Source organism: Pseudomonas sp. MCal1 (genome assembly GCF_026341415.1).
Lineage (GTDB): Bacteria > Pseudomonadota > Gammaproteobacteria > Pseudomonadales > Pseudomonadaceae > Aquipseudomonas.
Genome location: NZ_JAKUMP010000008.1, coordinates 113,024 through 169,101 on the forward strand (window position 1 = coordinate 113,024; position 56,078 = coordinate 169,101).

Here is a 56,078-nt window from a genome sequence, read left to right on the forward strand (position 1 = left end):
CTTGGCGTTCATGGCGTCATCCCTCGCGGTTGCTTACAGGTTTTTGTACAGCCATTTGGGCATGTAGTACTTGCGCCGGTTGAACACGCTGCCGACCACTTTCGCCCCGGCCTGGGTCAACCGCTGCACCGCCGCTTGCGCGACTTCCCAGCGGGTGTCTTCGGCCCGTACCACGAACACCACGCCGTCGACCTGGGTGCTGATGACCAGCGTGTCGGCAGCCGAATACACCGCGTCGCCGTCGATCACCACAAAGCGGTACTGGCTGCCCAGTTGATCGAGCAACGGGCTCAGGCGCTCGGCGGTCAGGTGTTCCATGGTGCGGATCGGCCGGCCGTTGGGCAGCACGTGGAACGGCAGGCTCGACACCTGCACCACGCAGTCCTGCAACAGCGGCGGATTGTCCGGATTGAACAGCAGGTCGCGCAGGCCGCGCTCCTTGCTCAGGTTCAGTTGCTGGGTCAGGTTGCTCGCCGACTGGCTGGCGTCGACGTACAGCACTTGGCCGCTGCTCATTTGCGCCAGTTGACTGGCCAGCGCCAGCGCGCTGGTGGTGGTGCCGGCGCCGGGATTGGCGGCGGTCAGGAACAGGATCCGCAGATCCAGGTCCAGCACGGTCGAAGTCAGGTTCGACTCGCTGGGGCTGGCAATGCTCAGGCTTTTGTTGGTTGAACCGTCCATTAGCTTGCTCCGTGGCCGCTGAATACTTTGAAGGGGGTTTTCAACAGAATCTTCAGATCAAGCAAAAGGCTCTGCTCGGCGATATAGCTGAGGTCCAACTCAACGCGCTGGTCGAAGTCGATGTTGCTGCGTCCGGAGATCTGCCACAGGCCGGTCATGCCGGGGTAGATCGCCAGACGAGCGAGGTGACTGTCCTTGTAGCGGTAGGCGTTGAACGAGGTCGGGCGAGGGCCGACCAGACGCATGTCGCCGGTCACTACATTGATCAGGTTGGGCAATTCATCGAGGCTGGTACGCCGCAGGAAACCGCCGATCCCGGTGATGCGCGGGTCCTTGTCGATCTTGAAATCGATGGCGTCGGCACCGTGCTTGTTCAGATGGCGCAGCGACTCCTTGAGCTCTTCGGCGTTGGCGACCATGGTCCGGAACTTGTACATGCCGAACTTGCGGCCGCGGTAGCCGGTGCGTTTCTGCACGAACATCACCGGGCCTTTGCTGGTGAACTTGATGGCCAGCGCCAGACCGATCAGCAGCGGCGAAATCAGCAGCAGAATCATCAGTGCGCCGAGGCAGGCCACCACCCGGTTGGTGCGCGACAGTTGCCACGGCCGGCCACCTTCGCGACCGGTCACCCAGCCCTGGCCCTGACGATGGATCGCCGCGTCGAGGCGCATTCGCTGTTCCGGATCCATGCGTTTGTCACGCACCAGATGTTGGATCGGTACACCTTTTTCATGTCCAGTCATGGAGTCCTCCGCTGATGGTCAGCCGCGTGCGGCGCGTGGGCGATAGGCAGTGGGGTAGTAATCGCGGAACCAGGCGATGAACCGCCCCAGTCCCTCATCCAGCTCGATCCGGGGCTGAAACCCGGTGGCCTGGGCCAGATCGCCGGCCTCGGCGCAGGTGTTGAGCACGTCGCCCGGTTGCAGCGGCAGCAGCTCGACCACGGCTTTCTGGCCGAGGTGCTTTTCCAGCAGGGCGAGGTAGGTCTTCAGCTCGACCGGGTGCTGGCCGCCGATGTTGAACAGGCGCCACGGGGCCATGCTGCTGGCCGGGTCGGGCTGTTCGCGGTTCCACTCGGGATTGGCCCGGGGCGCGCGCTCGATCAGGCGTGCGATGCTTTCGATGATGTCGTCGATGTAGGTGAAATCACGCTGATGCTCGCCGTAGTTGAACAGCTTCAGCGGCGAGCCTTCACTGATGGCCCTGGCGAACTGGATCGGCGACATGTCCGGCCGGCCCCAGGGCCCGTACACCGTGAAAAACCGCAGCCCGGTGCAGGCGATGCCGAACAGATGGCTGTAACTGTGGGCCATCAATTCATTGGCTTTCTTGGTCGCGGCGTACAGCGACAGCGGGTGATTGACGCCGTCCTGTACCGAGTAAGGCGTGTGCTGGTTGGCGCCGTATACCGAACTGGACGAGGCGTAGATCAGGTGCTCGACCGGGTGCCGGCGGCAGCACTCCAGGATGTTCAGGAAACCGTCGAGGTTGCTGTCCAGATAGGCCCGTGGATTTTCCAGCGAATAACGCACCCCGGCCTGCGCCGCGAGGTGGACCACGACTTGCGGCCGTTCGCTTGCGAACAACGCTTGCAGAGCCGACGCGTCCGCCAGATCGATCATGGCGAGCTGAAAGTCGCCGATCTGCTCGCGCACCCAATCCACCCGATCGTGCTTGAGCTGCGGATCGTAGTAGCCGTTGAAGTTGTCCAGGCCGATCACCTGATGGCCGTCGCGCACCAGCCGCAGTACGCAATGAGCACCAATGAACCCGGCCGCACCGGTGACGAGGATTTTCATGGCCGCAACCCGTCAGGCGCGATGTGGCGCAGACCGATGCCGCTGTAGTGCAGGCCGGCGGCTGCGACTTGTTCCGGGTTGTAGAGGTTGCGCCCATCGATGATGACTTTCGAGCGCAGCTTGCTGGCCAGCAGCTCGAAATCCACCACGCGGAAATTCTTCCACTCGGTGCAGATCACCAGTGCGTCGGCGTCTTCCAGGGTGTCGTCGCGGGTGGCGCACAGGTGCAGGTCATTGCGGTAACCGTAAATGCGCCGGCATTCGGACATCGCTTCCGGATCGTAGGCCTGCACGCTGGCGCCTTCGGCCCACAGCGCATCCATCAGATAACGGCTGGGGGCTTCGCGCATGTCATCGGTGTTCGGCTTGAACGCCAAACCCCAGATCGCGATCGACTTGCCGGCCAGGCCTTGAGGGAATTGCGCCTTGAGCTTGCTGAACAGGATGTGCCGCTGGCTGTCGTTGACGTCGGTGACGCTGCGCAGCAGTTTGAGCGGCATGCCGTTGTGTTCGGCGGTGTGAAGCAGGGCGCGCAGGTCCTTGGGAAAGCACGAACCGCCAAAACCGCAGCCGGGGTAGATAAAGTGATAGCCGATGCGCGGGTCGGAACCGATGCCCTTGCGCACCGCTTCGATATCGGCGCCGAGCAGTTCGGTGAGGTTGGCCAGCTCGTTCATGAAGCTGATGCGGGTGGCGAGCATCGCGTTGGCCGCGTACTTGGTCAGCTCGGCGCTGCGGTTGTCCATGAACATCAGTTTTTCGTGGTTACGGCAGAACGGCGCGTACAGCTCGCTCATTTGCTCGCGGGCCAAATCGTCGCGGGTGCCGACGATGATCCGGTCCGGACGCATGCAGTCGGCGAGGGCACTGCCTTCCTTGAGAAATTCGGGGTTGGACACCACTCGCACCGCCAGAGCGCTTTTGCCGCGCCGTTGCAGTTCTTCTTCAGCGGTGTGCAGCACCTGATCCGCCGTGCCGACCGGCACCGTGGATTTGATGATCAGCGTGCGATCGTCCTCCATGAAGCTTGCGATCTGCCGTGCCACGTTGAGCACATGGCTGAGGTCGGCGGAACCGTCTTCGTCGGCTGGCGTGCCCACGGCGATGAAGATCAGTCCGGCATGTTCCACCGCATCGCTGGCCTGGGTGCTGAATAACAAACGCCCGGCCTTGATGTTTTCTTCCAAAGTTGCCGAGAGACCCGGTTCGCTAATAGGCGGTACTGCCTGTTGCAGTTGTTTAATTTTGTTCGGGTCAATATCGACGCACAATACGCGATGTCCGACATCGGCAAGTGCGGCTGCTTGTATCAGGCCAACATAGCCCGTACCAAATACGCTCACGTCCATATTGGCGTGCCTCGTAAGACGGTGATGGAAGATCGAAATTGAACTGTCAAAAGGGGTATAGCGCAGCGTGGGAAAAGCGTGTCAGCAAAATGACATGTTGCAGGTGTATAACACCCCCAAATTTGGGGGCGAATGGCCATCAAGTGCTTGCTGTAGATGGATTTGTCCCGTCCTTGACATGTTTTTCACAATTCGAAGAAAACGATAAACGGTCGTAGGCCGCGAAATTCAAGGGTTTTAACGACTTGGGTGTGTCAGATTTGAGTCAACAGTTTTTTGACGCTTTTTGATTATGTCCGACATTTCTTGCGCTTTGATGGCCCGGTGCTAGTGTCAGATTTTGACCGACAATCCCTTGACAATGCTTCGTCGGACGCGCCCGGAATTGCCATGTTTCGATATCTGAAAGAACTGCTTTTAATTATTTATCTGTTGCTTTATTTCGAATATTACCTTGACCGCTTAAATGCGATGGGTATGGGGTTGGCAGTACTTCTTTTTGGCGCGATGTTTTTGACGCTAACGTTTTCGTTATTACTAACGGCCTATATACGTCAGACTTTCATTCGGCATTTGTTCGCATTAACAATGTTTGTTTCGGCGGTGTTCTTCGATGTGTATACAAGGGTGACCGCCGATTACCTGACCTACAGCAGTTTCGTCTCGCTGGTGTACTCCGGCGGGTTCATCCAGGAAGCGGCGTATCAGTACCGGGGGGCGATCATCCACGGGCTGCTCAACGGGTTGTTGCTGTTGTTCGGGATCGGCCTCAAGCCACGGCACGCGATTGCGGTACCCAATGCCCTGCGGATCGCTGCGCCGGTGTGCGGTGTGTTGCTGCTCAGCGCCGTGTTGTTCGTGCGGGCCGGCGAGGGCGCGCGCGGATTGCCGATCATGTATACGCCGCTGGCCTATCTGAACCTGTTCGGCTACGAAGCGCTGCACAACACCGTCGGCCCGCGTGAGCCGGTGACCCTGGCACGCAATGGCCCGGCGGTCGGTCATGACATCGTGCTGATCATCGACGAAAGCATTTCCGGCAATTACCTGGACATCAATGCGCCGTTCGGTGTGCACAGCAACCTCAAGCAGGCCCGTCCGGGCGTCGAAATCTTTAATTACGGTTACGCGGCGTCCATCGCCAATTGCAGCGCCGACACCAACATCACCTTGCGCTACGGCGGCACCCGCGCCGACTACATGCGCATCAACAGCACACTGCCGTCGATCTGGCAGTACGCCAAAAAGGCCGGTATGCGCACGGTCTACATCGACGCGCAGCGCACCGGCGGCAACCTGCAGAATCTGATGAACGACGCCGAGAAAAAGGACATCGACGAATTCGTGCAATTTGACCAGACCAGCGTGCGCGACCGCGACATGGCCGCCGCGGCCAAGCTGATCGAACTGCTTAACGACGACAAGCCGGAGCTGGTGCTGATCAACAAGGTCGGCGCGCATTTCCCGGTGCACGACAAATACCCCGACGCCTTTATGGCCTACCGCCCGACCTTGCCTCGCGGGCAGTTCACGGAAGTCGCCGATACCGGCGAACGCACCGGTTTCAACGGCCAGCCGGATGACTGGGTGCTGTATCGCAACGCCTACAAGAACACCGTGCTGTGGAATGTCGGCGAGTTCTTCTCGCGGGTATTTGCCCAGGCCAATCTGCACAACGCGCTGCTGATCTACACCTCCGACCACGGCCAGGATTTGCACGAGCGTGGGAATCCGGGACTCAACACCCACTGCGGCGGCGATCCGGTGGAAGAAGAAGGGCTGGTGCCACTGGTGGTGATCCAGGGCGATCAGTTACAGACGCTCGACTGGTCGGCGCAACTGGCGGCGAACAAGGACCGTTCCAGTCACTACAACATCTTCCCGACCCTGCTGCAGTTGATGGGCTACGACCTGCCGGGAATCGAAGCGGTGTACGGCAAACCGCTGAGCGTGGCGACGGCGGATGAATTCACCTTCAACTACCGCTTCAACGCGCGGCTGGGGGCCAAACCCGAGTGGAAACACATCGACCTGAGCAGCATCGTGACGCCGGGTGAGGCGCCGACGAGTGTGGCGGTGGGTCAGTGATTTATGGGTTGTCCAGGCTGGCCTCATCGCGAGCAAGCTCGCTCCCACATTTGGAATGCAGTTTCCTGTGGAAGCGAGCTTGCTCGCGATGAGGGCGGATCAGACAAAGCAGAGTTCAGATCCATTCCTTGTATCCGCTATCCTTGGCCGACACGGATCGATCGGATGGCGGCATGCTCCAGGTTCAAAACGTCTTCAAAAGCTACCTCACCCCGCAAGGCCCGTTGCCGGTGCTGCAAGGCATCGACCTGACGCTCAAGCCTGGCAGCAGCCTGGCGCTGATGGGCGAGTCGGGCAGCGGCAAGAGCACGCTGCTGCACCTGATCGCCGGGCTCGACAAGGTCGACAGCGGCAGCATCAGCAGCGGCGAGCACCGTCTGGACCGGATGAACGAGGCGCAACTGGCCAACTGGCGGCGCACCGAAATCGGTCTGGTGTTCCAGCAGTTCAACCTGATCGGCAGTCTGCGGATCGAGGACAACCTGGCGTTTCAGGCGCGGCTCGCCGGTCGGCATGACCCGCGCTGGCAGCATCATCTGGTGCAACGCCTGGGGCTGGGCGAATTGCTCAAGCGCTATCCCGAACAACTCTCCGGCGGCCAGCAACAGCGGGTCGCGCTCGGTCGGGCACTGGCCGCACAACCGAAACTGCTACTGGCCGACGAGCCCACCGGCAGCCTCGACGAAAACACCAGCGATGAAGTGCTGCGGCTGTTGCTGGAATTACTCGACGACACACCGACCACGCTGCTGATGGTCACCCACAGTCAGCGCGTGGCAGCGCGGCTGGCGGAGCGGGTGGTGTTGTCCAGCGGTCGATTGACGTGAAGGTTTTCCGCCACGCGCTGACGGCGCTGCTCAGTCACTGGCGGCGCCATCCGGTGCAGTTTTTCAGCGTGCTGACCGGGTTGTGGCTGGCCACCAGCCTGTTGACCGGAGTCGAAGCGCTCAACAGTCAGGCGCGGGACAGTTACGCGAGGGCCAGCCAGTTGATCGGCGGCGAACCCCAGGCCAGCCTCAGCACGCCGAACGGCGCGACCTTCCCGCAACAATGGTTCATTGACCTTCGGCGTCAGGGCTGGCCGGTGTCGCCGGTGCTGCAAGGTCGCCTGACGCTCAAGAATCACGAAAACCAGCGTCTGCAATTGATGGGCATCGAGCCCGTGTCCTTGCCCGGTGACAGCGCGGTGGCCGGACAGGCGATGCCGATCGAGCGGATTGTCGAGTTCTTCAGCCCGCCGGGCAGCACCTGGATTTCTCCCGAAACCTTGCGGGCGCTGAACCTCGCCGACGGCGCGACGCCAACCACCGAATCCGGGCAGACGTTGCCGCCGCTGCGAGCGCAAACCGACATGGCCCCCGGCGTGCTGTTGGTGGACATCGGCGTCGCTCAGCGCGTGCTCGAACAACCCGATCAGCTGTCACGTCTGCTGCTGCCGAAGGATTTTCACGCCGAGGTGCCGGCCGCGTTCAACAGCCAGTTACAGCTCAAGAGCAGTGGCGAGGAAAACAATCTGGCGCGACTGACCGAGAGCTTCCACCTCAACCTCGACGCCCTCGGATTTCTCTCGTTCATTGTCGGTTTGTTCATTGTTCACGCGGCTATCGGTCTGGCGCTGGAACAGCGCCGGGGATTGCTGCGCACCTTGAGAGCCTGCGGTGTCAGCGCGCGGATGCTGATCGCTTGCCTGATCGTCGAGCTCGGCGCGTTGGCGTTGATCGGCGGGTTGTTCGGCGTGGTCAGCGGTTACTGGCTGGCGAGCGTGCTGTTGCCGGACGTCGCGGCCAGCCTGCGCGGTCTCTACGGCGCGGAAGTGGCTGGGCAGTTGCGTCTGAGTCCATGGTGGTGGTTCAGCGGCATCGGTTTGAGCCTGCTCGGCGCGTTGCTGGCCGGGGCCAACAGTTTGCTGCGGGCGGCGCGTCTGCCGTTGCTGGCGGTGGCGGATCCGCAGGCCTGGCATCAACAACATGCGCGCTGGTTGCGACGTCAGGGCTGGGTGGCCGGCGTATGTGCGGCGATTGCGTTGGCCGCGCTGGTGTGGGGCAACAGTCTCGCCAGCGGTTTTGTGTTGATGGCGGGATTGTTGCTCGGCGCCGCGCTGGCGCTGCCAGTGTTGCTCAGTTCGTTGCTCAACGGGTTGCTCGGGCGCAGCCGCTCGGTGCTCGGGCAGTGGTTTCTCGCCGATTGCCGCCAGCAATTGCCGGCGCTGAGTCTGGCGTTGATGGCGCTGCTGCTGGCAATGGCGGCGAACATCGGCGCCGGCAGCATGACCGCCGGTTTCCGCCAGACCTTCGACGATTGGCTCGAACAACGGCTCACCGCCGAGCTTTATCTGAACCCGAGCAACCCGGCTCAGGCGCGGGAGCTGTACACCTGGCTCAAACAGCAATCGAGCGTCACCGCGATCATGCCCAACTGGCAGGTCTCTGTGACGCTGCAAGGCTGGCCGGCGGACGTCTTCGGGATCATCGATCATCCGCACTATCGTCAGCACTGGCCGTTGCTCGAAGCGCGCGGCGATGACCCGTGGGCGGCGCTGGCCAAGGACGATGCAGTGATGCTCAGCGAACAACTGGCGCGTCGCTTGAAAGTGAGGCCGGGCGATCACCTGACGATTCCCACGCCGGGCGGGTCGTGGTCGCCACGCATCGTCGGCATCTACGCCGACTACGGCAACCCCAAGGGGCATGTGCTGGTCAACAGCAATCATCTTTTGCGCGGCTGGCCGCAACTGACGCCGAACCGTTTCAACCTGCGCATCGACCCGCCGAATATCCCGGCGCTGCTCAGTGCCTTGCAGGCGCGCTTTCAGCTTGATGACAGCCGCATCGTCGATCAGGCGCGGCTCAAAGGCTGGTCGGTGCAAGTCTTCGAACGCACCTTCGCCGCGACCGCCGCATTGAATAGCCTGACGCTGGCCGTCGCCGGTGTGGCGCTGTTCATCAGCCTGCTGACCCAGAGCCAAAGCCGCCTCGGCCAGCTCGCGCCGTTGTGGGCCCTGGGCGTGACGCGACGCCAGTTGATGCTGCTCAACCTTGGGCAAACGTGGCTGCTGGCGCTGTTGACGCTGGTGCTGGCCTTGCCGTTGGGCATCGGTCTGGCGTGGTGCCTGGACGCGGTCATCAATGTGCAGGCCTTTGGCTGGCGTCTGCCGCTGCGGTTGTTTCCATTGCAGTTGCTGCAACTGATGGGGCTGGCGCTGCTGGCGACGTTGCTGGCCTCGGCGTGGCCGCTCTATTCGCTGTACCGCACGCAACCGGCGGACTTGTTGAGGACGTTTGCTCATGAGGACTAGGTTTGCGGTGGTGTTTCTGGCGGTTTTTCTGGCGTTGTTGCTCAGTGGTTGCGACAACCCCGCACCGGAGCAGAAGGGCTTCGCCGGGATGGGCGCCCAGGCGCAGGCCTTCACGCCGGTGGTGCCGGGGCGAGTGTTCAGCTTTCCGGCGGATCACGGCGCCCATGACGGTTTCCGTATCGAATGGTGGTATGTGACGGCCAATCTCAAGGATGCGCAGGGCAACGATTTCGGCGTGCAGTGGACGTTGTTTCGCAGCGCTCTGAACGCCTCGCCGCAGCAGCCGGGCTGGGCCAACCAGACGATCTGGCTCGGGCATGCGGCGGTGACCTCAGCCAGCGTCCACCACGCTGCCGAGCGTTACGCCCGTGGCGGCGTCGGGCAGGCCGGGGTGCAGGCAGTGCCGTTCGAGGCGTGGATCGATGACTGGCGTTTCGTCAGTCAGGCAAGCGATCCGCTGGCCGACCTGCAACTCAGCGCTCGGGATAAAAACTTCAGCTACCAACTGCGCCTGACTTCCAGCCGTCCGCTGGTGCTGCAGGGTGACAAGGGTTTCAGCCAGAAATCCGAACAGGGGCAGGCGTCGTATTACTACAGCCAGCCGTTTTTCCAGGCCAGCGGTACCCTGCAGATCGACGGTCAGACCTACACCGTCAACGGCCCGGCCTGGCTTGATCGCGAGTGGAGCAGCCAGCCGCTGACCGCCAACCAGACCGGGTGGGACTGGTTCTCCCTGCATCTGGACAGCGGCGAACACGTCATGCTTTACCGCATGCGTCAGAAGGAAGGTGCGCCTTATCTCACCGGTACGTGGATTGCTGCCGATGGCCAGACTGAAACGCTGCAGGCCGGGCAGATCAAGCTGACCCCGCAGGACACTGCGAAGGTAGCCGGACGTTCGATGCCGGTGCGCTGGTCGATCGGCATTCCGGGAAAAGATCTGCAGATCACCCTCGATGCAATCAATCCCGATGCCTGGATGAACCTGCGCATTCCGTATTGGGAAGGGCCGGTGCGCCTGAGCGGCAACCGGGGCGGGCAGGGCTATCTGGAGATGACCGGGTACTGATTCCGCGCTCCGGGCCGGAGAAGAAATCGATTGGAACTCTCTCCAGAATGCCGCCTCTACCGAGGAACATGGCCGAGGATCCGATCCATGAGCGAGGAACTGAAACCGCCAGACCTGACGACCTGGCAGCAAATGTTTGACGATCAGACGTACTGGCAACAGTCCCCGGATGCCCATTACTTTGATTTGCAGCGCATCGCTGACGATCTGTTGGGGCAGGGTGCGATCGATCTTGAGCAGTGGCAGCTGCTCAAAGCCAAGGCCGATGAACTGCACAAGGACTCGCCCGCCGTGAACGTGGCGCGGGAACTCGATGACCCCGAAGCCTGAGGAGGCCTGGCATGAATACTGTCCCTGATAGCGAGCACCCCGACGAACCTCGTCCGCCGGGTGAAACCGAACGCGACAATGATGCACTGCGTCCCACCGATCCCAAACAGCGGCAGCGTTCCGGGAAAGGCACCGCCAGTGGTGAGTCCACGGCGCAGGACACCGCGCAGCGATCGCTGAACAAACCCTGATGCGCGTCTATGCTCAGTGGCACTCCCATCGCTGAATACGTTGGCGATGGGGGCTGCCATCCATCACAGGGAACGTACCGCTTATGAAGCTCCAAGCACTGACGCACGCCATTGCACTCGCCACTGTTCTGTCTGCTTCCACGGCGTTCGCTGCCGATATTCCGTTGTCGGCGACTGTCGAAAAGGATCAGGTCACCACCAAGGTGCTCGCAGTTGATCCGGCCAATCATCAGGTTGTCCTTGAAGGCGAAGAAGGTCGCCAGGTGCACATTCAGCTCAGCGACAAGGCGAAAAACCTGGGAAATCTGAAGGTGGGTGATCTGGTCAAGATCGAGGTTCAACATTCGATCGCCGCTTTCCTGGACACCGATGTGGATAAAGGTCTGCCTGGCTCCACTGAGCGCACAGGTGAACTGCGCAACGCCGTGGGCAGCAGCAATCCCGGTGGCGAGGCCTTCCGCCAGGTTCAGGTGCAATTGAAAATCACCAAAATTGATTTGGCGACAAACCGGGTCACTCTGGAAAACCCGTCGGGCCAGTCCAAAACCCTCAACGTCGAAAAGCCTGAGATTCAGGCCAAACTGAAAAACCTGAAAGTGGGGCAGAGCGTCATCGTCACTTACACCGATGTATTAAAAGTGACCAGTCAGCATGAAAGTTGAGTATTGACTCTACAGCGTGACTGTTCTTGTACAAGTAATTGTATGAGAGCAGTCATATGAAGTGTTCGAGGCAGTGAATTCAGAAAGTTTGTCGGGAAATATCGATGAGCAATATTCTTTAACTTTTCAGTACATAAAATTCATCTTCAATTAGCACGACATATCCGCCAACTTCCATTAAAATCCCTCCCGTTCGCCCAGTGTCAGGGCTCTTTACCGGTGCATGGATTGCCAGGCCATCACACTGGGCGAACACCTCCTCGGAGTAGAGGCCAAAGAATTCAGATGCAAAAAGGGCGACTTTAAAGTCGCCCTTTTTAATTGCCTTACGATTTGGCAGGTCGCATGCCTCGTTGTAACTGAAGGCGCTTGAGCGTTTCCTGATACATGGTGGTGCGGCGGTGCTGTGTGCCGTATCCACCGATAGCTGCCACGGTGCCGGCCTGGATGTGATCGAGGTAGCGGAAGATCGTCCGCGGCGAGAGACATTTGATGCCGTAGCCAAGGCTGCTTAAACGATCCTGCAGCGTGTATCCCGGGACCCGGTCGTCCATCGAAAAATGCAGCCCGTGAGCTTTGATCAACCGTGCATTCCACAAGGTGCAGAAGCTTTTCAGGTGAGTTTCCCGGTAGGGTTTCGGATCTCGGGAGGGCAACCCCAAGTGCTGTTTTGCCCGGCGGAAATAGTGTTTGAAGTAACGCGAAGACAAGCGCCAGGTGTCTCTAAGGACGCCGCGATCTAATTGCTCGACGCAACCGACCGCTGCTGTATCCAAAGATTGCATACATTCATTCATCATCATCGAAAAGACAGTGCTGTCAAAAACGAAAGTATCGGTATGCAGCAAAAACAGGTAATCGGTTTCAACTTTTGCAAGTGCCAGATCAAGTGCCTTGCCATGAGCAATATGCCCCGCTTCCTTGCCGGGGGAGGGGCGCTCGATCAAGTTGATCCAGTCCAGAGACCGCAAATAGACCAGGCTTTCATCGGCGGAATCATTGTCCACCACCCACACCGGAATTTGATGCTCCTTGACGTATTGCTGGAGAAACTCCAGGCACATCCGGGTTATTTCCGGCGTCTTGTAATTGACCAATACAAGGCTGAAGGCGGGCAGTTGTTTTGAGGTGGAATTGATCGCACTCATGGTCCGGGCTCACTTCAAGTTGAAGGGTTCTGCTGACAGCAATCAGCACACAGAACCGTTGCTTTGTGGCCCGGATGGTAGGGACGCAACCTTAGTTCAAACTTAATTTTAGAGCGCCCGGTCCGGGTGACTTGTTACGGCTTGCGACGCAGGCGAGGCGCTTGGCGATCAAGCGCGGTTCCACGGTAAGATGCGCCGCCATTACAAGCTCAAGGAAGACAACGGCTCGCGCCGTTCGCCACGGATGAAACCACTTTCTCTCTACACCCAGGCTACGTCGAAGGCATGGAACTCTCATTCGGCTAAGCCCGCATCGGCGGCGGCATCTGCCAACTCAGCAACCACATCCACTGGATGGCCATTCACTCACCCTTGATCGTCATCGAACGCGCCGACCCGGTCCTGGAAGACGGCCGCGTCCTGCCATTCGGCTCCGGCGCGGCGATCTTCTACAACTACATCGACCTGGTGCTGCACAACCCGACGGATTGCAGCTTTCAGCTGAAGCTGAAGGTGGGGGAGATGCAGTTGGAGGGCGAGTTGTTTTGTGATCGGGAGCGGGCGTATCGGTATCACGTATTCGAGGTGGGGCATCGGTTTGTGCGGGAGGGGGAGCGGGTGTATCGGGAGAATGAAATTTGGCGGGAGGTGAGGGAGAAGGGGCAGGTGGGGGCTTTGGTGGAGAGGGAGAGGTTGTATGGGAATCGGGTGGTGGTTAAGTATGAGGTTTTGGAGGGGGTGATTGAGGGGGGATAGTGGTGATGTCGCTTTAGTCATTTGGTTTGCTTCATGTGTCGGAAGCGTTTGTCGATTCTAGCTTTCCAGGTTTTTTAATATGTTCTCTAGCGCGATTTTCAGCTCTGCCCAGTTTTTGGCTTTTTCACAATGAGTAGGATTTTGCCAGTCTTGATTGCGGATTAGAGAGATTACAAAGGAACCGTATGTGCTGAATTCTGGATGCCATCCAATATCGAGTATTTGGCCGCATGGGAAAGTCGCTTGAAAAAGGTCTTCCTTTAAGTTTTCTATTTCGAGAGAAGTGTCGATTGTTTTATCAAGCTGGGAAATGTCATCGAGAGTTATTTTGGCTCCGAGAGTGATGATTTTGCTTGTGTTCATTTAGTGATATCCAAGGGGTATTTGAGGGGGGGGTTGAGCACTACTCAGGTGTTGGTTGGGTAAAGGGTGATTTGAATGGCTGAAATCTCTATAAAGCTCGGAAAAATAAGATCTCTATTTTCGTTTTTTAGTGAGATGAGGATGATGGAGTTGCCGAGTTTTAGCGAGCTGCATCCATCTTTGCTAATAGAAATCAGCTCTGCTGTTATATAGGTTGTTTCTGCTTCGTGGCGAATTGATGGTGTGTTGCTCATTGATGTGGAGATGTTTTTACCCCAATAAAAATCATCATCAATATTTATTTCGACGTCATAGGAACGGTTTTCTATTGCCTCTAGATTGAATAAGCTTGAAAGACCTTCTCCGTAAGGGGTGGAGAATTCAACAAGGGTCTTTTCTGTGTGGATTTTAACTATGCGCGATATTGTGATTTTCATGAGTTTATTAAGTAAAAGGGGGCGGATTTATTTTCTTTAACGAAAAATAAATCTGTCCCCTTTTGGTCTATTTTCGAAGTTTAAATGATAAGCGGCGTAGATTGCGATCCACTTTCGAAGTGACTCATCCTGTGAAGGTGGCTCTTGAGCAATTTCTGTATATGATTTTGCCTCAAAGCCCCACCAGATTTTCCTCGGGATTGTCTTCTGAATACTCATTTTTTATCCTTTAAACTTGTGTGAAAAGGGGAGGGATTTATTTTCTTAAAAATAAATCTGTCCTCTTTGGATTGAATACACATATTTGGATAAGATGTTGGGTGTGGATGTTTTTAATCTTCTTCATTCCATTTTGTATGGGTCTCAATCGCTATTTTTAGCCATGCGCTAAAGTCAGGATGTTCTCCGTGAAGCTCCCACCCCTCTGAAGCATATGCATGTATTATTAGCACTTTTGGATTGCCGGATAAATCATCGCCGTCAAAGCAAGCAATATCATCATTGGCGTTGAACTTTGCGAAAGGAACTAACGTGCGGTTGGGATACAGATTTTTTAGCGTGTTGTGCCAGTAGTTTATTTTTCCCTCTTGATATATTAGTAACCACCAAGGTTCAATGTCCGGTTCAGGTTCCGTAGTCGCGAATTTTATAAATGTACTAGGGGAGTTATAGTTTTTCAGGTGTTCAATGTTGAGAAAAATTTTCATTTTGTTTGTTCGAAAAGGGGATAAATTGTCCCTTTGATTCTGTTTTTTAGTTAAGACCATTCTATGGAAAGGTTGTCTGGCCAATCAGTGGGTACTATTGCTAATGTGCCGCTTGATGAACGCATTCTTGTGAGCCTGAAAAAATATTGGCTTGATTCCATCGTCCTCAATCTGTGGCCATCTACTATATTTCTAAAATAGCGGTACCTTGAAGTAATCCCTAAGGCAGCCCGCGCGGATTTAGGTCTAATGGCAAACTGTGCGGCCAGTTGTCATATCGATCGGAATGGCTCTAGACTCCGTCTTGCGAGTCAGCTACGGCTCGAAAGTCATCAGATTACGTCGTCATTGAATCTAAGCCGCCTCCGCTAAATCGAGCAACTCCTCCAGCCCGGATTCCTTTATTTCTTGCTCCATCTGATAACACACAAATAACAAATCTACATTAAGAAAGATACCAAGTCAGGAACTCAAAAAAACCGCTCCATTTTATCTGCACTGTGCCAGCCAAGAATTCATCTCGCTTAGCCAAGCTAAAATCTAAGACCTCACCACTATTTTTGTCGTACAGGTAGCATCCCTCGCCCTGAACATTTGTAAGGCAAATGAAATTTTCTGGAAGCTCCCACACCTCCTTAATAAAATCTGTACCGACCTCTATTTCGTTACTGGGGGCGGCGATGTCACATAGTTCCTCCTCTGAAGAACTGCTTTTGAAAAAAGTTATGGTGTAGTTTAGAAAAAACTCGGCCAGTTCACTGCTAGGATCGATTCCGAGGGCCGCCAGTTCTTTTAAGACGGAATTTTTATCTCTCCGGTGAATGTCACCAGGTTGTTTCTCAATGAGTTTTACTAATTCATTAGGGATCATTTCGAAGCCTCGGCTGCTCGGTCTTTCCAATATTGTGGAACTTCTTTCTTGAAAAGTTCCCTGTCTACAGGTTGCTCTGGGTGTTGGCTGTGCCCATAAGGATGCACCGCTTCTCGTCCTCTACCTTTCAAAGTGGTCAGGTGAGTTTTTCGACTCAACTCAAAAAGCGGGCCTTTTCCATTTTGCCTTGAGTGGTGTAACTGGAGCTGCTGAGGAACTCCGTCCTTCATGATGTACGGTGCACCACCATCTTTCGCTCTATCCAAGTTAGACACGCCTTTGTGTTCTAGACTCCAGTCAATGTCCTGTTGGAAGACTTTATATTCATTACCTGTTCCTTTTCCGCTCGCTTTCCATGTGGTTTCAGTCTTGAAAAACCTAGGATTTTTACCATGTTCAGGTCCCGGAACCTTCGGTGCACCCTCATCTACCGTAGCGGCAGTTTCAGGGGGCTTTAAAAGGGACTCTTGCCCATCTACCTCGGGAGGGGGGCAGTTGTTTAGCCCCAACGGATCCACCCACCCCCTAGGGTTAGGCACGTACTGGTAGCTGTTCAAGCCACCCGCAAGCTTGATCGGATCCGGCGTCAAAAAGCGCCCACTGCTCGGATTGTAGTAGCGGTGCCGGTTGTAATGTAACCCCGTCTCGGAATCGAAATACTGACCCTGGAAGCGCAACGGGTTGTCGATTTCACTGACATCCAGCGCCGCGAGGTTGCCGTAGGCGCGGTACTTCGCGGACCACATGACTTCACCACTGTAGTCAGTGAGTTTTTGCGGCGTGCCTAGATGATCGAGCTGGTAATAGAACGGCGTCGCCTTGCGCGGGCCTTCACCGTCGAGCATGGCCAGCGGGCGGAAGCTGCCGGGTTCGTAGATATAGGTGCGATAACGGTTGTCGGCACTTTCGGCGATCAGGCGTTCGCCTTGCCACAAGAATTAGAAAATGGGACAGATTTATTTTCTTCAACAAAAAAATAGATCTGTCCCATTTTAGTTCTGAAGAAGGGGATAGATTGTCCCTTTACTTGTGTTTTTTTAGTCAAGACCATTCTATGGAAAGATTGTCTGGCCGATCAATGGGTACTTTGGCCAATGTGCCGCTTGATGATTGAACATGGATGCTGCTGCTGTGAATCATGATTTTGTTAAATGAATTGGTTCCGCTCAATACGATCAGTCAGACTAGTTCGTTGGTGTCTTTTTTGCAGTGCCATTCAGATCTGTCCCCTTTGACTTTGGGTTTGAAAAGGAGACAGATTTGTCAATTTTTGTTGAGTTCAGTCTAGCGGGTACTCGCAGGTCCATGGGGGCGTAAATAGCTCGGGGTTTATGTTATTTTCATAAAGAAAAGAGTTTATTTCTTCCTCTGTTTCCATGGTTTTGCACTTTGTGATTGTTGTGTCGTTGGCGCCAATGCTGTCTCTTGTTTCGAGAAAGTGGATTGGGAGAGTGAATTCTATAATGACGTATTTAGAATTTTTTGCATCCTCTAGAAATTTGTAGTAACTCTCTCCAGGGTATCTATTTTCAAAGTTTAAATGATAAACAGCATAGATTGCGATCCACTTTCTAAGTGACTCATCCTGCGAAGGTAGTTCCTGCGCAATCTCTGTATATGATTTTGCCTCCAAACCCCACCAAACTTTTCTAGGGATAGTCTTCTGGTTGCTCATTTTTGTCCTTCAAATTGGTTTGGCCAATAGATTCTTATAACTTCCCCTTTCACAGGGTGAAGCTGCAAATGTGGATGATCACCACTTCTGCTGTATAAATGGTCGAGAGGCTTTGGCATATGTCAGTGTGGTTTAGCAAGAAATCATTTGCCGGAATCCATATTTTTTTTGTTAATTTTTCTTCTTTTGCTGAGTGCTCGAAGAGGTAATAGAATCCATTATTGAGCGTAATTGAGTTTTGTCGAGGGTATATTTCTTCAAGCCAATGTTCTTGAATTTTATTTTTGTCGGTGGTAAACATTTTTGCTTGCAGATTCGTTTATCGTTGGTTGGTCTTTCAAGCCTGTTAGCTGAAAGGGGATAGATTTATTCTCTTCAGTAAAAAATAAATCTACTCCCCTTTGTTTTGTAGTTTTGATAGCCCATTTTAGCTTTCTAGTGGTTACTCGAGATAATAGTTAAATTTTTCCTCCCATCCGAAATTCACATCCTGTTGCTTTGTGCGTTCAAAAATATTTATTATTTTATTGTACGAATCTCCCATGCTTTTTTGAGAGTATTCAGAATTTTTCCATATTAAATCTACGGGGCGTTCCACGTTGGTGCTGAGTAGGTCCCATAAGGCATTGAGATTGTTTCCATAAAAATCTGTCACCGCAAAAGCAATGGCTATTTTTTTATGAAACTCTTGCTCTGATGAAATGGTTAAGCCATCAAGTACAATTATCATTTTTAAAACTCACTTCCAGATTAAAGGGGGCGGATTTATTTTCTTCAGCGAAAAACAAATTTTTCCCCTTTAGTCTGGTTTGTTATGAAGTTTTGTATTTTTTCAAGCATTCAAGAAGGACTGACATGAAGTGGCGCTTATCAATGGGCTCATCAGAAAAGTACGTAGTGATTTCGGAAAAAACGCGATTGAATTTCTCATTTTTGTTTAAAAAAAATGTCAATGTGTCAATGTACCATTGCTGCTCGCTTACGATGCGTTTTGTAAAATCAGGCTTGATCAGGGTGTTAAATAGGTGTGTTAATTCATCATCATTATTTATGTCGGTTTTTGCAATTAGGTCTTCTACGGTTTCATCTTGATCGCTATTTATGTCGAAAGGGAATAGTAGCGATGGGATTATGTCAAGTGTCGGCTCTAGTTTCATTTTTCATATTTCGGGAATGATGTTTTAGGTAGGCCGTTATCGTCGAGAATTGTCACGGCTTTTGTTTGTTGCTTGTATTTTGTTCCGCCCTTTTTGAAGCCTTCTCCGATCGTTCCGCCCATGCTCATAGGACGCTCAGCTAACGCTTTATTGCCGGTATTTTTGTATATGCGCATCGCGCGTTTGATAGCTGTAAGTTGTGCTTTGTGGCTGGTGTATCGTGTTGAGTTCGGTGTTATCGGCTTTCCATTTCCGTAGGTTTCAATTACGCCGGTGGTTGGGTTTTTGCCAGTCGCTGCTCTATCCATCTGTGACTGAGTGGTAGTCTGTGCGCCATGTTTTTCAAGGAAATGATACCTAGGCGAAAGATCCTCCATCGCCTTTAGCTCCTTGTATGCCATTGCTTCTGTGAGCTCATGAATCCTAGCTTGGCGCTCAGCCCGCGTCATCGTTGGTGGATTAGGTTCTCCGTCATTAACAACAGCTTTTTTTGTCGGATCGCTAACATCCCCTGATTGCGAATCCTTATTACCAGGACAGCTATTCAATCCCAACGGATCAACCCACCCCGTAGGATTAGGCACGTACTGGTAGCTATTCAACCCACCCGCAAGCTTGATCGGATCCGGCGTCAGAAACCGTCCAGTCCCCGGATTGTAGTAGCGATGCCGGTTGTAGTGTAGGCCCGTCTCTGCATCGAAATACTGACCCTGGAATCGCAACGGGTTGTCGATTTCACTGACATCCAGTGCCGCGAGGTTGCCGTACGCACGGTACTTCGCGGACCACATGATTTCACCGCTGTAGTCGGTGAGTTCCTGCGGTGTGCCCAGATGATCGAGCTGATAGTAGAACGGCGTTGCCTTGCGCGGGCCTTCGCCGTCGAGCATCGCCAGTGGGCGGAAGCTGCCGGGTTCGTAGATGTAGGTGCGATAGCGGTTATCGCCGCTTTCGGCGATCAGGCGTTCGCCTTGCCACAGGAACTCAGTGGTGTGACCGTCGACATTTTTTTCGATTCGGCGACCGAAGGCGTCGTATTTGTAAGACGCGGTGCTGCAACCCGGCAGGCTGACGCCGATCAGTCGATGCTGGCAGTCGTAGCGATATTCGGTGACGAGTTTCTGTCCGGTGCCACGGCGTTCGCGGATCAGGTTGCCATAGGCGTCGTAGTCGTAGTGGCGGTCGCCCTGCATCAGCAGGCGGTTGCCTTTGACGTTGGCGAGGTTGGCTGTGCCTTCGTTGTTCTGGCCGAGCAGGTTGCCGGCCGGGTCGTGGGCGAAGGTTTCCGGTGTCGCGCCACGCACGCTGGTCAATCGATCAAGCGGGTCGTAGTGACTTCCGTTTCAGCCGAGTCTCTGGATATCCAATTGATGTTCTTAACATGTCTATGATTTGCAGGGACGGATTTATTTTTTTCAACGAAAGCAAATCCGAACCCCTCTGATTACAGAATGGCGCCTAGAGCGGGTATTCACAGCGCCATGGCGTGGTGAACAGTTCTGGGTCAATGTCGAGGTTTGCAAGAATAGTGTTGATTTCCGCTTCGGAGTCCATGGTTTCTATTTTCACGATAGTAATGTCTCGGTCGTCCACGCCATCACTTGTTTCAAGTGTTTCGGTGGGAATTGTGAATATTACTAACGCATATCGGGAATTTTTTGATTGATGGATAAAATCGTAATATTGATGTGGGTCATTGGTGAATTGGTATTTATAAATGGCATATAAGGAAATCCATTTTCTTAGCAAATGGTTTTCGGATTTTAGCTCTTGTGCAATATTGTTGTAGCCTGTTCCGTCGAGCCCGTACCATACGCTTCTTGGGATACATTTCTGTGCTGTAATTTTTGCCCCTCGAACGGGTTCGGCCAATAAATTCGGATGACTTTTCCATCTTTTGGATGTGGCTGAAAACGAAAAATAAATCCGTCCCCTTTGATTCAAAGACGCGTTGGAAATCGACCTGGTCGCATCGAACCGCGAGCCATAAAACGAAGACCTCAGGCCTACCCCTTGCTGACCCAGTCACGTCGGTCAGCAAGGGCTGAGGTCAGGAAGAACGGGCATGCTAAACATGTTAAGTAAGTGCCATTCAAATCTGTCCCCTTTTGGTCCCTTTTTACTCATCTGATTGGCTGTTGGGTTTGCACTTTCTTCAGAGTGTTCTCAATGGCGGTTTTTAGCTCTGTCCAATTTTTTGCTTTTTCGCTGTGGATTGGTTTTTCCCAATTGAAGTTTGAGACTAGTGATACTTTGAATTCGCCACTCTCACTGAATTCTGGATACCAGCCGATATCAATTATTTGTTGGAATGGAAAAGTTGCTTGAAATAGGTCCTCTTTTAGTTCGTTAACTATGGATGAGATCTCAGTAGACTGGTCTAGGTGGGAAAGATCATCGAAAGTTATGGTTCCGCCTAGATTTTCTATTTCTTTAAACATTTTTATTTCTTCTTTTTCGTAAGTTTTTTAAATGCATCTTCGGAGATTGGGTGTCCATGAATTGTATTTGCACTGAGCTCAATCCTCATGAATCTAGTTTCTTTACCATCGTTTGCGCCGATGGTTCGCCCCATATCAATTACTTTCCAAGGTTTTCCGTTGTTTACTTCTTGTCCGTGTTCAAAAGCGTGTCGTTCTAATGCTTCGATGTCAGTGCCCGGTAGATATTTTGCTGCTCCGCCATTTGCAGTTGATTTAACAATCGATGGCCACGGAGCTTTGGGAGCTACGTGTTTATTTCCATGGTTGGTCCATTGAACATCTGGAGGTTTCGGCGCTCCGTCATTAACGCTTGCTTTGCGTGAGGTTTCTACTGTTCCGGTCTGGCGATTTAATTTTCCAGGACACTCGGAGTTCAACCCCAACGGATCCACCCACCCCGTAGGGTTAGGCACGTACTGGTAGTTATTCAACCCACCCGCAAGCTTGATCGGATCCGGTGTCAGAAACCGCCCAGTCCCCGGATTGTAGTAGCGATGACGGTTGTAGTGTAGGCCCGTCTCTGCGTCGAAATACTGACCCTGGAAGCGCAACGGGTTATCGATTTCACTGACGTCCAGCGCCGCGAGGTTGCCGTAGGCGCGGTACTTCGCGGACCACATGATCTCGCCACTGTAGTCAGTGAGTTCCTGCGGTGTTCCCAGGTGATCGAGTTGGTAGTAGAACGGCGTTGCCTTGCGCGGGCCTTCGCCGTAGAGCATCGCCAGTGGGCGGAAGCTGCCGGGTTCGTAGATGTAGGTGCGATAGCGGTTGTCACCGCTTTCGGCGATCAGGCGTTCGCCTTGCCACAAGAATTCGGTGGTATGGCCATCGACGGTTTTCTCGATGCGGCGGCCGAAGGCGTCGTACTTATAGGATGGAGTGCTGCCGCCCGGCAGGCTGACACCGATCAGTCGATGCTGGCAGTCGTAGCGGTATTCGGTGACAAGTTTCTGTCCGGTGCCACGGCGTTCGCGGATCAGGTTGCCATAGGCGTCGTAGTCGTAGTGGCGGTCGCCCTGCATCAGCAGACGGTTGCCTTTGACGTTGGCGAGGTTGGCGGTGCCTTCGTTGTTCTGGCCGAGCAGGTTACCCGCTGGATCGTGGGCGAAGGTTTCCGGCGTAGCGCCACGAACGCTGATCAATCGATCGAGCGGGTCGTAGTGGTAGCTGCGGCTGCCTTTGCGGCTGTCGTCGATGCCGGCGAGGTTGCCGTTGGCGTCGTAGTTATAGCGGCGCTGGAACAGGTTTTTTTCACGCTGGCTGACACTGTGCGCTTGCAGGCGGCCTTGTTCATCGTACTGGTATTGGCTGAGCAGCAGGCCTTGTTGGCGCTGCTGTTCACGACCGGCGCTGAATTGGTGGCTGGTCAAGCGTGAGCCGTTGAGGTCGATGCTGCTCAGACGTCCGCCGTACAAGTGGCGGTAGTCGAGTGTGCTGCCGTCGGGGAGCCGGCAGTGACTCAGTTGTCCGACGCTGTCATATTCGTAGCGCGTGGTGCCCCATCCCTGATGCTCGGTGATCAGGCGATCCTGCACGTCGTATTCGTAGGCAAGCGGCCAGTGTCCGTCGTCGACATTCACCAAACGGCCCAGGGCATCGTAGCTGTAGTGTATTTCTTCGCCATCGGCGAGGGTTTTCACCAGCAGTCGACCGGCAGCATCGCGCTGATACTCGGTAACCAGTTCGCTGCCGTCATCGCCGAATTCGGTTTTCTTCAGCAACTGGCCGTTGAGGTCGTATTCGTACGCGGTGCGGCGGCCGTCGAAACCGGTTTCCTGCTGGATCAGACCGTTGGCGTAGTAGTCGAGTTTGTAGTGCTCGCCGCGCTCGTTTTCGATTTCAGTGAGTAGCAGGCCGGCGTTGTCGTAGCGATAGCGCAACTGGCTGCCGTCGGGATTGATGCGGCGGCTGACCAGATGCAGGTTGTCGGCGTATTCGTAGCGGGTGATGCGGCCGAGCTCATCGCGTTCGGCGGTGACGCGTCCGTACGGGTTGTAGGTGAAAGCACGGGTGGCGCCGCCGGGGAGGGTGATCTGGGTAAGGCGATCGACGGCGTCCCATTGATAATGGGTGATGGCGCCGAATTCGTCCTGACGCGTGATCTGGCGTCCAAGTGCGTCGTAGCGGTACTTGCGTTGACCACCGTCCGGAAGACGCTCCTCCAGCAACTGACCGAGATTGTTCCAGCCCAGTTGATGGCGGCTGCCATCAGGATGGTGAATTTCCAGCAGGCGGCCCTGGCGGTCGTAGCTGTAATGGGTTTCGTTGCCCTGAGGGTCGATTTGCCGGGTAATGTCGCCTTGTTGATTGCGGTCGTATTGCCAACGGGCCTTGCCACGTTTGACTTCAATCAGTTGGCCATCGAAATAGTTGTAGTGGGTAGGTTCTTCTTCCGGCGGGATGACAGCCATCAATCGTCCGGCATCGCTGTATTGATACTCGGTAATGGCCCCCATTGGATCTTTTACAGCAACCAGACGCCCTTCATCGTCATAGGCGTTTTGCGTTTCCGCACCATCGGCAGCGGTTTCACTGATCAGGCGTGCATTTTCGTCATGCACGTAAACCTGTTCACTGCCATCGGCGTTGTGAACCGTAACCGTGCCTTTGTCATCCCACTCGTAGCGAGCTTCCAGTTGCGAATAGTTGGCCCAATGACGTACGCAACGGGAGAGTTTGCCTTCACGTTCCCATTCCCAGAAGAAACTGGCGCCACCGGCCAGTTGCCGCTCAAGGATGACGTGCTGATCGTTGTAGCGGTAATGCTCGGTTTCACCTGCGGCATTGGATGCCGAGATCAATTGATTGCGAGCGTTGTAGCGGTAGGTGACTAGGGTCTGAATGGTCAGCCACGGATCCTGGCGTTCACCACGTTCGTCATACTCGGAACGCTGTTGTTGCTGATCCACGGCCATGATATGGCGGTCATCGTAACGCAACAGCAACGCGCGGCCAGCACCGTTATCGATGCGCTGGATCCGCCCCACCAGGTCATAGCTGATATGCACCTGATTTCCGTATGAGTCACTGACCGTCGTCAGGCGGTCTGCGCGGAAATGATAAAAGCGTGGTTTTGCCCCTGCCTGGGTGAGGATCAGTTCACCCGGTGCCTCGCCCAGAAAAATGGCTGCTTGAGCCAGACTGTTGGTGATGGCAGGCCGTTGTTCCGTCGGCATCGGGAAGCGGGTCTGACGGTTTTCGTTATCAGTCCACAGCACGCCCTCATCGTTGATTTGCAGGCGATGGGACAGAGAGTGACTCCAGCCATGGCCCAGACGCCCATCGATTTCAACCGCGCTGCTGCGGTAGAGGCGCGTCCATTCAATCGGCAGCAGACCACCCAATACACCGTCAGTGAGTGTCAGCAATTCCTCGCCGGTAACCATCGATACCGGTTCACCGTTGGTGCAGGTTTTATCGGCGCACTGAGCGGGTTTGTCGGCGGGGTTTTTCGACTGATCAGGTGCGTTGTCTACTTTTTCCTGCTGTTGGACTCGAGTGTTGTTTTCTTTTTTGCCGCGAGCATGGATCTGTGCATCCGTCTCCACGGCCCCACCCGAGACGGGCGGCTTTTTCTTCGGTGGTGTGGCTGTTTCTGCGGGTTTTGGAGGCGCGATTTCGATACTTGCCTTCCGCGCCTGATTGAGTGGCGAGTTGCCGTTGAGCATCAAGGGCTTTGCGGTATCGGCGTGGCCTGTCGCATTCTTTTTGCTGATTTTCATCAGCATCGAGGTGAAGTCTTCGATCAGCTTCATGACCTTGCCGCTGTTTCTTGCGGCATTCAGGCCTTTGGTGCCGATACGGACGGCCAGACCGATCCCGCCCGTCAAGACGATACCGATCAGGATGTTCAGCAGCACTTCCGTGGTCAGTTCCGACAAGACCTCAGTGCAGGTCTGCGGAGGCAGCATCTTGACCCACGCGACGATCGCCGCGACGTAGATCCACATGAGTGGTTCGTCACTGGCAATTAGCAGTGCTGTTTGGATGGCTTCTTTCGAAGCGTTATAGATCTTCTTTATCTGTTCTTCGGTGAAGAATTTTTTGAGTTTCTCGTAGTTTTCCCGAGGATGCGCAACCAAGTCGTAGAGGCTCTTGATGTCCCCCCACAGCCCCATGATTGCCTTGAGGAATCCTTTCCAGGCCGACTCCAGCTGTTGCAATGCCCGTCCACCCATGGATGCATTGGTGTGCGCTTGCCAGAGCGGCAGAAAATCGGTGGTCCACTCGGTTTGCAGCCAGGCGCTCAGATCTCCTATGACGCCTTGATAGGAGTTGAAAAGGCTGTCGATCTGAGCTTTGGTAGGATTGGGGAAGAAAGTGATTTCGTATTGTTGATGCGGTTTGAGGCCTGTGACCTCCAGAATTCCGCTTGGGCCGATCTTGACGTTGATGGCTTGACCGACTTCGTTCTTGCCGTAGAGCTTGCCATCCTCCACCGGCACCAGCCGCACAGGCGTATTGCCGATAGGGACAAAACGCGCAGATTCGAAACTGTGGACCAGCTTCAGTTTGCCGTTGGCAGGGCAGTTGGCATAAAGGGTATTGGCCTTTTTACTGTCCTTGTCTGCGGTGCCGACTTCGTCACCGACCTTGAATTGCTGCTCTGCATCCAGAATGCCGCCGTACCAAGCTTCGGCATGCTCGCGATAATCCTTCAGGCACTTTTTGAAATCGCTGATGATGGCCTGAGCATCAGGCTGTTTTGCATTGAGATTGGCAACAATCTCACCCATCAAAATGCTCATACAGCCACCTCACTTTCCAGATGGGCCTTCAGCAGGCCGGTAAAATTTTCTTCCGTGAGTAGCGTGCGTTTTACGAAGCGCGCCACTTTCTTTTGCAGGTTTGATTCCGGGAACGAGAAGTACAGGTCTGCATGCTCCTCCTGCAACCACTGCATCATGTTGCCGATGATGGTCGACGGGTTTTCGGCCATCAGGCTGTCCAGTAGATCTTTCGGCACCTCCCACCACGGCCAATCCCTCACCTTCGGCACCACCCTCGGTCCGACTTCCAGCGTTCTGCCATTGATCAGATACCGCTCAAACACCGGCAGCACTTCCCCGGCCGTCTCCCCCAGCCCTTCAAGAATCGGATAGATATGCCGTCCATCCCAGAACCGGAAAAACACTTCGGTCCCGTCTGGCATCTTCACCTGGGTCAAACTGCGCAGATGTTCGAAAACTTCGTTGGGTTCGGAGCGGGAGACGGCCAGCCAGCCCCAGTCGAGGGCGTCGGTTTCGGTGATCCAGGGCAGGAACGCTGAGTTGGCCTTGAGTTCGGCGACGTAGGGCATCACCGGTTGCCAGGTGGCGTAGGGCGTGCCGCCCCAGATGGGAATGGCCTGGACGGTGGGCTCGCTTTGGTAGAGGTTTTTCAGTGCGTCGGCATCGCTGGCGGCGCTGATGATCAGGTACAGGCGTTCGTCTTTTTTCAGCGGCTGTTGTGCCAGCCAGTCCTTGGGTGTCAGTCGATTAGATGGCACAGGCACCTGCCTTGCATTTTTCGCATTCTTCACAGAACGGCGCGTTGCGTTTGAGCGTATTGATTTGCGCCGGGGTCAGTACGGCACCTGCCTTGTCGGCGTCGGCCTGTTTCAGCACGCCGGGCAGTAGCGGGGCAGCGCCGGAGCCGCTGCCCGGGCCACCGCCGGAGTTGATGTTGATCGCCGGCCCGCTCATGGTCACGCCGCCGCCATCGATCTTGATGAAGCTGCCGCCACCGACCAGCGTCAGTTCAGCGCCAGCTTCCAGCACGACCTTCATACCGCTGCTCAGGTGAATTTCCTGGCCGGCGTCGATGAATTGCCCGGTGCCGATCTTGATGTGCTGGTTCACGCCCACGGTCAGATGGTCGTTGGCGCGGGCTTCGACTTTGCGGTCTTCGTAGACGGTGTGGTGTTCCTCGGCCTTGAATTCCGTGTAGCTGTTCTTTTCCACGACGTCGTGGCGTTCGTTGCCGACGCGGATTTTCTGGTCGTGTTCGATGTTCTCGTCCCAGTCGCGCTGGGCGTGCAGGAAGATCTGTTCCTGGCCTTTCTTGTCTTCGATGCGCAGTTCGTTGAAGCCGCCGCCACCCATGGAGCTCAGGGTCTTGAAGGTGGTGCGCGTCTTGTTCGCCGGCAGGGCATAGGGGACGGTGTTTTCCTTGTGGTACAGGCAGCCGCTGATCAGAGGCTGGTCGGGGTCGCCTTCGAGGAAGGTGACCAGCACTTCCATGCCGATGCGCGGGATGGCGATGCCGCCGTACTGGGCGCCGGCCCAGGCAGACGACACGCGCAGCCAGCAACTGGTCTTGTCGTCGGCCTGGCCTTCGCGGTCCCAGTGGAACTGGACTTTCACGCGGCCGTATTCGTCGCAGTGAATCTCTTCACCTTTCGGGCCGGTGACCACGGCGCTCTGGCTGCCAAGGATGCGCGGTTTCGGGTGGCGCAGGGGCGGGCGGTTGGGCACGTCCCACGGGGTGGCCTGAAAGCGGTTGCGGTAGCCCTGATGGAAATCGTCTTTAAGCGCCGTGGTGTCGCTGGTGACCGACTCTTCCAGCACCTGCGGCTGCTTGCCTTCGTGGTGGACTTCGGTGAGCAGCCACAGATCATTCCACTTGGCTTTCGGGTGTTCTTTCAGCGCGAGGAAATGGCCGCTGACCAGCAACGGCTGATCACTACGCCCCTCGGCGAGCTGGAAGTCGCTGCGATGACGTTCGAGGGCGCGTTTGGCCAAATGCTTGCCGCGCTCGCGGTCGATGAAGCGGCCCGGGTAGTCGTAATCCTCGAGGTCGGGCAGAGCGTCGCCGCGGTTTTCGCTTTCCAGCGTCAGGCGCGGTTTTTCGAAGTCGTAATCGCGGCGGGTGGTGCGACTGGTGCGGGTTTCCAGGCGCAGGTCGAAGCGCTTGATCACCGGGTCGCTGGCGACCATGCCGGAGTCCTGCTGATAGGCCACCGGCGCCAGTTTTTTAAACACCGTCTGGTCATCGCCGAACACCAGTTTGTGCGCCGTGGCGCTGTGCTGGAAGTGGTAGTGAATGCCTTCTTCTTCGCACAGGCGCTGGATGAAATGCAGGTCCGATTCGTCGTACTGCACGCAGTAGATACGCTCGGGGTAGATCGAACCGGTCTGGAATTCATAGGCATTGCTCTGGATGCCATGTTCCTCGAGGACCTTGCCGATGATTTTCGGCACGCTGAGGTTCTGGAAGATCCGCTGGTTGATGCGGTGTGCCAGATACGCCAGTTGCGGGCGCAAGGTCACGGAGTAGCGCGTCAGGCGTTTGCCGGAGTCGCCTTGCGCGGCGCGGTAGATCAGGCCGTGGATGCCGCTGCCGTCGGGCGACAGCTGCAAAAAGGCCGGCTTGTGCAGCAGGGTTTCGAGGTCCAGCGACGGCTGCTCACTGACCAGCTCCACCTCGAAGGCAAACGGCTGGCTGATGGCTTCCCGACCGGTGAGGGTAAACACCTGGAAATCGGCGGAAAGCCCTTCGATGGTCAGGGCAAAGTGGGTTTCATTGGCCGGCGCGAACATCCCTTGTTCCTCGTGCTGTACAGCGGCGCCCGTCGACCGGAAAAACCGGTCAACGCACGCGAAATTCTGGAGGGGCGTAAACAACATCGACCAGCAGAGCTGGCCGATGCTTGAAACGATCAGCCGTAATTAAACGACTGGAGCACGCCAGTCATCGGAACCCGAAGTACCGGATACTTCGTGGGTCCAGGTGATTTTGCGGTAGGTGAACTGCACTTCTTCCAGGTGGGTGAAGTGCGCGTTGCCTGGATCCTGGCAGTTGTGCATTTTGTTGTTGATGGCGACGATGATCGCGTCTTCCAGTTTGGTGGTGTAGTAGTGCTCTTGGGTACCTTGAGCCGAAGTGCGGTACCACTGGATAACGATTTCGCTCATGCGCTCGCCGGAGGTCAGAGCGGCTTGCAGCAGAGGCGAAGCCTTGTCGTAGACCTTGGTGATCACAACTGGCTTGTGAACGCGCTGACCGGTTGGCTGACCGGATTGCGGGTCACGCGGGATGATCACGTCGTGGGTGAAAGCCTGAACCATGACCTGGTCTTCGTGGCCTTCCTGGTAGGTGTTGCCAACGGAGTCGGCGGTGAAAGCGCCGGCAGTGATCAGGCCTTGTTTTTCGCCGGTAACCGACATGTACGCTGGTGTTGCCATGGGAGGTGCTCCTTGCGGATAAAGTTAGGGTGCCCGGGAGGCGAAATCGCCCGGTGGGTGCCTGACTGTTATCAAGGAGCGTGCCAGTTTTTTAGAAGCCTTATAAATCAACGGGTTGGAGCTGATTGGTGCCGGTTTTGACGAAAGCGGGCGGGGATTAAGGCAAAAAGTGCGCAAGAAGTTGCGCAGTGCTGCGCAACTTCTTGCGCACTTGGCTGGAGGCCTCGTAGCGCAAGGGTTTCAGAGGTTTTGTAGGAAGTTTAATACGGAGAACTGCGCAACTTCTTGCGCAGTATGGCTAATCGCCGCGTTATCGAGTCAACACCGCGAGGCAGTCCTCAATCGAGCGTTGCTGCGTCTCGGCATACAACCTCAATTCATCAATGGTCAAACGCCCCAGCGCCTGCTCGAACGCCTGTCGGTTGGAATGCTCGCCATAGTGCGTCTGCGCCGCATCCCCCAGGTTCGACTGAAAAATCCCCGCTGCACTCACTGGCAGGAAATCTTCGTACACCAGCGGTTCGGCTTTCACATAGCCGTCGCGCAATAACGCTTGCAGCGAAACATCAGCGGGACGACCCGCCGCCAACCCTTGGTCTGTCGGGAAGTAACGGAAGTACGCCAATTCCTGCTCGCGCATGCCCTCGAGGCTGTCAGGGAATTCGCTGAAATGCTGCGCCATCAGCGCGTTGTAGCGTGAGGCGTTGGCTTCGTTGGGGAAATCACCCAGTTCATCGCGTGCCGCATTCAGCAGGCGGTCGTACAGCGCCCGGCCCTTGGGAGTCAGCGCTGCGCCGCGTTGCTCGATTTCGCCGAAGCGGGCGCTGTGACTGCCGCGGGTTTGCGTCTGGTCAATGAAGGCGATTGGCTCGTCCAGCGCCTTGAAGCTGGTCTGACGCAACAGAATCGGATGTTGCCGGCGCGGTGGGCCTTCGATCACCGCTTTGGGCGTAATGCCCTGCAGCGGCATCTGCGCCTGAACAATGTCGATGTCCAGCGTGCGCGGGGTCAAGTGGTTGATGTGCGGGCCCTTGAATGCAACGACATCGGCGATCAGACGATGCTGGGCACTGAGGGTCTGGTACTGCGCGGCGGTGACGGTAGCGCTGTGGTGCCAGCGAAACGTCTCCAGCGCTTGCAGGACAAATTCCCCGGCCTCGGCTTCATTCAGGCCACCAGCAGACTCGGCCTGTTCGATCAGCTTTAGCGCCGCCGAGGTGAAGATCGAACGCTTATCCAGCACCGATGCAGCAAAGGCTCGCAACTCGGGGTCTTCAATCAATTCCAGTCGCAGCAACGAAGTGAACACCCGGAACGGGCTGACCTGCAGCGCCTCTTCATGCACCGCACGGAATGCCGTGGAATGTACCGGCACCCCGGCGGGCGTCAGGTCGTAATAACCCACCGGCTGCATGCCCATCACTGCAAACAGGCGGGCGAGGGTGGCCAGTTCAGCAGCGGTGCCGACGCGGATCGCACCGTGGCGTTCCATGTCCAGCCGTTCGATTTCGCCCGTGCTTTGCAGTTGATTGGCGACTTGCGGCTCGCGTGCCAGCACGTCGCGATTGGTCTGTTCCACCAATTCCATCAACGCGCCGTACAGCGGCACTTCTTCGCGGTACATGTCGGACATCGCTTTGGAGAAGCGTTGGCGGATCAGGTCGGGGCTGACGAAAGGCTGCACGGTCATGAAAAAAATTCCTGGCACGGTCACGTAAAGGATGTCGGAAAAGATCGCAGCCTTCGCCGACGCGGGCAAACGAAGAATCCTACGGACTTCATTCTGCCAACGACTGACCGTTTACCTGTCCTGACGCGAATGCTCCCCCAGAAACTCCTGGTACAGACGCGCTGTGTTCGAGGGCTGCTCGACCATCGGCATATGCCCGACGCCATCCCACACATCTACCCGCAGATTGGCGATGCCCTTGCTCCATACCGGCACACTGCTGACATCGATCAACCGGTCCTTGCGGCCCCAGAGCAGCAACGCCGGGCATTTGATGTCCGGCAACTTCGGCTCCATCGGCGGGCTGGCGCGAAAATCGCGGAAGATCTCTTCCAGTTCGTCCCGTTGTTGCTCGTAGCGCTGGGCTATGGCGTCAAGTACCAGACCCGGCACCCACGGTGGCGAGGCCATGGTCATGGCATAGAAACGTCGGAATTCTTCCCGGGAGTTGATGAGGAACGGATTGTGCCCACGAGCCAGGTGACGCTCCATGTCGCTGGCCTCGGGCGCAGTGACGCCCGCCGGGTCGATCAGCGCCACCGAAGCGATGCGGTCAGGGTAGGTCGCCGCCAGCCACGCGGCGATGTAGCCGCCCATCGAGTTGCCGATCACGTGGACCTTCTCGACACCGCAGACGTCGAGCAACTGGATCATGCGCTTGGCTTGCACCGGAATGTCATAGCCACCGCCGGCCTTGAAGCCGGTTTCGCCGTGGCCGGCCAGGTCCGGGATGATCACTCGGTACCGGCCGACAAAATGCCGGGCGAAGCGCAGCCACAGGTTTTTTTCGGCGCTGTAGCCGTGCAGCATCAAAATGCTGCTCGACGCTTCATAAGGCCCGCCTTGCCAGGTCGACACAGTCATTTCGGTAATCGGCACTTCAATCTTGTGCAACCGGTACAGCCTGGCCTCGAGGGCCGCACTCAGATCGTAGAGCCAGTGGCCGACCGCCGGGTAACTCAACCAGCTCCAGGCCACGAAAACCGCGAGGGCGACAAACAGCAAAAGCATCGTGGATCTTCCTTGTTCAAGACAGAATGTGGTCGGCCGGTTTCAGCGCCCGGGTCAATCGGTGGTAGCTGAAACTGAAGCCGGGGAACATCGCGATCACATGACCGCTCCTGCTTTGATACCAACTGTGGCAGCCGCCGGTTTTCCAGACCGTGCGCTCCATTTCCCGGTGAATCATCTGAGTGTAGGTACGTTCCGCTTCGGGGCGAACTTCGATGCTGCGCAGACCTTTGGCCTGCAAGGTGCGGATGCAGTCGAGGATGTAGTTCATCTGCGATTCGATGATGAACAGCGCCGACGTATGCCCGATGCCGGTGTTCGGCCCGGTGACGATAAACAGGTTGGGAAAGTCCGGCAGGCTGGTGCCGAGGTAGGCGCGTGGGTATTGCGCCCAGACATCGCGCAGTTGCACGGCGTTTTTTCCCCTGACCGGATAGGAAATCACGCCATCGGTGGCGTCGTAACCGGTCGACCAGACAATCAGATCGACGTCGATGTGCTGGCCGTCCGTGGTGACGATGCCGGTTTCGTCGAGGCTGGCGATACCCTGTTCGCGGCTGTGTAACGTGACGTTGGGTCGGGTCAGCGCCGGGTAGTAGGTGCTGGAGAGCAACACCCGTTTGCAGCCGATGGTGAAGTCCGGTGTCAGTTTTTTCCGCAACTGGGGGTCAGTCACCTGGCGTTCGAGAAACTTCAGGGCCTGGCGTTGCACCATGTGAATCGCCGGTTTCGAATACTTGAAGGCGATGACCCGGGTTTCGAATTGCCAGTAAATCATCCAGCGCAGCAGTTTGTAGGCGGGTTTCAGACCCAGCAGCCAACGCTGGAATCGCCCGAACGTGCGGTCGGCGCGGGGCAGCACCCAGTGCGCTGTACGCTGAAACACGTGCATCCGGGCGACCTTCGGTGCAATTGCCGGAATCACTTGGGCCGCACTGGCACCGCTGCCGACAATCGCTACCCGTTTACCGTGATAGTCGTAGCTGTGATCCCAATTGTTTGTATGAAAGGTCCTACCCTGAAAGCGATCCTGACCGGGGAAGTGTGGGATGACCGGTTGGCTCAACGGCCCGGTGGCATTGATCAGGAACTGCGCATAAAAAGTGCCTTTCGTGCCGGTATGGACGGCCCAGCGTTTTTCGGCGTCATCCCATTCGACGCGCTCGACGTTGGCCTGCAACTCCACCCGGTCGCGCAGGCCGAAGCGTTCGATTACATGGTCGGTGTAGCGGTGCAGTTCGGCCTGTTCGGCGAACATCTGCGTCCAGCGATAAGGCGCAAATGACAAGGAATACAGCGGCGACGGCACATCCACCGCTGCACCGGGGTAAGTGTTCTGGCACCAGGTGCCGCCGAAGAAGTCCCGGCGTTCCAGCAAGCGAAAGTCGTCGATACCGGCCTTGAGCAGATTGACCGCCGCGCACTGGCCGCCAAAACCGCTGCCGATGATCAGCACTTGGTAGGTTTGCATGCGCCTCCTTCTTAGAGTCTTTTTTCCATTTTCTTCCTTTCATGTATAGCCAATCATTTGCCCGCCGTGTGTCGCCGATGACGGGGCATTCGGCCCGCTGGCCGGTGATGGCTATTTAACGTTGCCCTGTTAGACTCCCAGCACATACGGTCTGCGGTCTGCGCAGTGCCGTCGAGTGGTCGAGGCCCCTATGGGAAGATCGGGAGGAAAAGGACTTTCACTGGCCAGGAGGCTCTATACATCGCGAACCCTCGGGCTGGTCCTGGGGCTATTGTGCGTGAGCGTCGCGATGTACCCACTCGTCCCGCCGACCTGGGTCTGGGCGCTGATGCTGTTCAACGGCCTGGTCTGGCCGCACCTCGCGTATCAATGGGCCCGCCGGGCCAAGGTTCCCTATCACGCCGAACACCGTAACCTGTTGATCGACGCTTTCCTCGGTGGCTTCTGGGTCGCCGCCATGCACTTCAATCCCTTGCCCAGTGCCATGACCATTTCGATGATGGCGATGAACAACGTCGCCATCGGCGGCCTGCGTTTTCTGGTGGCAGGGGCGGCGGCACAGTTGCTTGGCGTCGGTGTCGGGCTGGTGGTATTTGCGCCCGCGTTCGTCCCGATGACCACACCGGCGCAACTCTATGCCTGTCTGCCGCTGCTGATGCTGTATCCGTTGGCGCTGGGCTGGATCTGCTTCCGCCAGGCCTACACCCTCGGCCTGCATAAACGTGAACTGCTGACCCTGAGCCGCACCGACAGCCTCACCGGTCTGCTCAATCACGGCGCCTGGAAGGATCAACTGGAAATCCAGTTTGAACGCTGCAAACGTCAGCAGACCGGCGCGACGATTGCGCTGATCGACATCGATCACTTCAAGGCGATCAATGACACCTACGGCCACGTGGCCGGCGATCTCGTCCTGCGTCAGTTGAGCAAGATGCTCAAGCAGAACCTGCGCATGGCCGATGTGGCGGGGCGCTACGGCGGCGATGAGTTTTGCGTGATGTTGCCGGACTTGCCGCTGTTTAACGCGGCGCAGGCGATGGAAGCGTTGCGTGAGCGTTTTTCCTTTCTGGTGTACGAACAGAACCCGGCGCTGAAAGTCAGCCTGAGCATCGGTCTGGCGGCGCTCGATCCCGCCCACGGTGATGCGACACGATGGCTGGATGACGCCGATCAGGCGCTGTACGAGGCCAAGGCCGGCGGGCGTAACCGGGTGATTTGCTGCAGCGACGACAAGCCACGGCGCCAGGTATTCGATTCGGTCTGAACGGATCGGGTGTCGCATCCGGGATAGAGCCTTGGGGGTATGTGAGGTACGGTTCAGTACCCGACACGAAACAAGGATTGATTCATGACGTTCAAATTCCCCCGTTCCCTGCTGGCCGCCGGTCTCGGTCTGACCCTCTCTTTCACCACCGCAGGCGCCTTCGCCGAACCGCACAAACAAGTGCTGGCCGACGCCGAGCAATACAAATCCGAAGCCCTGAAACTGCTGGAACGCCTGGTCAATATCGACTCCGGTTCCGGCGATGAAAAAGGCCTCAGACAAGTCAGCGAAATCGCCATCGATGAGCTGAAAAAGCTCGGCGCCACCATCGAACTGGTGCCCAACTCCCCGGAAAAGACCAACCATGTACTCGCCTCGCTCAAAGGCACCGGCAAGGCGAAGATCCTGCTGATGGCGCATATGGACACGGTGTTCAAGGAGGGCTCCGCTGCCGAGCGACCGTTCCACATCAAGGACGGTCGCGCTTACGGGCCGGGGGTGATGGACGACAAGGGCGGGATCGTCGCCGGCATCTACGCGCTGAAAATCCTCAAGAACCTCGACTTCAAGGATTACGCGCAAATCACTTTTCTGCTTGATGCCAGCGAAGAAACCGGCTCGGACGTCGCCACTGACCTGATCAAGAAAACCGCCAGGCTGCACGACGTGACGCTCAATCTCGAGCCGGGCCGTCCGGCAGATGGGCTGGTGGTGTGGCGCAAGGGCAGCGCCACCGCACTGGTCGAGGTCAAGGGCAAGGCTGCCCACGCCGGTGTCGCGCCGGAACTGGGACGCAATGCGGCGATGGAAGCGGCGCATCAGATCCTGCAACTGGGCAAGCTCGGCGATGAAGCCAGGAAAACCACCATCAACTTCACCGTGCTCAAGGCGGGTGATCGCACCAACGTGATCCCGGATCAGGCCACGGCCAAGGCTGACGTGCGGGCGGCAGTGCCGGAAGAGTTCGACCGGATCGAGAAGGATCTGGCGCGGGTGTCTCAGGACAAGCTGATTCCTGACACCGAAGTGAAGACTTCATTGCAACGCGGCCTGCCACCGATGCCGCAGACGGCGGAGTCGGATCGTTTGATGGCGATGGCTCAAGGGATCTACGGCGAGATCGGCCGCAAGTTGACTGAAGAAGGCAGCGGCGGGGCGGCGGATGCGAGCCTGTCGGCCGGGGTGGGTACGCCGACGCTGGATGGGTTCGGGATTGTTGGCGGCAACATTCACACGCCGGAGGAATATGCGGAGGTGGAAAGCGTTGCGCCGCGGATTTATCTGTTGTCGCGGATGATTATGGAGTTGGCGAAACAGTAACGGCAGCCAGCGGTTTCGCGGCGGGCGCCATGCGAGTGGGACTCGTAATGGCGTCGGGCCGCTCTGCCTCTTTGTCGCGTGTTGCGAGGTTACTCTTTGACGCTCATGTATTCCTTGGCCCAGAGGATGTATTCCTCAGGCTGGGTGTAGGTGTGGGTCAGCTCGGTGGCGCTCAGGTCCGAGGCCTGGGTGAAGATCTGGCGTTGTTCGCGCAGGCTGTCGTAAGTCGCCTTGATCGCCGCGAAGTAGGCACCGTGGCCGTCGATGGTCACTCGCACACCCAGTTCGGCCAGGCGTTTGTCGTCGCGCAGCGCCGGGTTGCCGTAGGTCACCAGCATCAGCGGCACGGTCAGGTGTTCGGCGATCTGCTCGAGCTGATCGAAGTCCTGAATCCCGACCATGCAGATACCATCAGCGCCTGCGGCCTGGTACTGCTTGGTGCGGCTGATGATTTCCTGGTTCGGCAGGATGCCGGCGTTGGTTCGGGCGATGATCGCCATTTCCGAATCGACTCGGGCTTCCAGTGCCGCACGGATCTTGCCGACGCCTTCGGCGACGGTGATCAGGTCGGTGGATTTACGGCCAAATTGTGCTGGCAGCAGGGTGTCTTCAATGGTCAGCGCAGCGACGCCGGCGCGTTCCAGTTCGACGATGGTGCGCATCACGTTCAGCGCGTTGCCGTAACCGTGGTCGGCGTCGGCGATTACCGGCAATTGGGCGACGCGGCCGATGCGGGTGGCCTGTTCAGCGAATTCGCTGAGGGTGATCAGGGCAAAGTCCGGAGCACCCAGAACCTGCAACGAGGCGACCGAGCCGCCGAGAATCCCTACTTCAAAACCCAGGTCAGCGGCGATGCGGGCGGACATCGGATCGAACACCGAGGCGGTGTGATAGCAGGTGTCGGAAGCCAGCAACTGACGGAAGTTACGGCGCAAATCTTGATGAGAAAGCCTGGTCATACGAGTTCCACCAATACAAAGGAATGGAAAGGCTTGAGCAAAGGTGTCAACGCCGAAGGTGAAAAGGCTATCACGCCAATGGGTCAAGGATCATGACGAATTAACGAGGAAGTTAACCAGGAAAAACCTGTTCAGGCTTTCTTGCTGCAGGCAGAGGCGCTCAGGCCGCCACTGCCTGCTGCTGTTGATTGGGCAGCGGCACCGCCCGTACGGAGTTGCCCGGCTGCAATTGCAGGCGTTTGGCGGTGAGGCGGTCAACCACCAGATTGCTGCCGACCCGGCGTCCCGGAGCGACGGTAATGCGGCAGTTTTCCAGACGCCGGTTGTGGATCAGCCACAGCGGTGCCTGTTCGTCCGGCGTGCCGATGCTCAGGGTCAGTTCCAGGCTGTCACGCACGGTGCGGATGCTGCCGATCGGTGCTTCGATCACCGGGCCGCCGTCGAAGATGTCGATGTAGCCTTTGTGGACGAAGCCCTCGGACTGGAGGATTTTCAGTGCCGGTTCGGTGTTGGGGTGGGCCTGACCGATCACGGCCTGGGCCTGTTCGGTGAGCAGGCAGGTGTACAGCGGCTGACGCGGCATCAGTTCGGCGATGAAGGCCTTGTTGCCCAGCCCGGACAGGTGGTCGGCATGGCTGAAATCCATCTGGAAGAAATGCCGCCCAAGGCTGTCCCAGAACGGCGAACAGCCTCGTTCGTCGGCAGTGCCGCGCAGTTCGGCGATCATTTTCTCGCCGAACAGGTGCGGGAATTCGGCGACAAACAGCAAGCGCCCCAGCGACAGCAGACGTCCATTGCTGCCGTGGCGCTGGTCGTGGCGCAGAAACAGCGAGCACAGCTCCGATTGGCCGGTCAGTTCATTGTTGAGGAACAGCGTCGGGATCTGCCGCTGAATGCCCAGGTCCGGCGCCGAGCTGACCGTCAGCCCGACCCGATAGTTGTACCAGGGCTCGCGCAGGCCGACAGCCCCGGCCAGGGCACTGACACCGACCACTCGCTGTTCGTCGTCTTCAAGCACGAACAGGTAATCGGCATCGGCCCGCTCGACCTGCTCGGCGAAGGTGCGCTGTGCCCAGCGTACCCGGTGGGCCAGGCGATCTTCATTGGCGGGCAGGGTGGTGAACCCCGGCCCGGCCTGTAGCACCAGTGTCATCAATGCAGGCAGGTCGCTGACTTGAACCGGACGGACAATCATGCTGCAACTCCTTTTGCGCGCCTGCTCGGGCACTGTCGTTGGGTAGAGGCGCGGTTCACAGGGCGATCACCCGGATCGTGCCGCCAGCGCGGACGTTGAGTGCCGCGCACAGGGCAGGGTCCAGTGCCAGGGGCTGATCGGGCTGGTAATCCAGCTCGGCGACCACCGCCCGAAAGCCATGCAGAGCATTGTTGCTCACCAGATAGTGACCGCGTGCATCGATCAGGGGAGCTTCCTGAACCGTAGCGGTCTGGCTTTGCGCGATCGAACGGATGTTGGCGGTGCGTGCATACAAGGTCGGGCCCGCATCGAACAGATCGATGTAGCTGTTGGTTTCAAAACCCTCGCGCTCAAGAATGTCGAAGGCTTCCTGGCCGTCCGGGTGGACGCGGCCGATGCAGTCCTGCGCCGCCTGCGGCAGCATCGGCACGTAGATCGGGTATTGCGGCATCAGTTCGGCGAGAAACGTACGGCTCTGCAAGCCGCACAGGCGTTCGGCCTCGACGTAGGGCAGGTCGAAGAAATGTTTGCCCAGCGCATCCCAGAACGGTGAATGCCCTTGCTCGTCGCTGTAGCCGACGATTTCGGTAATCACCGCTTCGGCAAATCGCGGCGCGTGGGCGGCGATGAACAGCAGGCGTGCCCGCGACAGCAATTCGGAAAACGGCGTGCGGACCAGCGCTTCATCGATGTGAAAACCGCGCAGCAGCGTATGTCCGCTCAGGTCGTGGCACAGCGACAGTGCCGGCACGCCGTGTTCGATGTTCAGCTCTCGCGAAGCACTGGTGAAGTGGCGGTTGCGCAGGCTGTAGAACGGTTCGTCGTGGCCGGCGGTGGCGAGAATTTCGGAGCAGCCGACCAGGCGGCGGCTGTCCAGGTCTTCCAGCACGAAGAAGTAATTCTCCGGGCCCTGGACCGCCGCATCGCTGTCAAACGAGGCGCAGGACGCTGCGATTTTTTCGCCCAGACGCTCGCTGTCGTCCGGCAGGGAGGTGACGCCCACCAGGCTGTCGCGCGCCAATTGTTGCAATTGAGGCAGGTCGTTTGGCTCGACTGGACGTAAGACCAGCATGGATGCACTCCTGTATCAAAAAGGTTCGGCCCATTCGCCGAACCTGACTATCACTGTCGGTTTCCACGCGTTAAAGCGGCGGTCGCCTGATTTGTTGTCAGACGCCGCCCTTTTTCTTGTCAGCCATTGCTCGGGTCGGGCAGCGCGGTACTGGCGCCGAGTTTGTTCAGGAAGAACAGGTACACCAGACCCAGGGCGATCCAGATCAGGCCGAGTTTTTGTGCATCGACGCCCATGTTGTACATGATGGCCGCGACGATGATGAAGCCGATCACCGGGCAGATCAGGTGACGAATCACCTGGCCGGACTTCTGTCGGCGCCAGTAGTAATTGATCACGGTCAGGTGCAGCAGCATGAAGCCGCTCAGGGCGCCGAAGTTGACCAGCGAAGTCAGGGTGTCCACCGAATTGATGAACAGGTAGCAGATCACCAGCGACAGCACCGCCACCAGATAAATGCTCAGGTAAGGCGTGTTGTGTTTCGGGTGGACCTTGGCCAGCACCTTCGGCAACTTGCCGTCGCGGGCCATGCCGAACAGCAGGCGCGAGACCGCCGCTTGCGAAGTGATCGCTACCGCCACGCCCCAGGCCAGGGCCGTGGCCACGCCGGTCAAAGTCGCCAGCCAGCTGCCGGCGGCGATTTCGGCGATTTCATAGAACGCGGTGTCGGCGGACTTGAAGCCCATGCCGGCGGCCAGATCGGTGGCGATCCAGGTCTGTACGACGAAGATTGCGCCCATTACTACCAGAGTGATCAACGCTGCTTTGCCGACGCTGCGGCCCGGATCGCCCTTGATCTCTTCGGCGAGGGTGGAGATTGCATCGAAGCCGAGGAACGACAGCACCGCAATCGACACCGCTTGCATCAGCAAGGCGAAGTTGAAGGTTTCCGGGTGATACAGCGGCGCGAGGGTCAACTGACCGTTGCCGCCACCGTTGTGCAGGGCGTTCCAGGCGTAGAACAGGAAAATCCCCAGCACCACGAGCTGCGCCAGCAGGAACAGGATGTTCATGCGGGCGGTGAAGGTAATGCCGCGCAGGTTGACGAAGGTTGCGCTGACCAGGAACGCCAGAATGAAACCGACTTTCGGGATGTCCGGGTACAGGTGGTTGAGCGCCATTGCCGCGTAGACGTAAAGCAGCGGCGGAATCAGCAGGTAATCGAGCAGCATCAGCCAGCCGGCGATGAAGCCGACGTGTTGATTCAGGCCCCGTTGCGCGTAGGAGTACACCGATCCGGCAACCGGAAAGGCCCGCGCCATGCTGCCGTAGCTCAGCGCAGTGAAAACCATTGCCACCATGCCGATGATGTACGCCAGGGGCACCATCCCCGGTGCCTCGGCGTTGACGTAGCCATACACCCCGAACGGGGCAATGGGGATCATGAAGATCATCCCGTACACCACCAGGTCGGTGAGTGTCAGGCTACGTTTCAACTCCTGCTTGTAGCCAAACTCTTCTATTTCCATGAAGCGCAACTCCTTGTCAGCCAATCGTTCGTTTTAGTTGTTATGTCGGTCCGTCGTTTACAGCGTCAGCAGTGGTTACAACAATTCTTACAGCAATGGCGCCAGATAATTCGCCCAGCGGGTCACCGCTTCCGGGCTGCGCAGCAGGTCGTTGCGCACTTCGATCAACACCGATTCCAGGCCTCGCGCATCGCCGTGCACCGGCACGGTCATGTCGCCCAGCGGGTCGATCTTGTACGGCTGGTTACCGGCGACTTTCAGCGGGTGCTTGCCGAGACCGTCGAGCATCTGTCGGGCATAGGCCTTGGCCTGGCCGAACAGCACGCCGACTTCCAGCTCGCGCGGCTGGCCGTAGTACACCGGGGTGAAACTGTGAATGCCTACCACGCGTACCGGCCGACCTTCGGCCAGACGTGCATCGATCAGTTGCTGCAGCCGCGTGTGAAACGGCTTGAACAGGCACTGGCGACGGTATTCGCGGGTGGCCTCGTCAAGCTCGCGGTTACCCGGCACCTGATAGATCTCGCTCTGCGCCGGGATGCTGTCGGGTGCATGCCGGGGGCGGTTGAGGTCGATCAGCAGACGCGAATAGTTGGCGCTCAGCAGTGTGGCGCCAATTTTTTCCGACAGTTGCTCGGCCAGTTCCAGCGCACCGATGTCCCAGGCAATGTGTTCGCGCGCCGCGGTGTCATCCAGGCCCAGATTGTTCAGGGCCTCGGGGATGTAGCGGCTGGCGTGTTCGCACACCAGAATCAGCGGGTGCGTCGAATCTTCACGGCTCAGGTTGTAGACCGGTCGGGTGTACAACCCCAGCTCGGCGGATTCAGTACAGGCGTGCATAGTGCTCACACAGGTCAGCGGGCGAGAGCTGTTCCGTCAGCGCCAGTTCCTCGGTTTTAAGGGCGAAAAAAGTCTCGAGCAACGCGCTTGGCAGCGCTTCGACCAGCGCTTCACTGCGACGCAGGCAATCCAGTGCCTGGGCCAGGGAGGCGGGCAGGGCAACGATGCCCCGGGCCTTGCGTTGTTCATGGTTGAGTGAATCGGGGATTTCATCGGTGATCGCGTTCAGTGCCAGACGCTGTTCGATGCCCAGGCGTCCGGCGATCAGCAGCGCGGCCATTGCCAGATGCGGCGAGGCGGTGGCGTCCATGGCGCGGAATTCCAGGTTGTATTGCTTTGCCACGGGTGTGTTGCCCAGGCTCACGGTCGGGCAAATACGCAGCGCGGCTTCGCGATTTTGCTGGCCGAGGCAGGCGTACGACGCGCTCCAGTGGTGCGGCTGCAAACGCTCGTACGACACCGGCGTCGGTGCCGTGAACGCACACAGCGCCGGCAAATAATGCAGCACGCCCGCCGCCCAGTGCTGGCCGAGGGTCGACAGACCATTGCTGGTGCCGGCGTCGTAGAGCATCGGCTGACCGGCCGGATCGAGCAGGCTGACGTGCAGGTGAACGCCGTTGCACACCGCGTCGGCGGCGGTCTTCGGCGCAAAGCTCAGATCCAGGCTCATTTGCCGGGCAATTTCGCGGGTGATCTCGCGCACGTTCACCGCGCGATCCGCCGCCGCCACACCAAGGGTCGGGCGGCAGGTGATTTCGTATTGGTGCTTGCCGTATTCGGGCAGGAACATCTCCGGCTCGACACCTCCGGCGCGCAGCGCGCTGAGCAACCATCCACCGAATTCGGCGCCCTGGCGCTGGGCTTCGAGCGAGAACGCCAGATGTTCGGCAAACCCGGCGTGCAGATTGAATTCGTGTTCGAACGCGGCGTTGACCTGCAAGCCGAGTTCATCGCGATAGCGCTCGACCTCGTTGCGCAACAGAGTGCGCGGGCAGGCTGCCCATGGTCGGCCGTCGGTCTCGCGGATGTCACCGTGAATGAAGTCCAGCGCCGGGGCGGCGGCGTCCGGGCCGTTGCCGACGGTGACGCGGCTGGCCAGATCGGGAATCAGCCGCAAATCGCCATAAGCGCCCCACGGACTGGTCGAAGCGATGATGTCCTGCGGCGTCAGCGCGCTGTTGGCGGGCACCCAGCCACAACCGGCGGCCTGATAGTGCTCCAGCTCATCGGTGGGAAACGAACGGCCTCGAGTGACGCCGATCAGGTCGGTGGTGACGATGGTGGTCATCGGCAACGGCGACAGGCGTTCGCTCATGGCTGCATCTCCTGCAACCGGCCAAGCACGGTGTCGGTGTCGGTGATCCAGCAGTAGCCCTTGATCGCATTCAGGCAAGCGTCGTGGCGCGCTTCGGTGTAGGTCGCGCAGGCGTCGGCCACCAGTGTGACGAGGTAGCCACGGTCGGCGGCGTCGCGCACGGCCATGTCCACGCACTGGTCGGTGACGATGCCGGCGATGATCAAGTGGCGGGTTTCGAGGTTGCGCAACACGTAGTCGATGTTGGTCGAGTTGAAGACCCCGGACGAGGTTTTCGGCAGCACGATTTCGTTTTCCGCAGGCGTCAGTTCAGCGATGACCTGTGCCTGCGGGCTGCCCTTGGGCAGATGCATGTCCGACAGTTTGTGATCCAGCGAGCGGTCGCGGCCATCGGCGGTCAGGCTTTCGATCAGGGTGTGCAGTACGTTCTGCCGGGTGTCGCGGAAGGCGTTGAGCAGCCGAACCTGATTGGGCACCACTTGCGAGCGCGTGCGGTTGAGGAAGTACGCGGCGTCCGGGCCTTCGAGGTGCGGGTCGAACTGGGGCTCAAGCCAGGCTCGCTGCATGTCCACCAGCAACAGCGCGGTGTGGTCGGTGACAAACGGCAGGTCCCGTGGCGAGCGATGGGGAAGACTGAACATCCTTATTTATCCTCCAGCAAGTGGGTGTCGAAGTCGTTGCGCAGGGCATCGATACCTTCCAGGCGATCGGCCAGGTCCGGGCAGCGCAGGGTCAGGCAAGCGATCAGCGCTTCAACCTGAGCGAGCGCCGGAACCATGGTGTCGAACGGCGAAGCCGACTCCACCGGAGCGCTGATGATCATGTCGGCCAGTTCGCGCAGCGGCGAGGCATAGATGTCGGTGAACAGCACGACGCGGGCGTTGCCGTTTTTCGCGGCGCTGGCCACGCGCAAGGCCTGGGTCTGGTAGCGGCGATAGTCGAACACCAGCACCACGTCCTGGCGTTGCAGGTCGAACAGGCGATCCGGCAGCTGCGCGTTGTCCTCCAGCGCAAAACAGCCGGGGCGCAGCAGTCGCAAATGGTTGAGCAGGTAGGTCGCCATCAGACTGCTGAAGCGCCCGCCGAAGCAGTAGACCTGATGGCGGGTGTCGAGCAGCCAGTCGGCGAGGATCCGCACGTCTTCCGGTTGGGTCAGGGCCTGGGTTTCAGCCAGCAGGTTATGGCTGTGAGCCAGATAATGGCTCCAGGCATCGTCCTTGTTCTGATGCGAACGCGGCTGCAACAGCGTGCGCGGTGAGCGCAGTCGATGGTCCATATCGCTGAGCAGGGCGTCCTGGAATTCGGCGTATCCGCCGAAGCCGAGCTTTTTAACCAGCCGCACGATGGTCGGATCGCTGACGCCGGCATGTTCGGCCAGGCGCGCCATCGGGCCAAGCCCGTTGCGTGGATACTGATCGAGCAAGGCGCGAACGACTTTGCGCTCCGACGGCGTCAGATCAAGGCCGGGGTCGGTGATCAGGTCTCTTAGAGGGGGCATCCGGGCTCCTGCTGGATGGGGGGGTGTTGAATTCGCTTCATAATCCTTTAAAACAGTATTTATGTAACTGGCGCTACATGTCTAGCGAATTTTTTGGCGTTTAGACCAAGCCCCAAAATGGGGCGGGATGCCCGTAACGCAAGGGTTACACCGCTGTCGATCAGTCTTGTAGTCCATTGCCCATAGTGGTGTCAGACAATTGCACTTTCAGACTTCAGGCCATCCTGTCGACTTGCTCGGAGCCTCCTGTTTTACGGCACAATTGCCGCTCCATCCGCGATTGCGTTGATGGTTGTCCTGTCTTCCAGCCGAGTGACTCCCCGTGCAGACCACCCGTTTGACATTGATCTGCCATGCCAGAACTGTCGCACAAAAATTGGCGTGTTTTCCTACGAACGAACCTGTTGAAGAAACGGAGTTGGCGTCCTGTTCGCTGGCTTCGCGTTTCGCCATGGCATCTCGTCTGATTTGTGGCCCGGAGCTGCGCAGCCGTCAGACGGCAGCGTGGTTTGGCCATGAAGCGCACGTCGATGAGGCCCTGCGTGATTGCGACTGGGGCCGGTGGCAAGGTCAATCGCTCAAGGACTTGCAACGAAACGAACCCGAGGCCTTGCAAGCGTGGCTCGAAGACCCGCACGCCGCACCCCATGGCGGTGAGTCGGTGGCGCAGCTGCGTGAAAGGGTGGCCGCGTGGCTGGTTGCACTGCAAGCCACGCCGGGGCACGTGGTGGCGGTCACTCATCCGTTCGTGATTCGCGCTGCATTGATGCAGGTCGTGCAGGGCGAGGCGTTTCACAGCCTCGATGTCGAACCGCTGGCGGCGGTCGAGCTGCGGTTTGCCGGGCGCTGGCGACTACGCTTGTCCGGCATGAACCTGGAAGGAGCAGAGCAATGAAGCGATTGCTGGTGATCGGCATCGGTGCCGGCAACCCGGACTACATCACGATGCAGGCGGTGAAGGCGCTGAACCGGGTGGACGTGTTTTTCCTGATGGACAAGGGCCAGAGCAAGGACAAGTTGCTCGACCTGCGGCGAGAAATCTGCGAGCGCTATATCACCGATCGTACGTACCGTTTCGCCGAAGCCCACAGCCCGGAGCGCGAGCGCGGCGATGTGGACTACAACGCCAGTGTCGATGAGCTGAACCGTGCCAAGCAGCAAACCTTCGAACACCTGATCAATGACGAATTGCCTGACGGGCAGTGCGGCGGTTTTCTGGTGTGGGGCGATCCGGCGCTGTACGACAGCACGATTCGCATCCTGCAGGCGATTCTGGCCTCGGGGCGATGTGCGTTTGAATTCGAAGTCATTCCCGGCATTACCAGCGTTCAGGCCTTGGCGGCACAGCACAAGGTGCCGTTGAACACCATCGGTCGTTCGATTGAAATCACTACCGGCCGGCGCCTGGCAGCGGGGAAGGTGAGTGACACGGACAGTCTGGTGGTGATGCTCGATGCCGAAGATTCCTACCACCACGTGGCGGATCGGGAGACAGAGATTTACTGGGGCGCCTACCTCGGCACGCCGGATGAAATCCTTATCAAAGGCAAGCTCGGCGCTGTTGCCGATGAAATCGAACGGGTGCGCAAGGCTGCCCGGGCCGAGCATGGCTGGATCATGGACACCTATCTGTTGCGCAAGCCTTGACCTCCCGACCGAAGCGCTCGCGATACACCGACGGTGGCACCCCGACCGCGCTGCGAAACGCCACACGAAAGCTTTCCACCGAGCGATAACCACAGCGCAGGGCGATCTGCTCGGTGTTCTGCGGCGTGCTTTCCAGCAACTCACGGGCCCGGGCCAGACGCTCGTGTTGCAACCAGGCCTTGGGTGACTGGCCGCTGGCCTCCGTGAATTTGCGCAGGAAGGTGCGTTCGCTCATCGCCGCTTCGCTGGCCAGATCGCGCACCTCCAGCGGTTCATGCAGGCGCTCGCGGGCCCACTGCATCACGCGCGACAGGTCGCTGCGCGGCGTCGGGCTGACTGGGGTGGGAATGAATTGCGCCTGGCCGCCGGTGCGCTGCGGCGACATCACCAGCCGTCGTGCCACCGCGTTGGCGATCTGGGTGCCGAAGTCCCGCGCCACCAGATGCAGGCAGGCGTCGATCCCGGCTGCACTGCCGGCCGAAGTAATCAACTGGCCGGAATCGACGTAAAGCACATCCGGATCGACATCGATGGCCGGGAAGCGCTCGGCCAGCTCCGAGGCGTAGCGCCAGTGAGTGGTGGCGCCATGCCCGTCGAGCAGGCCGCTGGCTGCCAGCACAAAGACGCCCGAGCAGATCGACAGCAACCGGGCGCCGCGTGAATGCGCATCACGCAAGGCTTCGAGCAAGGCCTCCGGCACTGGCGCACTGCGGTCGCGCCAGCCGGGAATGATGATGGTGCGCGCCTCTGCCAACAGCTCAAAACCGCCATCGGCCAGCACCTGAATACCGCCCATGGCACGCATCGGGCCTTGATCGACCGCCGCAATGCAGTGCTCGTACCACGGAAAATCGAACTCCGGCCTAGCCAGGCCGAAGATCTCCACGGCGATACCGAACTCGAATGTGCAGAGGCCGTCGTAGGCCAGAATTGCGACCAATCCAGGTGAATCAGGCATTTGGCGGAAAATTCCCGGTGAGTGTCTTGTGCGCCACTGTAGCGGCAAGCGACGGCTCGATAAAGTCTGTTCATCCCCACAGACAAAGGAGTGATTCAACATGCCCAGCCTGGTTCGCGAAATTCCTGCAGCGCCTTCGGCCGTTGCCTTGATGCATTTCAGCAACCGTCTGACTTTCGAAACCGACTGTTCCGACGTCTTCAGCAGCCAGCAGGCTGGCGAGGTCGATTTTGTCCTGGTAGACGTGCGCGGGCCGCTGGCCTTCGAGCGTGGGCATGTGCCGGGGGCAATCAATATTCCCGGGCGTTTGCTGACGGCGGAGGGGCTGGTGGCCTACTCGAAAAACACGCTTTTCGTGGTCTATTGCGCCGGTCCCCATTGCAATGGCGCCAATAAGGCCGCGGTGAAGTTGGCGGCGTTGGGTTATCCGGTCAAGGAGATGATCGGCGGGGTGACCGGATGGCTGGATGAAGGCTTCCAGTTGAGTGTTGCGACACCACGCGCCGCCACCGCCCCGATCGCTTGCGATTGCTGATAATCGGAAAGTTGCCGCTTTGGCGGCAGCTTTTGTCGGCTTTGTCCTACAAGGCTTGCACCGCTCTGGCGCACGCTTTTCCCATGTGACGGCAGTCGCCGATTTTCTGTAAGTATTTGTCGCTTAAAAACAATTTGCCCCGTGCGCGCCGCCATAGACTGCCGGCCACTTCGGTTTCTTTGCGCGACACAGCCCAAGGCCGAACCTGACAATCGAAAGCTGCCAATAAAAGCCTCCGCACACGGGAGTAATAAATGAAAAAGCTGGTTATGTTCGGTGCCCTGGCACTGTCGATGTTGTCCCTGACCGCCGTGGCCGAAGACGCCAAACCGATCCGTATCGGTATCGAAGCCGGTTACCCGCCATTCTCGATGAAAACCCCTGACGGCAAACTGGCCGGTTTCGACGTGGACATCGGCGATGCGCTGTGTGAGCAGATGAAAGTCAAATGCACCTGGGTCGAGCAAGAGTTCGACGGCCTGATCCCGGCGCTGAAAGTGAAGAAGATCGACGCGATCCTGTCCTCGATGACCATCACTGACGACCGCAAGAAAAACGTCGATTTCACCATCAAGTACTACCACACCCCGGCGCGCTTCGTGATGAAGGAAGGCTCTGGCGTGAAAGACCCGCTGGTCGAACTCAAAGGCAAGAAAGTCGGCGTGCTGCGCGCCAGTACCCACGACCGTTACGCCACCGAAGTGCTGGTGCCGGCCGGCATCGAGCTGGTGCGTTACGGCTCGCAGCAGGAAGCCAACCTGGACATGGTCTCCGGTCGTATCGACGCGATGCTGGCCGACTCGGTCAACCTAAGCGACGGCTTCCTGAAAACCGATGCAGGCAAAGGCTTTGAATTCGTCGGCCCGACCTACGAAGACGCCAAGTACTTCGGCGGTGGCGCCGGTATCGCAGTGCGTAAAGGCGATACCGAGCTGGCAGAGAAATTCAACACGGCCATCAATGAAATCCGCGCCAACGGCAAGTACAAGCAAGTGCAGGACAAGTACTTCGACTTTGACGTGTACGGCCATTAATACGCCGTAGAAAAAGTGGCCCCGTTGACGCGGTGGCCACTTTTTTTCGCCCGTGATTTATCCTGTCAGCACATTTTCAATGCGGTCACTGCGTTGGCAGCGACCACAGAATTTCCGGAGTTCCCCATGCAACGCATCGACCATCTTCTGCCCTGGAGCCACCTGGGCAGCGAACGTTCCCTGAGCGTGTTCCGTTACGGCGCCGGCCCGCGCAAGGTCTACATCCAGGCCAGCCTGCACGCCGATGAACTGCCGGGCATGCGCACCGCATGGGAGCTGAAAAAGCGCCTGGCCGAACTGGAAAGCAACGGCCAGTTGCAAGGCGTGGTCGAACTGGTGCCGGTGGCCAACCCGATCGGCCTCGATCAGCATCTGCAAGGAAGCCACATGGGGCGCTTCGAGCTGGGCAGCGGCAAGAACTTCAACCGCTCCTTCGTCGAACTCAGTGCGCCGGTGGCCGAGCGTATCGGCGAGCAGTTGGGCGGTGATGCCCAGGCCAACATTGCGTTGATCCGCCAGACCATGGGCCAGATCCTCGACGAACTGCCAGCGCCAGCCTCGCAACTGGAAGCGCTGCACCGTCTGTTGCTGCGCCACGCCTGTGAGGCCGACATCACCCTCGATCTGCATTGCGATTTCGACGCCGCGATTCATCTTTACGCACTGCCGCAACACTGGTCGCAGTGGCAATCCCTCGCCGCACGCCTGAAGGCTGGCGTGGCACTGTTGTGTGAAGACTCCGGCGGCAGTTCGTTCGACGAGTCGTGCTCCTCGCCGTGGTTGCGCCTGGCCCGGGCCTTCCCGAACGCTGCGATTCCACCGGCCAACCTCGCCACCACCCTGGAACTGGGCAGCATGGGCGACACCCGCGTCGATCAGGCTCAGGCCAATTGCGAGGCGATCCTGGGCTTTTTGGCCGAGCAGGGCTTCATCAGCGGCGAATGGCCGAAGGCGCCGCAAGCCTGCTGCGAAGGCATGCCGTTCGAAGGCACCGAATACCTGTTCGCCCCGCACCACGGCGTGGTGAGTTTCCTGCGCGATGCCGGTGAATGGGTCGAGCGCGGCGATGCGCTGTTCGAAGTGGTCGACCCGTTGAACGACCGCGTGACCACCGTGCGCGCCGGCACCAGCGGCGTGTTGTTCGCCATCGATCGCGGTCGCTACACCCAGCCGGGTATCTGGCAGGCGAAAGTGGCGGGGCGCGAGCCGATCCGGGCGGGCAAGCTGATCAACGACTGATACCCCGTCATCCGGATCACAGTGTTAGGCTCTGCCCCGAACCCTGCACTGTGTGAAGGAAGGCTTATGTTGAAGGTGTTTGCGCTGTTGACGCTGCTGGCGTCCACTGCCGTTCAGGCTCAGACCTCGCTGCAAAACGATCTGCCGCTCAACTACCTGGCCCAGGTGCACCCGGACGCCGAACAGCGTCCGCTGGTGATTTTCCTGCACGGCTATGGCAGCAACGAAGCGGACTTGATCGGCATGAAATTCCAGTTGCCCAAGCAGTACAACTACCTGTCGGTGCAGGCACCGATGGCATTGGGAGACGGGCGTTTCCAGTGGTTTCGCAAGAAAGGCGAAGGCGCCTACAACGGCGAGACCGATGATCTGAAGGCCAGCAGCCAGAAACTGCGGGCCTTTATCGCCGCTGCGGCGCAGAAATATCACGCGCTACCGGACAAGGTGTACCTGATCGGCTTCAGCCAGGGCGCGATGATGACCTACGAGGTCGGGCTGCGGCAGCCGGCGGTGGTGGCCGGCATCGCCGCGTTGAGCGGGCGAGTGTTGCCGGTGCTCAAGGGGGAGCTGAAGTCAGAGCAACAGCATCCGCCGCTGGCGATCTTCATCGGCCATGGCACGGCGGATGACCGCGTGCCTTACAGTGGCGCCACAGCGGCCAAAGCGCTGCTGGAGAAGCTGGATTACAAACCGCAACTTCATGCCTACCCCGGCGTTGGCCACAGTATCAGTGCGGCCGAACTGCGGGATCTGAACGACTGGCTGCAGCAACTCAATCCCTGAGCATCACTTTTCCTTGAGGATGGTTTTCACCAGCGCCTCGTGACCGCTCTTGTCGCTGACCCGGGAAATCACCTGGACCAGCGCCATGCGCGTGCCGGAGCCGGCCAGCAATGTGGTGTTGAGAGTCTGGCCGCCGCCCTGGGTGGCGGTGCTGTCGACCTGACGCAAGCCCAGGCCATTGCCTTTGCGGGTCAGGCTCTTTTCGCTGAGTTTGTTGAAGTCGGGCATCGCCTTGTGCTGGGCATCGATGAAATCGGACACCGTGCCGTCGAGGAACGCGCTGTCGTTGTCCTTGACGTTTTTGCCTTCGGGAATCTGGTTTTCGGCGACGATGACCACAGTCTTGGTGGCGTCGTTGCTGTACATGGTGCCCTTGGCACCGGTCGGCCCGGCTGGCAGCGGATCGCCGACGAAGCCTTTGGGCAGAACAAAACTGAACTTGCCGTCGAGCATCGAGACTTTCTCGGTGACAGCCTTCTCTTTGGCCTTGGCTGCCTGAGCATTGATGGCGCCGAAACCGGCCACCGCCGCCAGCAACAGGACGACGGCTTTCTTGCTAAGCAATGACATTTGAATCTCCGAGGGATGGTCGCGCTTGGGCGGCGATCATCCCATGGAGCGTGCCCGGCACTCCAGCGCGGTTTGTCCGGTCGGGGTCAGTTCGGTGACGGTGCCGGCGCCGGTCTGGCCAACAGTTGCCGGGTGACGCCCAGCATCGCCACCGAAACGGCCATCGCCACCACGAAACCGCCGAAACCCAGGCTTGGAACCGTCAGCGCCAACACCAGACAAAACGCCGAAAACGAATACATCCCCGTCGCCGTCGCTCGCAACAATGCGGCGGTAAATGCCGGGCCCCGGGTCTGCTGGGAAAACACCGCCATCACGCTGCCCAACACCGGGAACACCGCGAGCAGACCGCTCCAGCGCTCGCCGACGGTACTGGCCAGCATCGTCACTACCAGCGTCAATGCCGCCCCGGCGATCATCCGCCAGACCAGTTTGTCCGACTTCGGCGCCGGACCGCCGACCACCGGTTGCACCTTGGGAAACAGGTAAGGCGCAGCAAGAAGGGCGGTCGCAGCGGCAGCGATGGAGAAGGGCAGCGACGCCGGAATCAGCGACAGGATCAGCGCCAACACGGCCCAGACCGATAAAGAAACAACCAATGCCAACGGCCAGTTGGCGCGCTGAGCAACCTGCGCGTAAGTGACACAAAACGCGATCATCGCAAACATGGCCGACAGCGCCGCAATCGCCGATTGCGCGGCGAACGCCGGGCCTTGCTCGATGGCGAGGAAAAACAGAATCGGCCCGACCACCACCGGCAATCCCGACAGCCACCCGGCGACACTGGGGCCCCAACGCTTGCCGGCGAGGGAAATCAGCAGCAGGAAACCGGGAATCAGCAGCAGTTTGAGGATCAGCACGCAGGTCGCTCCATCGGGTCAATGGGGGCCACGTTAGCACTGTCGTTGGTGGATTGCTGCAAATGCATGCAATAAATGTATACAAAGTGTCGGGCGTGATCGCCGACTATGCTCTGACTATCAGGGTTAACCGGAGTCATTACCGCGATGAGCAGAACACCGAAGGTGTTGAGTGGATGTTGCGGAATCGGCTTGTGGGCGCTGTTGCTGACGCCGACCTGGGCCAGTTGGCAGGATGCGGTGCCCGGTGCGCAGATCATCGGCACCGGGGATTTCAGTGTGTTCGGTTTCGACATTTATAACGCTCGGCTGTGGAGTGCCGCGCGTCCACTGGCCGACGGTCAGCCCTTCGCCCTGGAATTGATCTACCGGCGCAACGTGTCTCGCGATGATCTGGTCAAGGCCAGTGTCGATGAGATCAAACGCCTGGCCGGTGCTTCCATCAGCCCGGCGCAATTGGCGGTCTGGCAGGCCCAGATGCAGCAATCGTTCGTCGACGTCCAGGCCGGCACGCGGATCACCGGGGTGTATCTGCCGGGGCAGGGCGCGCGGTTTTTTGTCGGTCAACAGTTGCAGCATGAAATCGATGATCCGCAGTTTGCCCGAGCGTTTTTCGACATCTGGCTCGACCCGCGCACGCGCAGTCCCCAGTTGCGCCAGCAATTGCTTGGCAATGCGAAACCCTGAGCGCAGCACATCTGCTCTTGGGCACGCCGACTGAAACGTCTAAGCTGCGTCTTTCGACTTGTTTCTGGATGTGTGCGTGAAATTCAGCTTGCCCAAAATCGCCACGGCGCCGTTCTGCCCGCCGGAAGTGGCCGGCAGTGTCCCGGTCGACCCCAATGCCTCGTTCTTCAAGCGCGTGTTGCGTTTTGCCGGCCCCGGTCTGCTGGTGTCGATCGGCTACATGGACCCGGGCAACTGGGCCACCGCGATCGAGGCCGGTTCGCGCTTCGGTTACAGCCTGTTGTTCGTGGTGTTGCTGGCGAGCCTGTCGGGCATGGTCGTGCAATGTCTGTGTTCGCGGCTGGGTATTGCCACAGGGCGTGACCTGGCGCAGCTGTCCCGCGAGCGTTACAGCACTCCGACTGCGCGGCTGCAATGGGTGCTGGCGGAAATCTCGATCATCGCGACAGACCTGGCAGAAGTACTCGGCTGCGCGCTGGCGTTTCACTTGCTGCTGGGTTGTTCGCTGACATTCGGTATCGCGCTGACAGCGTTCGATACGTTGCTGGTGCTGGCCCTGCAAAACCGTGGCTTCCGCCGACTGGAAGCGATCATGCTGGTGCTCGTGGGCACCATCGGCGCGTGTTTCTTCGTTGAATTGCTGCTGATCAAACCGTACTGGCCAGACGTAGCCCAAGGTTTCAAACCGTCACTGTCGGCGATCAGCGATGCGGCGCCGTTGTATCTGGCCATCGGCATCCTCGGCGCCACCGTCATGCCGCACAACCTGTACCTGCACACTTCGATCGTGCAGACGCGGCTAATCGGCAAGGATCTGGCTAGCAAGCAGGACGCGGTAAAACTGGCGCGCATCGACACCATCGGTTCGCTGGCGCTGGCGTTGCTGGTCAACGCGGCGATCCTGATTCTCGCGGCGGCAGCCTTCCATCAGTCCGGGCACACCGATGTGGTCGATATTCAGGACGCCTATCACTTGCTCGACCCGCTGGTGGGCGGCGCGCTGGCCAGCGTGCTGTTCGGTGTGGCGTTGCTGGCTTCGGGGCAGAGTTCGACCTTCACCGGCACCATCGCCGGACAAGTGATCATGGAAGGCTATCTGAACCTGCGCATTCCCTGCTGGCAGCGGCGCCTTATAACCCGTGGGCTGGCGTTGATTCCGGCGTTCATCGGCGTATGGCTGATGGGGGACGGCGCGGTGGGCAAGTTGCTGGTGCTGAGCCAGGTGGTGTTGAGCCTGCAATTGCCGTTTGCGCTGTATCCGCTGATTCGCATGACCAATGACAAACAGCTGATGGGGCCGTTTGTGAACCGGTTGCCTACCAAGGTTCTGGCGTGGGGATTGTTTGCGGTGATCAGCGGAGCCAATGCGTGGCTGATTCTGCAAATGGCCGTCTGATTCGCTGAACCGCAGGCGAAAAAATACCCGGTGCGACGTGAGCCGTACCGGGTTTGTTGCCAACGGGCAGTGGATGTCGTGGATCCGCCGACCGCTGTTGAACCTGTTTTGCGCTTACGCGCGTTCCAGCGCCAGGGCCACGCCTTGACCGCCACCGATGCACAGGGTCGCCAGACCTTTTTTCGCATCACGCTTGATCATTTCGTGCAGCAGAGTCACCAGCACACGGCAGCCCGATGCACCGATCGGGTGACCGAGGGCGATGGCGCCGCCGTTGACGTTGACCTTGTCCAGATCCCACTGCAGATCCTTGGCCACCGCCAGCGATTGCGCGGCGAAGGCTTCGTTGGCTTCGATCAGATCCAGTTGGCCGATGTTCCAGCCGGCCTTGTCCAGGCAGCGGCGAGTGGCGGACACAGGGCCGATGCCCATGATCGCCGGGTCGACGCCCGCATTGGCGTAGGCGGCGATTTTCGCCAGCACCGGCAGGCCCAGGGCCTTGGCTTTTTCGGCGCTCATCAGAATGACCGCAGCCGCGCCGTCGTTCAGCGATGAAGCGTTGCCGGCGGTGACGCTGCCGTCCTTCTTGAACGCTGGACGCAGTTTGGCCAGGGATTCAGCGGTAGTGTCGCCGCGGGGCTGTTCGTCAACCTTGAACGCCACCGGATCGCCTTTGCGCTGCGGGATCAGGATTGGGGTGATTTCATCGACAAAACGACCGGCCTCGATGGCCGCGGCGGCTTTCTGTTGCGATGCGGCAGCGAAGGCGTCCTGCTGCTCGCGGCTGATCCCGTATTTCTCGACCAGGTTCTCGGCAGTGATGCCCATGTGGTAATCGTTGAACGCATCCCACAGACCATCGCTGATCATGGTGTCGACGATTTGCGCGTGACCCATGCGCAGACCGGTTCGTGCGCCCGGCATCACATAGTTGGCCAGGCTCATGTTTTCCTGGCCGCCGGCAATGATCACGTCCGCGTCGCCGCAACGGATCGCCTGTGCACCGAGGTGCAGGGCCTTGAGGCCCGAGCCGCAGACCTTGTTCAGGGTCATGGCCGGAACGGCGTGGGGCAGGCCGGCCTTGATCGCCGACTGGCGCGCCGGGTTCTGGCCGGCGCCGGCGGTCAGCACCTGGCCCATGATGACTTCATCGACCTGAGCACCGTCCAGACCGGTCTGCTCAAGCAACTGGCGGATGACCGCTGCGCCCAGATCCACGGCGGAGACGGTGGCCAGCGAACCCTGGAAACTGCCGATCGCGGTACGCGTGGCGGCAACAATGACGACGTCTTGCATTTTCGAATTCCTCACTCGGCAGCGAACTGCATTTCCGGTACGTGATCCGGGACGACAAGCTTACCAGCGGTTTTAGCGACGATTTCCTCGACGCTGACGCCAGGTGCGCGTTCCTTGAGGACAAAAGCGCCATTTTCGATTTCCAGGTACGCCAGGTCGGTCAGCACACGCTTGATGCAACCGGCGCCGGTCAGCGGCAGGCTGCACTGGCTCAGCAACTTGGACTCACCGTCCTTGGACGCGTGGGTCATGATCACGATGATGTTGTCGGCGCCGGCCACCAGGTCCATCGCACCGCCCATGCCCTTGACCAGTTTGCCGGGGATCATCCACGAGGCGATGTTGCCTTGTACGTCCACTTCGAACGCGCCGAGTACGGTCAGGTCGACGTGGCCGCCGCGGATCATCGCGAAGGATTCGGCGGAGTTGAAGATCGATGCGCCGATACGCGCGGTCACCGTTTGTTTGCCGGCGTTGATCATGTCGGCGTCGATGGTTTCTTCAGTCGGGAAAGGGCCCATGCCGAGCAGACCGTTTTCCGATTGCAGCATGACTTCCATGCCTTCGGGGATGTAGTTGGCGACCAGGGTCGGAATGCCGATGCCGAGGTTCACATAGAAGCCGTCCTGCATTTCGCGGGCGACGCGTTGAGCCATTTGTTCGCGGGTAAGTGCCATGTTCTTGTTCTCCGTCAGCCTGGA

General features: G+C 58.3%; 51 protein-coding genes and 4 pseudogenes (1 of these 55 cut by a window edge). 19 read left to right on the forward strand and 36 right to left on the reverse strand.

Annotated features, from left to right (window positions below):
- The 5 genes in view from MKZ87_RS14870 to MKZ87_RS14890 are tightly spaced (at most 21 nt apart) and all read right to left on the reverse strand, a layout consistent with a single transcriptional unit that may run on beyond the window.
- On the reverse strand, positions 1–12 hold the 5' end (the start) of the coding sequence (locus tag MKZ87_RS14870) for a polysaccharide biosynthesis/export family protein (protein WP_085698619.1). 1,014 nt of this gene lie to the left of the window's left edge; the window shows 12 of its 1,026 coding nt (coding positions 1–12); the start codon lies at positions 10–12; the stop codon falls past the left edge of the window.
- A 21-nt stretch (positions 13–33) separates the two neighbouring features.
- The gene (locus MKZ87_RS14875) at positions 34–681 is read right to left on the reverse strand and encodes a CpsD/CapB family tyrosine-protein kinase (protein WP_085698620.1); all 648 of its coding nucleotides are present in this window, start codon (positions 679–681) and stop codon (positions 34–36) included.
- Complete coding sequence (locus tag MKZ87_RS14880; RefSeq protein ID WP_085698621.1) at positions 681–1,427, reverse strand: sugar transferase; 747 nt, start codon at positions 1,425–1,427, stop codon at positions 681–683. Before MKZ87_RS14880 ends, MKZ87_RS14875 begins: the two co-directional genes overlap by 1 nt.
- 18 nt (positions 1,428–1,445) lie before the next feature.
- Positions 1,446–2,483 (reverse strand): NAD-dependent epimerase, encoded by a 1,038-nt coding sequence (locus tag MKZ87_RS14885; RefSeq protein WP_085698622.1) that lies wholly within the window; start codon positions 2,481–2,483, stop codon positions 1,446–1,448.
- Positions 2,480–3,832, reverse strand: a complete 1,353-nt coding sequence (locus MKZ87_RS14890; RefSeq protein ID WP_085698623.1) for a UDP-glucose dehydrogenase family protein — start codon at positions 3,830–3,832, stop codon at positions 2,480–2,482. The genes MKZ87_RS14885 and MKZ87_RS14890 overlap by 4 nt, the downstream gene beginning before the upstream one ends.
- A gap of 390 nt (positions 3,833–4,222) precedes the next feature.
- Here MKZ87_RS14890 and MKZ87_RS14895 point away from each other — a divergent pair, with 390 nt between their 5' ends.
- The 7 genes from MKZ87_RS14895 to MKZ87_RS14925 all read left to right on the forward strand — a co-directional run bounded on the left by MKZ87_RS14895 (position 4,223) and on the right by MKZ87_RS14925 (position 11,467).
- Positions 4,223–5,920 (forward strand): sulfatase-like hydrolase/transferase, encoded by a 1,698-nt coding sequence (locus MKZ87_RS14895; RefSeq protein ID WP_085704886.1) that lies wholly within the window; start codon positions 4,223–4,225, stop codon positions 5,918–5,920.
- Between the two features lie 173 nt (positions 5,921–6,093).
- A complete protein-coding gene (locus MKZ87_RS14900; RefSeq protein WP_085698625.1) occupies positions 6,094–6,747 on the forward strand; it encodes an ABC transporter ATP-binding protein in 654 nt (217 codons plus the stop codon).
- Positions 6,744–9,215 (forward strand): FtsX-like permease family protein, encoded by a 2,472-nt coding sequence (locus MKZ87_RS14905; protein WP_085704888.1) that lies wholly within the window; start codon positions 6,744–6,746, stop codon positions 9,213–9,215. The genes MKZ87_RS14900 and MKZ87_RS14905 overlap by 4 nt, the downstream gene beginning before the upstream one ends.
- The gene (locus MKZ87_RS14910) at positions 9,205–10,284 is read left to right on the forward strand and encodes a lipocalin-like domain-containing protein (protein ID WP_085704890.1); all 1,080 of its coding nucleotides are present in this window, start codon (positions 9,205–9,207) and stop codon (positions 10,282–10,284) included. Before MKZ87_RS14905 ends, MKZ87_RS14910 begins: the two co-directional genes overlap by 11 nt.
- 87 nt (positions 10,285–10,371) lie before the next feature.
- A complete protein-coding gene (locus MKZ87_RS14915; protein WP_085698628.1) occupies positions 10,372–10,614 on the forward strand; it encodes a hypothetical protein in 243 nt (80 codons plus the stop codon).
- A gap of 11 nt (positions 10,615–10,625) precedes the next feature.
- Positions 10,626–10,805, forward strand: coding sequence for a hypothetical protein (locus tag MKZ87_RS14920; RefSeq protein WP_085704892.1), 180 nt, complete (start codon positions 10,626–10,628; stop codon positions 10,803–10,805).
- A gap of 83 nt (positions 10,806–10,888) precedes the next feature.
- Positions 10,889–11,467 (forward strand): hypothetical protein, encoded by a 579-nt coding sequence (locus MKZ87_RS14925; protein WP_085704894.1) that lies wholly within the window; start codon positions 10,889–10,891, stop codon positions 11,465–11,467.
- 326 nt (positions 11,468–11,793) lie between these two features.
- Here the strand turns inward: MKZ87_RS14925 and MKZ87_RS14930 are convergent, their stop codons facing one another.
- Positions 11,794–12,615, reverse strand: coding sequence for a glycosyltransferase family 2 protein (locus MKZ87_RS14930; RefSeq protein WP_085704896.1), 822 nt, complete (start codon positions 12,613–12,615; stop codon positions 11,794–11,796).
- Between the two features lie 258 nt (positions 12,616–12,873).
- Between MKZ87_RS14930 and MKZ87_RS14935 the strand changes: the two are divergent.
- Positions 12,874–13,371, forward strand: a pseudogene (locus MKZ87_RS14935) (VanW family protein); the annotation flags it as partial.
- A gap of 57 nt (positions 13,372–13,428) precedes the next feature.
- Here MKZ87_RS14935 and MKZ87_RS14940 read toward each other — a convergent pair.
- From MKZ87_RS14940 to MKZ87_RS14985, 9 genes and pseudogenes are all read right to left on the reverse strand, one after another.
- The gene (locus MKZ87_RS14940; RefSeq protein ID WP_085704900.1) at positions 13,429–13,734 is read right to left on the reverse strand and encodes a hypothetical protein; all 306 of its coding nucleotides are present in this window, start codon (positions 13,732–13,734) and stop codon (positions 13,429–13,431) included.
- Between the two features lie 44 nt (positions 13,735–13,778).
- Positions 13,779–14,171, reverse strand: a complete 393-nt coding sequence (locus MKZ87_RS14945; protein ID WP_139834878.1) for a hypothetical protein — start codon at positions 14,169–14,171, stop codon at positions 13,779–13,781.
- Positions 14,172–14,503: 332 nt separating this feature from the next.
- The gene (locus MKZ87_RS14950; protein ID WP_085704904.1) at positions 14,504–14,878 is read right to left on the reverse strand and encodes a hypothetical protein; all 375 of its coding nucleotides are present in this window, start codon (positions 14,876–14,878) and stop codon (positions 14,504–14,506) included.
- A gap of 445 nt (positions 14,879–15,323) precedes the next feature.
- Positions 15,324–15,749, reverse strand: a complete 426-nt coding sequence (locus MKZ87_RS14955) for a hypothetical protein (RefSeq protein WP_085704906.1) — start codon at positions 15,747–15,749, stop codon at positions 15,324–15,326.
- Positions 15,746–16,687, reverse strand: a pseudogene (locus tag MKZ87_RS29050) (RHS repeat-associated core domain-containing protein); the annotation flags it as partial. The gene MKZ87_RS14955 and the pseudogene MKZ87_RS29050, both read right to left, overlap by 4 nt.
- Positions 16,688–17,028: 341 nt before the next feature.
- The gene (locus MKZ87_RS14970; protein WP_085704910.1) at positions 17,029–17,424 is read right to left on the reverse strand and encodes a hypothetical protein; all 396 of its coding nucleotides are present in this window, start codon (positions 17,422–17,424) and stop codon (positions 17,029–17,031) included.
- Between the two features lie 442 nt (positions 17,425–17,866).
- A complete protein-coding gene (locus MKZ87_RS14975; RefSeq protein ID WP_085704914.1) occupies positions 17,867–18,154 on the reverse strand; it encodes a barstar family protein in 288 nt (95 codons plus the stop codon).
- Positions 18,155–18,577: 423 nt separating this feature from the next.
- A pseudogene (locus tag MKZ87_RS14980) lies at positions 18,578–19,915 on the reverse strand (RHS repeat domain-containing protein); the annotation flags it as partial.
- 124 nt (positions 19,916–20,039) lie between these two features.
- Entirely contained in the window at positions 20,040–20,453 is a 414-nt protein-coding gene (locus MKZ87_RS14985) for a hypothetical protein (RefSeq protein ID WP_234204817.1), read from the reverse strand.
- A gap of 63 nt (positions 20,454–20,516) precedes the next feature.
- Between MKZ87_RS14985 and MKZ87_RS14990 the strand changes: the two are divergent.
- Positions 20,517–20,666, forward strand: a pseudogene (locus MKZ87_RS14990) (IS4 family transposase); the annotation flags it as partial.
- 38 nt (positions 20,667–20,704) lie between these two features.
- On the opposite strand, the gene MKZ87_RS14995 reads toward MKZ87_RS14990, so the two are convergent.
- The 8 genes from MKZ87_RS14995 to MKZ87_RS15030 all read right to left on the reverse strand — a co-directional run bounded on the left by MKZ87_RS14995 (position 20,705) and on the right by MKZ87_RS15030 (position 33,440).
- On the reverse strand, positions 20,705–21,022 hold the full coding sequence (locus MKZ87_RS14995) for a hypothetical protein (RefSeq protein ID WP_085704918.1): 318 nt from the start codon (positions 21,020–21,022) through the stop codon (positions 20,705–20,707).
- Between the two features lie 2 nt (positions 21,023–21,024).
- Complete coding sequence (locus MKZ87_RS15000; protein WP_266201211.1) at positions 21,025–25,812, reverse strand: RHS repeat-associated core domain-containing protein; 4,788 nt, start codon at positions 25,810–25,812, stop codon at positions 21,025–21,027.
- Complete coding sequence (locus tag MKZ87_RS15005; RefSeq protein WP_234204818.1) at positions 25,809–26,552, reverse strand: DUF4123 domain-containing protein; 744 nt, start codon at positions 26,550–26,552, stop codon at positions 25,809–25,811. Before MKZ87_RS15005 ends, MKZ87_RS15000 begins: the two co-directional genes overlap by 4 nt.
- Positions 26,542–28,584 (reverse strand): type VI secretion system tip protein TssI/VgrG, encoded by a 2,043-nt coding sequence (gene tssI / locus MKZ87_RS15010; RefSeq protein ID WP_227235165.1) that lies wholly within the window; start codon positions 28,582–28,584, stop codon positions 26,542–26,544. The genes MKZ87_RS15005 and tssI overlap by 11 nt, the downstream gene beginning before the upstream one ends.
- A gap of 129 nt (positions 28,585–28,713) precedes the next feature.
- Positions 28,714–29,229 carry an Hcp family type VI secretion system effector gene (locus MKZ87_RS15015; RefSeq protein WP_007949952.1) on the reverse strand — a complete coding sequence of 172 codons (516 nt, stop codon included), beginning with the start codon at positions 29,227–29,229 and terminating at the stop codon, positions 28,714–28,716.
- 310 nt (positions 29,230–29,539) lie between these two features.
- On the reverse strand, positions 29,540–30,919 hold the full coding sequence (locus MKZ87_RS15020) for a VOC family protein (protein ID WP_266201215.1): 1,380 nt from the start codon (positions 30,917–30,919) through the stop codon (positions 29,540–29,542).
- 111 nt (positions 30,920–31,030) lie between these two features.
- Positions 31,031–31,969 (reverse strand): alpha/beta fold hydrolase, encoded by a 939-nt coding sequence (locus tag MKZ87_RS15025; protein ID WP_266201216.1) that lies wholly within the window; start codon positions 31,967–31,969, stop codon positions 31,031–31,033.
- A gap of 16 nt (positions 31,970–31,985) precedes the next feature.
- Positions 31,986–33,440, reverse strand: a complete 1,455-nt coding sequence (locus MKZ87_RS15030) for a flavin-containing monooxygenase (protein WP_266201218.1) — start codon at positions 33,438–33,440, stop codon at positions 31,986–31,988.
- A gap of 190 nt (positions 33,441–33,630) precedes the next feature.
- On the opposite strand from MKZ87_RS15030, the gene MKZ87_RS15035 reads away from it, so the two are divergent.
- Both MKZ87_RS15035 and MKZ87_RS15040 read left to right on the forward strand, forming a co-directional pair.
- Positions 33,631–34,704, forward strand: coding sequence for a diguanylate cyclase (locus MKZ87_RS15035; RefSeq protein ID WP_085698642.1), 1,074 nt, complete (start codon positions 33,631–33,633; stop codon positions 34,702–34,704).
- 84 nt (positions 34,705–34,788) lie between these two features.
- Positions 34,789–36,024: a M20/M25/M40 family metallo-hydrolase gene (locus tag MKZ87_RS15040; protein ID WP_085698643.1), complete on the forward strand. Its 1,236-nt coding sequence runs from the start codon at positions 34,789–34,791 to the stop codon at positions 36,022–36,024.
- A gap of 89 nt (positions 36,025–36,113) precedes the next feature.
- On the opposite strand, the gene MKZ87_RS15045 is transcribed toward MKZ87_RS15040, so the two are convergent.
- The 8 genes from MKZ87_RS15045 to MKZ87_RS15080 form a co-directional block, all read right to left on the reverse strand.
- Positions 36,114–36,983, reverse strand: a complete 870-nt coding sequence (locus MKZ87_RS15045; RefSeq protein WP_007956238.1) for an isocitrate lyase/PEP mutase family protein — start codon at positions 36,981–36,983, stop codon at positions 36,114–36,116.
- A 160-nt stretch (positions 36,984–37,143) separates the two neighbouring features.
- The gene (gene astA, locus MKZ87_RS15050; protein WP_266201222.1) at positions 37,144–38,178 is read right to left on the reverse strand and encodes an arginine N-succinyltransferase; all 1,035 of its coding nucleotides are present in this window, start codon (positions 38,176–38,178) and stop codon (positions 37,144–37,146) included.
- Between the two features lie 55 nt (positions 38,179–38,233).
- Positions 38,234–39,250: an arginine N-succinyltransferase gene (locus tag MKZ87_RS15055; RefSeq protein ID WP_266201223.1), complete on the reverse strand. Its 1,017-nt coding sequence runs from the start codon at positions 39,248–39,250 to the stop codon at positions 38,234–38,236.
- A 119-nt stretch (positions 39,251–39,369) separates the two neighbouring features.
- Entirely contained in the window at positions 39,370–40,719 is a 1,350-nt protein-coding gene (locus MKZ87_RS15060; RefSeq protein WP_085704073.1) for an APC family permease, read from the reverse strand.
- A gap of 87 nt (positions 40,720–40,806) precedes the next feature.
- Entirely contained in the window at positions 40,807–41,559 is a 753-nt protein-coding gene (locus tag MKZ87_RS15065; protein ID WP_085698647.1) for an N-formylglutamate amidohydrolase, read from the reverse strand.
- Complete coding sequence (locus MKZ87_RS15070) at positions 41,543–42,874, reverse strand: glutamine synthetase (RefSeq protein WP_266201224.1); 1,332 nt, start codon at positions 42,872–42,874, stop codon at positions 41,543–41,545. Before MKZ87_RS15070 ends, MKZ87_RS15065 begins: the two co-directional genes overlap by 17 nt.
- Complete coding sequence (locus tag MKZ87_RS15075) at positions 42,871–43,515, reverse strand: isochorismatase family cysteine hydrolase (protein ID WP_085698649.1); 645 nt, start codon at positions 43,513–43,515, stop codon at positions 42,871–42,873. Before MKZ87_RS15075 ends, MKZ87_RS15070 begins: the two co-directional genes overlap by 4 nt.
- Before the next feature lie 2 nt (positions 43,516–43,517).
- The gene (locus tag MKZ87_RS15080; protein WP_085698650.1) at positions 43,518–44,372 is read right to left on the reverse strand and encodes a MurR/RpiR family transcriptional regulator; all 855 of its coding nucleotides are present in this window, start codon (positions 44,370–44,372) and stop codon (positions 43,518–43,520) included.
- A gap of 322 nt (positions 44,373–44,694) precedes the next feature.
- On the opposite strand from MKZ87_RS15080, the gene MKZ87_RS15085 reads away from it, so the two are divergent.
- Together MKZ87_RS15085 and cobF are read left to right on the forward strand one after the other, a co-directional pair.
- On the forward strand, positions 44,695–45,267 hold the full coding sequence (locus MKZ87_RS15085; protein ID WP_085704083.1) for a histidine phosphatase family protein: 573 nt from the start codon (positions 44,695–44,697) through the stop codon (positions 45,265–45,267).
- Positions 45,264–46,019, forward strand: a complete 756-nt coding sequence (cobF, locus tag MKZ87_RS15090; protein WP_266201225.1) for a precorrin-6A synthase (deacetylating) — start codon at positions 45,264–45,266, stop codon at positions 46,017–46,019. Before MKZ87_RS15085 ends, cobF begins: the two co-directional genes overlap by 4 nt.
- On the opposite strand, the gene ftrA is transcribed toward cobF, so the two are convergent.
- Positions 45,988–46,977, reverse strand: a complete 990-nt coding sequence (gene ftrA / locus MKZ87_RS15095) for a transcriptional regulator FtrA (protein ID WP_266201226.1) — start codon at positions 46,975–46,977, stop codon at positions 45,988–45,990. The two genes, cobF and ftrA, sit on opposite strands and share 32 nt — an antisense overlap.
- Before the next feature lie 100 nt (positions 46,978–47,077).
- On the opposite strand from ftrA, the gene MKZ87_RS15100 reads away from it, so the two are divergent.
- The 4 genes from MKZ87_RS15100 to MKZ87_RS15115 all read left to right on the forward strand — a co-directional run bounded on the left by MKZ87_RS15100 (position 47,078) and on the right by MKZ87_RS15115 (position 50,568).
- Positions 47,078–47,512, forward strand: a complete 435-nt coding sequence (locus MKZ87_RS15100) for a rhodanese-like domain-containing protein (RefSeq protein ID WP_085698654.1) — start codon at positions 47,078–47,080, stop codon at positions 47,510–47,512.
- Between the two features lie 254 nt (positions 47,513–47,766).
- Positions 47,767–48,546 (forward strand): ABC transporter substrate-binding protein, encoded by a 780-nt coding sequence (locus MKZ87_RS15105; protein ID WP_085686295.1) that lies wholly within the window; start codon positions 47,767–47,769, stop codon positions 48,544–48,546.
- Between the two features lie 126 nt (positions 48,547–48,672).
- The gene (locus tag MKZ87_RS15110) at positions 48,673–49,785 is read left to right on the forward strand and encodes a succinylglutamate desuccinylase/aspartoacylase family protein (protein WP_266201230.1); all 1,113 of its coding nucleotides are present in this window, start codon (positions 48,673–48,675) and stop codon (positions 49,783–49,785) included.
- Positions 49,786–49,851: 66 nt separating this feature from the next.
- On the forward strand, positions 49,852–50,568 hold the full coding sequence (locus MKZ87_RS15115; protein WP_085704092.1) for an alpha/beta hydrolase: 717 nt from the start codon (positions 49,852–49,854) through the stop codon (positions 50,566–50,568).
- Positions 50,569–50,571: 3 nt separating this feature from the next.
- Here the strand turns inward: MKZ87_RS15115 and MKZ87_RS15120 are convergent, their stop codons facing one another.
- Together MKZ87_RS15120 and MKZ87_RS15125 are read right to left on the reverse strand one after the other, a co-directional pair.
- Entirely contained in the window at positions 50,572–51,138 is a 567-nt protein-coding gene (locus MKZ87_RS15120; RefSeq protein ID WP_085698657.1) for a hypothetical protein, read from the reverse strand.
- 86 nt (positions 51,139–51,224) lie between these two features.
- Positions 51,225–51,998, reverse strand: a complete 774-nt coding sequence (locus MKZ87_RS15125) for a hypothetical protein (protein WP_266201231.1) — start codon at positions 51,996–51,998, stop codon at positions 51,225–51,227.
- Positions 51,999–52,145: 147 nt separating this feature from the next.
- Here MKZ87_RS15125 and MKZ87_RS15130 point away from each other — a divergent pair, with 147 nt between their 5' ends.
- Together MKZ87_RS15130 and MKZ87_RS15135 are read left to right on the forward strand one after the other, a co-directional pair.
- The gene (locus MKZ87_RS15130; RefSeq protein WP_085698659.1) at positions 52,146–52,685 is read left to right on the forward strand and encodes a chalcone isomerase family protein; all 540 of its coding nucleotides are present in this window, start codon (positions 52,146–52,148) and stop codon (positions 52,683–52,685) included.
- 127 nt (positions 52,686–52,812) lie between these two features.
- Positions 52,813–54,081, forward strand: a complete 1,269-nt coding sequence (locus tag MKZ87_RS15135) for an Nramp family divalent metal transporter (protein WP_416383552.1) — start codon at positions 52,813–52,815, stop codon at positions 54,079–54,081.
- 114 nt (positions 54,082–54,195) lie between these two features.
- Here MKZ87_RS15135 and MKZ87_RS15140 read toward each other — a convergent pair whose 3' ends face one another.
- Both MKZ87_RS15140 and MKZ87_RS15145 read right to left on the reverse strand, forming a co-directional pair.
- On the reverse strand, positions 54,196–55,377 hold the full coding sequence (locus MKZ87_RS15140; protein WP_266201232.1) for an acetyl-CoA C-acetyltransferase: 1,182 nt from the start codon (positions 55,375–55,377) through the stop codon (positions 54,196–54,198).
- Between the two features lie 11 nt (positions 55,378–55,388).
- Positions 55,389–56,054 carry a CoA transferase subunit B gene (locus MKZ87_RS15145; protein WP_085704101.1) on the reverse strand — a complete coding sequence of 222 codons (666 nt, stop codon included), beginning with the start codon at positions 56,052–56,054 and terminating at the stop codon, positions 55,389–55,391.
- Positions 56,055–56,078: the final 24 nt, after the last annotated feature.

Bases quoted from the DNA above. Each gene is read 5' to 3' on its own strand.
- MKZ87_RS14875 (WP_085698620.1), bottom strand. From the start codon at position 681: ATGGACGGTTCAACCAACAAAAGCCTGAGCATTGCCAGCCCCAGCGAG.
- MKZ87_RS14880 (WP_085698621.1), bottom strand. From the start codon at position 1,427: ATGACTGGACATGAAAAAGGTGTACCGATCCAACATCTGGTGCGTGAC.
- MKZ87_RS14885 (WP_085698622.1), bottom strand. From the start codon at position 2,483: ATGAAAATCCTCGTCACCGGTGCGGCCGGGTTCATTGGTGCTCATTGC.
- MKZ87_RS14890 (WP_085698623.1), bottom strand. From the start codon at position 3,832: ATGGACGTGAGCGTATTTGGTACGGGCTATGTTGGCCTGATACAAGCA.
- MKZ87_RS14895 (WP_085704886.1), top strand. From the start codon at position 4,223: ATGTTTCGATATCTGAAAGAACTGCTTTTAATTATTTATCTGTTGCTT.
- MKZ87_RS14900 (WP_085698625.1), top strand. From the start codon at position 6,094: ATGCTCCAGGTTCAAAACGTCTTCAAAAGCTACCTCACCCCGCAAGGC.
- MKZ87_RS14910 (WP_085704890.1), top strand. From the start codon at position 9,205: ATGAGGACTAGGTTTGCGGTGGTGTTTCTGGCGGTTTTTCTGGCGTTG.
- MKZ87_RS14915 (WP_085698628.1), top strand. From the start codon at position 10,372: ATGAGCGAGGAACTGAAACCGCCAGACCTGACGACCTGGCAGCAAATG.
- MKZ87_RS14920 (WP_085704892.1), top strand. From the start codon at position 10,626: ATGAATACTGTCCCTGATAGCGAGCACCCCGACGAACCTCGTCCGCCG.
- MKZ87_RS14925 (WP_085704894.1), top strand. From the start codon at position 10,889: ATGAAGCTCCAAGCACTGACGCACGCCATTGCACTCGCCACTGTTCTG.
- MKZ87_RS14930 (WP_085704896.1), bottom strand. From the start codon at position 12,615: ATGAGTGCGATCAATTCCACCTCAAAACAACTGCCCGCCTTCAGCCTT.
- MKZ87_RS14940 (WP_085704900.1), bottom strand. From the start codon at position 13,734: ATGAACACAAGCAAAATCATCACTCTCGGAGCCAAAATAACTCTCGAT.
- MKZ87_RS14945 (WP_139834878.1), bottom strand. From the start codon at position 14,171: ATGAAAATCACAATATCGCGCATAGTTAAAATCCACACAGAAAAGACC.
- MKZ87_RS14950 (WP_085704904.1), bottom strand. From the start codon at position 14,878: ATGAAAATTTTTCTCAACATTGAACACCTGAAAAACTATAACTCCCCT.
- MKZ87_RS14955 (WP_085704906.1), bottom strand. From the start codon at position 15,749: ATGATCCCTAATGAATTAGTAAAACTCATTGAGAAACAACCTGGTGAC.
- MKZ87_RS14970 (WP_085704910.1), bottom strand. From the start codon at position 17,424: ATGAGCAACCAGAAGACTATCCCTAGAAAAGTTTGGTGGGGTTTGGAG.
- MKZ87_RS14975 (WP_085704914.1), bottom strand. From the start codon at position 18,154: ATGATAATTGTACTTGATGGCTTAACCATTTCATCAGAGCAAGAGTTT.
- MKZ87_RS14995 (WP_085704918.1), bottom strand. From the start codon at position 21,022: ATGTTTAAAGAAATAGAAAATCTAGGCGGAACCATAACTTTCGATGAT.
- MKZ87_RS15000 (WP_266201211.1), bottom strand. From the start codon at position 25,812: ATGAGCATTTTGATGGGTGAGATTGTTGCCAATCTCAATGCAAAACAG.
- tssI (WP_227235165.1), bottom strand. From the start codon at position 28,584: ATGTTCGCGCCGGCCAATGAAACCCACTTTGCCCTGACCATCGAAGGG.
- MKZ87_RS15015 (WP_007949952.1), bottom strand. From the start codon at position 29,229: ATGGCAACACCAGCGTACATGTCGGTTACCGGCGAAAAACAAGGCCTG.
- MKZ87_RS15020 (WP_266201215.1), bottom strand. From the start codon at position 30,919: ATGACCGTGCAGCCTTTCGTCAGCCCCGACCTGATCCGCCAACGCTTC.
- MKZ87_RS15025 (WP_266201216.1), bottom strand. From the start codon at position 31,969: ATGCTTTTGCTGTTTGTCGCCCTCGCGGTTTTCGTGGCCTGGAGCTGG.
- MKZ87_RS15030 (WP_266201218.1), bottom strand. From the start codon at position 33,440: ATGCAAACCTACCAAGTGCTGATCATCGGCAGCGGTTTTGGCGGCCAG.
- MKZ87_RS15035 (WP_085698642.1), top strand. From the start codon at position 33,631: ATGGGAAGATCGGGAGGAAAAGGACTTTCACTGGCCAGGAGGCTCTAT.
- MKZ87_RS15040 (WP_085698643.1), top strand. From the start codon at position 34,789: ATGACGTTCAAATTCCCCCGTTCCCTGCTGGCCGCCGGTCTCGGTCTG.
- MKZ87_RS15045 (WP_007956238.1), bottom strand. From the start codon at position 36,983: ATGACCAGGCTTTCTCATCAAGATTTGCGCCGTAACTTCCGTCAGTTG.
- astA (WP_266201222.1), bottom strand. From the start codon at position 38,178: ATGATTGTCCGTCCGGTTCAAGTCAGCGACCTGCCTGCATTGATGACA.
- MKZ87_RS15055 (WP_266201223.1), bottom strand. From the start codon at position 39,250: ATGCTGGTCTTACGTCCAGTCGAGCCAAACGACCTGCCTCAATTGCAA.
- MKZ87_RS15060 (WP_085704073.1), bottom strand. From the start codon at position 40,719: ATGGAAATAGAAGAGTTTGGCTACAAGCAGGAGTTGAAACGTAGCCTG.
- MKZ87_RS15065 (WP_085698647.1), bottom strand. From the start codon at position 41,559: ATGCACGCCTGTACTGAATCCGCCGAGCTGGGGTTGTACACCCGACCG.
- MKZ87_RS15070 (WP_266201224.1), bottom strand. From the start codon at position 42,874: ATGAGCGAACGCCTGTCGCCGTTGCCGATGACCACCATCGTCACCACC.
- MKZ87_RS15075 (WP_085698649.1), bottom strand. From the start codon at position 43,515: ATGTTCAGTCTTCCCCATCGCTCGCCACGGGACCTGCCGTTTGTCACC.
- MKZ87_RS15080 (WP_085698650.1), bottom strand. From the start codon at position 44,372: ATGCCCCCTCTAAGAGACCTGATCACCGACCCCGGCCTTGATCTGACG.
- cobF (WP_266201225.1), top strand. From the start codon at position 45,264: ATGAAGCGATTGCTGGTGATCGGCATCGGTGCCGGCAACCCGGACTAC.
- ftrA (WP_266201226.1), bottom strand. From the start codon at position 46,977: ATGCCTGATTCACCTGGATTGGTCGCAATTCTGGCCTACGACGGCCTC.
- MKZ87_RS15100 (WP_085698654.1), top strand. From the start codon at position 47,078: ATGCCCAGCCTGGTTCGCGAAATTCCTGCAGCGCCTTCGGCCGTTGCC.
- MKZ87_RS15105 (WP_085686295.1), top strand. From the start codon at position 47,767: ATGAAAAAGCTGGTTATGTTCGGTGCCCTGGCACTGTCGATGTTGTCC.
- MKZ87_RS15110 (WP_266201230.1), top strand. From the start codon at position 48,673: ATGCAACGCATCGACCATCTTCTGCCCTGGAGCCACCTGGGCAGCGAA.
- MKZ87_RS15115 (WP_085704092.1), top strand. From the start codon at position 49,852: ATGTTGAAGGTGTTTGCGCTGTTGACGCTGCTGGCGTCCACTGCCGTT.
- MKZ87_RS15120 (WP_085698657.1), bottom strand. From the start codon at position 51,138: ATGTCATTGCTTAGCAAGAAAGCCGTCGTCCTGTTGCTGGCGGCGGTG.
- MKZ87_RS15130 (WP_085698659.1), top strand. From the start codon at position 52,146: ATGAGCAGAACACCGAAGGTGTTGAGTGGATGTTGCGGAATCGGCTTG.
- MKZ87_RS15140 (WP_266201232.1), bottom strand. From the start codon at position 55,377: ATGCAAGACGTCGTCATTGTTGCCGCCACGCGTACCGCGATCGGCAGT.
- MKZ87_RS15145 (WP_085704101.1), bottom strand. From the start codon at position 56,054: ATGGCACTTACCCGCGAACAAATGGCTCAACGCGTCGCCCGCGAAATG.